Source organism: Burkholderia sp. Bp9099 (assembly GCF_003857805.1).
Classification (GTDB): domain Bacteria; phylum Pseudomonadota; class Gammaproteobacteria; order Burkholderiales; family Burkholderiaceae; genus Burkholderia.
Genome location: NZ_QTPU01000015.1, coordinates 110,907 through 166,838 on the forward strand (window position 1 = coordinate 110,907; position 55,932 = coordinate 166,838).

General features: G+C 67.0%; 56 protein-coding genes and 1 tRNA gene (2 of these 57 running past the window's edge). 40 read left to right on the forward strand and 17 right to left on the reverse strand.

Features of this window, described 5'->3' with window-relative positions; all coding sequences use genetic code 11:
- Nucleotides 1-168: the 5' end (the start) of a uracil phosphoribosyltransferase gene (gene upp, locus DIE17_RS19205; RefSeq protein WP_006478229.1), read on the reverse strand. The gene continues 483 nt to the left of window position 1, outside the view; the window shows 168 of its 651 coding nt (coding positions 1-168); its start codon is at nt 166-168; its stop codon lies off the left edge, out of view.
- A gap of 244 nt (nt 169-412) precedes the next feature.
- Here upp and DIE17_RS19210 point away from each other — a divergent pair, with 244 nt between their 5' ends.
- Complete coding sequence (locus DIE17_RS19210; protein ID WP_044844699.1) at nt 413-1,192, forward strand: SDR family oxidoreductase; 780 nt, start codon at nt 413-415, stop codon at nt 1,190-1,192.
- A gap of 55 nt (nt 1,193-1,247) precedes the next feature.
- Nucleotides 1,248-1,640 carry a methylglyoxal synthase gene (locus tag DIE17_RS19215; RefSeq protein ID WP_044844698.1) on the forward strand — a complete coding sequence of 131 codons (393 nt, stop codon included), beginning with the start codon at nt 1,248-1,250 and terminating at the stop codon, nt 1,638-1,640.
- A gap of 129 nt (nt 1,641-1,769) precedes the next feature.
- On the opposite strand, the gene DIE17_RS19220 is transcribed toward DIE17_RS19215, so the two are convergent.
- Both DIE17_RS19220 and DIE17_RS19225 read right to left on the reverse strand, forming a co-directional pair.
- On the reverse strand, nt 1,770-2,237 hold the full coding sequence (locus DIE17_RS19220; RefSeq protein ID WP_044844697.1) for a T6SS effector amidase Tae4 family protein: 468 nt from the start codon (nt 2,235-2,237) through the stop codon (nt 1,770-1,772).
- 15 nt (nt 2,238-2,252) lie between these two features.
- The gene (locus DIE17_RS19225) at nt 2,253-2,606 is read right to left on the reverse strand and encodes a Rap1a/Tai family immunity protein (protein ID WP_124487214.1); all 354 of its coding nucleotides are present in this window, start codon (nt 2,604-2,606) and stop codon (nt 2,253-2,255) included.
- 440 nt (nt 2,607-3,046) lie between these two features.
- Here DIE17_RS19225 and DIE17_RS19230 point away from each other — a divergent pair, with 440 nt between their 5' ends.
- From DIE17_RS19230 to DIE17_RS19295, 14 genes are all read left to right on the forward strand, one after another.
- On the forward strand, nt 3,047-4,021 hold the full coding sequence (locus DIE17_RS19230; RefSeq protein ID WP_124487215.1) for a quinone oxidoreductase family protein: 975 nt from the start codon (nt 3,047-3,049) through the stop codon (nt 4,019-4,021).
- Nucleotides 4,022-4,386: 365 nt separating this feature from the next.
- A complete protein-coding gene (kdpF, locus tag DIE17_RS19235; RefSeq protein WP_006752209.1) occupies nt 4,387-4,479 on the forward strand; it encodes a K(+)-transporting ATPase subunit F in 93 nt (30 codons plus the stop codon).
- Complete coding sequence (gene kdpA, locus DIE17_RS19240; protein ID WP_124522471.1) at nt 4,476-6,281, forward strand: potassium-transporting ATPase subunit KdpA; 1,806 nt, start codon at nt 4,476-4,478, stop codon at nt 6,279-6,281. Before kdpF ends, kdpA begins: the two co-directional genes overlap by 4 nt.
- 54 nt (nt 6,282-6,335) lie before the next feature.
- Nucleotides 6,336-8,420: a potassium-transporting ATPase subunit KdpB gene (gene kdpB, locus DIE17_RS19245; protein WP_124522472.1), complete on the forward strand. Its 2,085-nt coding sequence runs from the start codon at nt 6,336-6,338 to the stop codon at nt 8,418-8,420.
- A gap of 24 nt (nt 8,421-8,444) precedes the next feature.
- A complete protein-coding gene (gene kdpC, locus DIE17_RS19250; RefSeq protein ID WP_124522474.1) occupies nt 8,445-9,026 on the forward strand; it encodes a potassium-transporting ATPase subunit KdpC in 582 nt (193 codons plus the stop codon).
- 162 nt (nt 9,027-9,188) lie between these two features.
- Nucleotides 9,189-12,032 carry a sensor histidine kinase gene (locus DIE17_RS19255; RefSeq protein ID WP_124522476.1) on the forward strand — a complete coding sequence of 948 codons (2,844 nt, stop codon included), beginning with the start codon at nt 9,189-9,191 and terminating at the stop codon, nt 12,030-12,032.
- Entirely contained in the window at nt 12,025-12,723 is a 699-nt protein-coding gene (gene kdpE, locus DIE17_RS19260) for a two-component system response regulator KdpE (protein WP_040127870.1), read from the forward strand. Before DIE17_RS19255 ends, kdpE begins: the two co-directional genes overlap by 8 nt.
- 157 nt (nt 12,724-12,880) lie before the next feature.
- Nucleotides 12,881-13,165, forward strand: a complete 285-nt coding sequence (locus DIE17_RS19265; RefSeq protein WP_124522478.1) for a DUF333 domain-containing protein — start codon at nt 12,881-12,883, stop codon at nt 13,163-13,165.
- Between the two features lie 179 nt (nt 13,166-13,344).
- Nucleotides 13,345-13,665: a quaternary ammonium compound efflux SMR transporter SugE gene (gene sugE, locus DIE17_RS19270; RefSeq protein WP_044844689.1), complete on the forward strand. Its 321-nt coding sequence runs from the start codon at nt 13,345-13,347 to the stop codon at nt 13,663-13,665.
- Between the two features lie 215 nt (nt 13,666-13,880).
- Nucleotides 13,881-14,498: a DUF4126 domain-containing protein gene (locus DIE17_RS19275; protein WP_040144699.1), complete on the forward strand. Its 618-nt coding sequence runs from the start codon at nt 13,881-13,883 to the stop codon at nt 14,496-14,498.
- Between the two features lie 107 nt (nt 14,499-14,605).
- Nucleotides 14,606-17,110, forward strand: a complete 2,505-nt coding sequence (locus tag DIE17_RS19280) for an ABC transporter permease (protein WP_124522504.1) — start codon at nt 14,606-14,608, stop codon at nt 17,108-17,110.
- Nucleotides 17,111-17,152: 42 nt separating this feature from the next.
- Entirely contained in the window at nt 17,153-17,563 is a 411-nt protein-coding gene (locus DIE17_RS19285) for a group II truncated hemoglobin (RefSeq protein WP_044844686.1), read from the forward strand.
- Nucleotides 17,564-17,667: 104 nt separating this feature from the next.
- A complete protein-coding gene (locus DIE17_RS19290; protein ID WP_124487219.1) occupies nt 17,668-18,399 on the forward strand; it encodes an alanyl-tRNA editing protein in 732 nt (243 codons plus the stop codon).
- Nucleotides 18,396-19,013, forward strand: a complete 618-nt coding sequence (locus DIE17_RS19295) for a DUF924 family protein (protein WP_044844684.1) — start codon at nt 18,396-18,398, stop codon at nt 19,011-19,013. Before DIE17_RS19290 ends, DIE17_RS19295 begins: the two co-directional genes overlap by 4 nt.
- A gap of 102 nt (nt 19,014-19,115) precedes the next feature.
- Here the strand turns inward: DIE17_RS19295 and DIE17_RS19300 are convergent, their stop codons facing one another.
- The 11 genes from DIE17_RS19300 to DIE17_RS19350 form a co-directional block, all read right to left on the reverse strand.
- On the reverse strand, nt 19,116-21,011 hold the full coding sequence (locus DIE17_RS19300; RefSeq protein ID WP_124487220.1) for a glycosyl transferase: 1,896 nt from the start codon (nt 21,009-21,011) through the stop codon (nt 19,116-19,118).
- 228 nt (nt 21,012-21,239) lie between these two features.
- Nucleotides 21,240-22,001, reverse strand: a complete 762-nt coding sequence (locus DIE17_RS19305; RefSeq protein WP_124522480.1) for an SDR family oxidoreductase — start codon at nt 21,999-22,001, stop codon at nt 21,240-21,242.
- A 22-nt stretch (nt 22,002-22,023) separates the two neighbouring features.
- Nucleotides 22,024-22,605 (reverse strand): TIGR00730 family Rossman fold protein, encoded by a 582-nt coding sequence (locus DIE17_RS19310; RefSeq protein ID WP_044844682.1) that lies wholly within the window; start codon nt 22,603-22,605, stop codon nt 22,024-22,026.
- Entirely contained in the window at nt 22,602-23,357 is a 756-nt protein-coding gene (locus DIE17_RS19315) for a TetR/AcrR family transcriptional regulator (RefSeq protein ID WP_044844681.1), read from the reverse strand. The genes DIE17_RS19310 and DIE17_RS19315 overlap by 4 nt, the downstream gene beginning before the upstream one ends.
- Before the next feature lie 192 nt (nt 23,358-23,549).
- Complete coding sequence (locus DIE17_RS19320; protein WP_044844680.1) at nt 23,550-24,086, reverse strand: diacylglycerol kinase; 537 nt, start codon at nt 24,084-24,086, stop codon at nt 23,550-23,552.
- A complete protein-coding gene (locus tag DIE17_RS19325; RefSeq protein WP_124522482.1) occupies nt 24,083-25,117 on the reverse strand; it encodes a glycosyltransferase family 1 protein in 1,035 nt (344 codons plus the stop codon). Before DIE17_RS19325 ends, DIE17_RS19320 begins: the two co-directional genes overlap by 4 nt.
- A gap of 30 nt (nt 25,118-25,147) precedes the next feature.
- A complete protein-coding gene (locus DIE17_RS19330; protein WP_124487222.1) occupies nt 25,148-26,086 on the reverse strand; it encodes a UDP-2,3-diacylglucosamine diphosphatase in 939 nt (312 codons plus the stop codon).
- Nucleotides 26,087-26,345: 259 nt separating this feature from the next.
- The gene (locus DIE17_RS19335; RefSeq protein WP_124487223.1) at nt 26,346-26,858 is read right to left on the reverse strand and encodes an RDD family protein; all 513 of its coding nucleotides are present in this window, start codon (nt 26,856-26,858) and stop codon (nt 26,346-26,348) included.
- 6 nt (nt 26,859-26,864) lie between these two features.
- Nucleotides 26,865-27,626, reverse strand: coding sequence for a DUF3106 domain-containing protein (locus DIE17_RS19340; protein WP_124487224.1), 762 nt, complete (start codon nt 27,624-27,626; stop codon nt 26,865-26,867).
- Nucleotides 27,627-27,656: 30 nt separating this feature from the next.
- Nucleotides 27,657-28,082, reverse strand: a complete 426-nt coding sequence (locus DIE17_RS19345; RefSeq protein ID WP_044844675.1) for a DUF3619 family protein — start codon at nt 28,080-28,082, stop codon at nt 27,657-27,659.
- The gene (locus tag DIE17_RS19350) at nt 28,079-28,642 is read right to left on the reverse strand and encodes an RNA polymerase sigma factor (protein WP_040144687.1); all 564 of its coding nucleotides are present in this window, start codon (nt 28,640-28,642) and stop codon (nt 28,079-28,081) included. Before DIE17_RS19350 ends, DIE17_RS19345 begins: the two co-directional genes overlap by 4 nt.
- 352 nt (nt 28,643-28,994) lie before the next feature.
- Between DIE17_RS19350 and DIE17_RS19355 the strand changes: the two genes are divergently transcribed.
- The 6 genes from DIE17_RS19355 (at nt 28,995) to DIE17_RS19385 (ending at nt 36,012) form a co-directional block, all read left to right on the forward strand.
- Nucleotides 28,995-30,758, forward strand: coding sequence for an acetolactate synthase 3 catalytic subunit (locus tag DIE17_RS19355; protein ID WP_044844674.1), 1,764 nt, complete (start codon nt 28,995-28,997; stop codon nt 30,756-30,758).
- 112 nt (nt 30,759-30,870) lie between these two features.
- Nucleotides 30,871-31,362: an acetolactate synthase small subunit gene (ilvN, locus tag DIE17_RS19360; protein WP_034207977.1), complete on the forward strand. Its 492-nt coding sequence runs from the start codon at nt 30,871-30,873 to the stop codon at nt 31,360-31,362.
- Nucleotides 31,363-31,466: 104 nt separating this feature from the next.
- Entirely contained in the window at nt 31,467-32,483 is a 1,017-nt protein-coding gene (gene ilvC / locus DIE17_RS19365) for a ketol-acid reductoisomerase (protein ID WP_044844673.1), read from the forward strand.
- A gap of 127 nt (nt 32,484-32,610) precedes the next feature.
- Nucleotides 32,611-33,255 carry a phosphatidylserine decarboxylase gene (locus DIE17_RS19370; protein ID WP_039370565.1) on the forward strand — a complete coding sequence of 215 codons (645 nt, stop codon included), beginning with the start codon at nt 32,611-32,613 and terminating at the stop codon, nt 33,253-33,255.
- A 15-nt stretch (nt 33,256-33,270) separates the two neighbouring features.
- Nucleotides 33,271-34,143, forward strand: a complete 873-nt coding sequence (pssA, locus tag DIE17_RS19375) for a CDP-diacylglycerol--serine O-phosphatidyltransferase (protein ID WP_044844672.1) — start codon at nt 33,271-33,273, stop codon at nt 34,141-34,143.
- A gap of 324 nt (nt 34,144-34,467) precedes the next feature.
- Nucleotides 34,468-36,012 carry a 2-isopropylmalate synthase gene (locus DIE17_RS19385; protein ID WP_044844671.1) on the forward strand — a complete coding sequence of 515 codons (1,545 nt, stop codon included), beginning with the start codon at nt 34,468-34,470 and terminating at the stop codon, nt 36,010-36,012.
- Between the two features lie 79 nt (nt 36,013-36,091).
- Here DIE17_RS19385 and DIE17_RS19390 read toward each other — a convergent pair whose 3' ends face one another.
- From DIE17_RS19390 to DIE17_RS19400, 3 genes are all read right to left on the reverse strand, one after another.
- The gene (locus DIE17_RS19390; protein WP_124522484.1) at nt 36,092-37,642 is read right to left on the reverse strand and encodes a SulP family inorganic anion transporter; all 1,551 of its coding nucleotides are present in this window, start codon (nt 37,640-37,642) and stop codon (nt 36,092-36,094) included.
- Between the two features lie 36 nt (nt 37,643-37,678).
- Complete coding sequence (locus DIE17_RS19395) at nt 37,679-38,320, reverse strand: carbonic anhydrase (RefSeq protein WP_124522486.1); 642 nt, start codon at nt 38,318-38,320, stop codon at nt 37,679-37,681.
- Between the two features lie 386 nt (nt 38,321-38,706).
- Entirely contained in the window at nt 38,707-39,219 is a 513-nt protein-coding gene (locus DIE17_RS19400) for a hypothetical protein (protein WP_124487226.1), read from the reverse strand.
- A gap of 190 nt (nt 39,220-39,409) precedes the next feature.
- On the opposite strand from DIE17_RS19400, the gene DIE17_RS19405 reads away from it, so the two are divergent.
- The 18 genes from DIE17_RS19405 to nuoK all read left to right on the forward strand — a co-directional run.
- Entirely contained in the window at nt 39,410-40,669 is a 1,260-nt protein-coding gene (locus DIE17_RS19405) for a branched-chain amino acid ABC transporter substrate-binding protein (RefSeq protein ID WP_124522506.1), read from the forward strand.
- Between the two features lie 117 nt (nt 40,670-40,786).
- Complete coding sequence (gene rpsO / locus DIE17_RS19410; RefSeq protein WP_006398792.1) at nt 40,787-41,056, forward strand: 30S ribosomal protein S15; 270 nt, start codon at nt 40,787-40,789, stop codon at nt 41,054-41,056.
- Between the two features lie 291 nt (nt 41,057-41,347).
- Nucleotides 41,348-43,495, forward strand: a complete 2,148-nt coding sequence (pnp, locus tag DIE17_RS19420) for a polyribonucleotide nucleotidyltransferase (RefSeq protein ID WP_044844667.1) — start codon at nt 41,348-41,350, stop codon at nt 43,493-43,495.
- 143 nt (nt 43,496-43,638) lie between these two features.
- The gene (locus DIE17_RS19425; protein WP_124921219.1) at nt 43,639-44,658 is read left to right on the forward strand and encodes an NAD(P)H-quinone oxidoreductase; all 1,020 of its coding nucleotides are present in this window, start codon (nt 43,639-43,641) and stop codon (nt 44,656-44,658) included.
- 140 nt (nt 44,659-44,798) lie between these two features.
- Nucleotides 44,799-45,554, forward strand: coding sequence for a triose-phosphate isomerase (gene tpiA, locus DIE17_RS19430; protein WP_124522488.1), 756 nt, complete (start codon nt 44,799-44,801; stop codon nt 45,552-45,554).
- 72 nt (nt 45,555-45,626) lie between these two features.
- Nucleotides 45,627-46,007, forward strand: coding sequence for a preprotein translocase subunit SecG (gene secG / locus DIE17_RS19435; protein ID WP_042977371.1), 381 nt, complete (start codon nt 45,627-45,629; stop codon nt 46,005-46,007).
- Between the two features lie 111 nt (nt 46,008-46,118).
- Nucleotides 46,119-46,203, forward strand: a tRNA-Leu gene (locus DIE17_RS19440).
- A gap of 154 nt (nt 46,204-46,357) precedes the next feature.
- The gene (locus tag DIE17_RS19445) at nt 46,358-46,717 is read left to right on the forward strand and encodes an NADH-quinone oxidoreductase subunit A (RefSeq protein WP_006398798.1); all 360 of its coding nucleotides are present in this window, start codon (nt 46,358-46,360) and stop codon (nt 46,715-46,717) included.
- Between the two features lie 62 nt (nt 46,718-46,779).
- Nucleotides 46,780-47,259, forward strand: coding sequence for a NuoB/complex I 20 kDa subunit family protein (locus DIE17_RS19450; RefSeq protein WP_006398799.1), 480 nt, complete (start codon nt 46,780-46,782; stop codon nt 47,257-47,259).
- A gap of 21 nt (nt 47,260-47,280) precedes the next feature.
- Nucleotides 47,281-47,883 carry an NADH-quinone oxidoreductase subunit C gene (locus DIE17_RS19455; RefSeq protein ID WP_044844664.1) on the forward strand — a complete coding sequence of 201 codons (603 nt, stop codon included), beginning with the start codon at nt 47,281-47,283 and terminating at the stop codon, nt 47,881-47,883.
- A gap of 9 nt (nt 47,884-47,892) precedes the next feature.
- Entirely contained in the window at nt 47,893-49,146 is a 1,254-nt protein-coding gene (locus DIE17_RS19460; protein ID WP_044844663.1) for an NADH-quinone oxidoreductase subunit D, read from the forward strand.
- A gap of 180 nt (nt 49,147-49,326) precedes the next feature.
- Nucleotides 49,327-49,812 (forward strand): NADH-quinone oxidoreductase subunit NuoE, encoded by a 486-nt coding sequence (gene nuoE, locus DIE17_RS19465; protein WP_006478266.1) that lies wholly within the window; start codon nt 49,327-49,329, stop codon nt 49,810-49,812.
- Complete coding sequence (nuoF, locus tag DIE17_RS19470; RefSeq protein ID WP_124523241.1) at nt 49,809-51,119, forward strand: NADH-quinone oxidoreductase subunit NuoF; 1,311 nt, start codon at nt 49,809-49,811, stop codon at nt 51,117-51,119. Before nuoE ends, nuoF begins: the two co-directional genes overlap by 4 nt.
- 84 nt (nt 51,120-51,203) lie before the next feature.
- The gene (gene nuoG, locus DIE17_RS19475; protein WP_124921220.1) at nt 51,204-53,534 is read left to right on the forward strand and encodes an NADH-quinone oxidoreductase subunit NuoG; all 2,331 of its coding nucleotides are present in this window, start codon (nt 51,204-51,206) and stop codon (nt 53,532-53,534) included.
- Nucleotides 53,535-54,602 (forward strand): NADH-quinone oxidoreductase subunit NuoH, encoded by a 1,068-nt coding sequence (gene nuoH, locus DIE17_RS19480; protein ID WP_044844661.1) that lies wholly within the window; start codon nt 53,535-53,537, stop codon nt 54,600-54,602. It begins immediately after the preceding gene.
- Between the two features lie 15 nt (nt 54,603-54,617).
- Nucleotides 54,618-55,106, forward strand: a complete 489-nt coding sequence (gene nuoI / locus DIE17_RS19485) for an NADH-quinone oxidoreductase subunit NuoI (protein ID WP_011885529.1) — start codon at nt 54,618-54,620, stop codon at nt 55,104-55,106.
- A gap of 114 nt (nt 55,107-55,220) precedes the next feature.
- Entirely contained in the window at nt 55,221-55,871 is a 651-nt protein-coding gene (locus DIE17_RS19490) for an NADH-quinone oxidoreductase subunit J (RefSeq protein WP_044844660.1), read from the forward strand.
- An 18-nt stretch (nt 55,872-55,889) separates the two neighbouring features.
- A protein-coding gene (gene nuoK / locus DIE17_RS19495; RefSeq protein ID WP_004185739.1) for an NADH-quinone oxidoreductase subunit NuoK crosses the window boundary here: on the forward strand, nt 55,890-55,932 show its start. 263 nt of this gene lie beyond the right edge of the window; 43 of the gene's 306 nt are visible here — the first part of the coding sequence; it begins with the start codon at nt 55,890-55,892; the stop codon falls past the right edge of the window.

Sequence of the window (55,932 nt, forward strand, 5' to 3'; positions counted from 1 at the left end):
GATCGGCAGGTTGCGGGTGATCTCGTAGCCCATCAGCAGCGTGATCTCGCGCAGCAGTTCGCGGAACGTGCGCGTCGACGTGTCCTTGTCGCGCATGTGGGTCAGCTTGTGCTGGATCAGCGGGTGATCGGTGATGAAGAGATTCGGGAAACGGCTGTCCTGTTTCATGACGGGGTGCCTTGGCGGCAAAAGGGGATCGGGGGCGGCGCCGGCGCCAGGCCGGCCGCCGCTCATGGCCGCAATTTTACCAAGGCGCGCCACGTGATCCGGATATTATCGACGTCTCACGACAATCCGCGCGCCGTGTTCGCCCGCTCGCCTGCGTTCGCGACCGTTCGCCCGCCCGGCGAACCGGCCTGCGACCCGTCGGCGACCGGCCCGTCCGGCGCGCGTCGCCATAAAGGAATCGACGATGGATCTCGGCATCGCAGGAAAGACCGCGCTCGTGTGCGCGGCGAGCAAGGGGCTCGGGCGCGGCTGCGCGGAAGCGCTGGCCGCCGAGGGCGTGAACCTCGTGATCGTCGCGCGCACGCGCGACACGCTGGAGGAAACCGCGGAGGAGATCCGCGCCGGGTCGAACGTGTCGATCACCGCCGTCGCCTGCGACATCACGACGCCCGACGGCCGCGCGGCCGCGCTCGCCGCGTGCCCGCAGCCGGACATTCTCGTGACGAATGCCGGCGGGCCGCCGCCCGGCGATTTCCGCGATTTCTCGCACGACGACTGGATCCGCGCGCTCGAGTCGAACATGCTGACGCCGATCGAGCTGATCCGCGCGACCGTCGACGGGATGATCGGCCGCGGCTTCGGCCGGATCGTCAACATCACGAGCTCGGCCGTGAAGGCGCCGATCGACGTGCTCGCGCTGTCGAACGGCGCGCGCTCGGGGTTGACCGGCTTCGTCGCGGGGCTGTCGCGCAAGGTCGCGGGGCAGGGCGTGACGATCAACAACCTGCTGCCCGGGCTGTTCGACACCGACCGGATCGCGACGACGCTCGCCGCGTCGGCGAAGGCGCAGGGCGTGAGCGTCGACGAGATGCGCGCGCGGCGCGCGAAGGAAATCCCGGCCGGGCGCCTCGGCACGCGCGCCGAATTCGGCGCGGCGTGTGCGTTCCTCTGCAGCGTGCATGCCGGCTATATCACCGGGCAGAACTGGCTGCTCGACGGCGGCGCGTATCCGGGCACGTTCTGACGCGCGCACCGCCGTTCACACATACGACAACAATCGACCCACGAAGGAAACGGAGATGAGCAAACCCCGCATCGCACTGATTGCGCACGACGCGAAGAAGGACGAGATCGTCGCGCTCGCGGGCCAGTACCGCGCGACGCTCGCGCAATGCCGGCTGGTCGCGACGGGCACGACGGGCGGCCGCATCGCCGCCGCGCACGGGCTCGAGGTCGAGCGCAAGCTGTCGGGGCCGCAAGGCGGCGACCTGCAGATCGGTGCTGAGCTGGCCGAAGGCCGCGTCGACATCGTCGTGTTCCTGCGCGACCCGATGACCGCGCAGCCGCACGACCCGGACATCACCGCGCTGGTGCGCGCATGCGACGTGCACGACGTGCCGGTCGCGACGAATGTCGCGACCGCGCGGATGTTGCTCGACGATCTGGCGCGCAACATGCAGGACGTTTGCTAGGCGTTCGGCACGCGTGAGTGTGCGTGCTTGCCGCCATCTGTCGTGTGGATGACATGTGACGGATGGCGGTGAGCGTTGATAGCGCCGAAACAGGCGCGGATTGCGATGCCCGAGATCGCGGCCGGTCGCTCATCGTAACGACCAGAACCACACGGTTGATGCAGCCCAGTAGCAATCCGAACTGCAGAGGGCGCGGGCGCCATCGATCAGGTCGATGTGTCCGCCGCGGCCGTTCATGTATCCGGGGATGTTCCAGAAGGCCACGACGCCCTTTCTGGCGGCAATGCCGGTCGTCGCATCGTCTCGCCGGAACACTTCAGCCTTGCCGAAATAGGCCGGCTCCGCCAGCATGTTGGCCAGCCTCGCCTGGCCGGCTTCAATTCGCCGTCCACGGTGCGGCCCCTTCTGAATGACGAGGCCGCCGCGCAATGTCATTCCGCTCTTGACGAGTGCCAGGCTGATCCGAATGGCGCACGTATTTGCATACGCCGGATTGGCGACCAGGTCTTGCCAGCCGAGCTCCTCGTATAGCGCTTCCCTGGATACCGTCCTGTTGTCCGGATAGTGGCTGTTCAGTAATGAGAAGTGTGGTTTCAAGCAGATCGTCCCCGATCAACGGCACGGATATTTCTGCTGCAGGATGCGGGTGATCAGGCCTGCTGCGTTTGTGCGCAGCGCATCGTTCGGCAGTTTTCGAAGACCGCCGATCACTTCCGAATCGATCTCTCCGGATTTGAGGCGCCCGTTGTCGCACCAGTCCTTGCCTTCGGTCATGTCGGCCACGCCGGCCAGATAACCGGTCATGACGTGGCGCTCGGCGTCGGCGTACGGATTGTTGTCCGTACGGCTGATGCCGTTGAGCAGCCGCGCACCGTCGACGCGTGGGAGCGCGGCTCCGTTCACGATGCCGATACCTGCCGACAACGATGCGAAAACAAATGCATGGCGGATGAAAAGGGCGTTCATGGCATGGGGTTCGTGAATTCGGCGCAAAGCAAAATAGCACGCTCACCGTCCCGGGAATCTCCATGGACCGCATGATTTCGCGGGGGACCGCACGGTGCAATGGGTGGCGACGCTTTGCCATCGCTGAATGGACAGCCATTCGTCCGACCCGAAGATGATTCCTTGAACGTGGCGAAATGTTACACGTGGGGCACGCGCCGCACCGAGACGAGCGCAAGGTCGCGACGGATCGGATGGCGCACCATCCGCCGGAATGCACGTCACGTGCCGATCGTCTTTCGCGAAGACCCTACGGTCGTGAAGGGATTGCCGCGGCGTGCAGCACGAGCGCGCGCGACGCGCGAAAATCACGCGCAGTGTCCCGCGTCTGCCCGCCTCGCCATTCGGGGGCAGCGACGTATTTGCCGAACCGAATTTCCAGACAAGCGAGGAGCGAAACGATGCCGAAAGCAATCCGATACGACCAGGCAGGCGGCCCGGACGTGATGAAGTGGGTCGACGTCGAGGTCAGCGAGCCGCAGGCGGGCCAGGTCCGCGTCAAGCAGCATGCGGTCGGGCTCAACTATATCGACGTGTATTTCCGCACCGGCCTCTATCCGCAGCCGTTGCCCGCCGGGCTCGGGATGGAGGCGGCCGGCGAGGTGACGGCGGTCGGCGATGACGTGACCGCGTTCAAGCCCGGCGACCGCGTCGCCTATGTGTGGTCGTCGCCCGGCGCGTACGCGCAGGAGCGCGTGCTGCCCGCCGACCGCCTCGTCAAGCTGCCGGACGGCATCAGCTACGACGCAGCGGCGTCGGTGATGCTGCAGGGCCTGACCGCACACTACCTGCTGCGCCGCACGTATCCGGTCAAGGCCGGCGACACGATCCTGATCCATGCCGCGGCGGGCGGCGTCGGCCTGCTGGTCTGCCAGTGGGCGAAGGCGCTCGGCGCAACGGTGATCGGCACGGTCGGCTCCGACGAGAAGGCCGAACTCGCGAAAGCGCACGGCTGCGACCACCCGATCGTCTACACGCGCGAGAATTTCACGCAGCGCGTGAGGGCGATCACGAACGATGCGCTCGTGCCGGTCGTCTACGATTCGATCGGCAAGGACACCTACATCGGTTCGCTCGACTGCCTCGCGCCGCTCGGGCTGTTCGTCAGCTTCGGCAACGCGTCGGGCCCGCTGCCGCCGATCGACTCGAAGGAGCTCTCGTCGCGCGGTTCGCTGTTCTTCACGCGGCCGACGCTGTTCTCGTACATCGCGAAGCGCGCCGATCTCGAAGCCGCGGCCGCCGAGCTGTTCGACGTGATCCTGTCGGGCAAGGTGAAGACGAGCATCAACCAGCGCTATCCGCTCGCGGAAGTCGGCCGCGCGCATGCCGACCTCGAGTCGCGCAAGACGACCGGCTCGACGATCCTAATTCCCTGACGTATCCCTTCGCGCCGGCACCACGCCGGCGCGCACCCTGGCGGGCGGCGACGGTCGCCGTCGGTCCAGTCTTTGTCTCGACCGACGTTCGGTCCGCTGTTCCGCCCGCTGTCCCGCCGCTGTTCCGCCCGCCGTCCCCCGCCGTCCGCCGCCGCACGCGTTTACGCGTTTTTTATGCCGGCCCGATGACCTTTGACCCGTCCTTTACGCGCGTTCCCATAAGGTTCTAGTCGTCCGATTTCGACGACGGAGAACACAAAAATGGATGGGGTTTTCATCGGCGCACTGGTGCTGTTCACAGCGCTGATCCTCGGTTTGCTTGCCGGTTGCGAGACGCTCGCGCAATACGGCCGCGGGGGGCGCGCATGACCTGGATGCTTTGGCTGGCGGGTGCCTCGACGGCCCTGCTGTTCGCGTATCTCGTCTTTGCGCTGCTGCGCGCGGAGGACATCGAATGAACGCGAACAACCTGTTGCAGACGCTGCTGTTCATCGTCGTGCTGCTTGCGGCGGCCGTGCCGGTCGCGCGCTACCTGACGGCCGTGATGGACGGCAGCTCGCGCGTCGTGCGCGTGTTCGGACCGCTCGAGCGCGTGCTGTACCGCATCGCCGGCGTCGACGCCGGCACCGAGATGACCTGGAAGCGCTACGCGGTCGCCACGATCGCATTCAACGCGCTCGGCGCGCTGTTTCTCTACGGCCTGCTGCGCCTGCAGGGTTTCCTTCCCGGCAATCCGCAGCAGTTCGGCGCGATGACGACTGACGGCGCATTCAACACGGCCGTCAGCTTCGTCACCAACACGAACTGGCAGGACTACACGCCCGAGCAGACCGTCAGCTACCTGACGCAGATGCTCGGCCTGACGGTGCAGAACTTCCTGTCGGCCGCGACCGGCATCGTCGTCGTGATCGCGCTGATCCGCGGCTTTGCGCGTCACACCGCGCAGACGATCGGCAACTTCTGGGTCGACCTCACGCGCGTGACGCTGTACGTGCTCGTGCCGATGGCGGCGCTCGTCGCCGCGCTGTTGATGAGCCAGGGCGTGATCCAGAACATGAAGTCCTACCAGGACGTGCCGGTGCTGCAGACGAGCACCTATGCTGCGCCGAAGCTCGACGCGCAGGGCAACCCGGTGAAGGACGACAAGGGTAACGCGGTCACGGTGCCGACGCAGCTGACGAAGCAGACACTCGCGATGGGCCCGGTCGCGTCGCAGGAAGCGATCAAGATGCTCGGCACCAACGGTGGCGGCTTCTTCAACGCGAACTCCGCGCATCCGTACGAGAACCCGACGCCGTTCGCCAACTTCGTTCAGATCTTCGCGATCCTGATCATTCCAGCGGCGCTGTGCCTCGTGTTCGGCCGGATGATCGGCGACCGCCGGCAGGGCATCGCGGTGCTCGCGGCGATGACGGTCGCGTTTGCGGTCGCGATCGGCGTCGAGGTGAGCGCCGAGCAGGCCGGCAACCCGGCGCTCGCCGCGCTGCACGTCGACCAGTCGACGAGCGCGCTGCAGCCGGGCGGCAACATGGAAGGCAAGGAAACGCGCTTCGGCATTGCGCAGACCGGCATCTTCACGGTCGCGACGACGGCCGCGTCGTGCGGCGCGGTCGACACGATGCACGATTCGCTGACGCCGCTCGGCGGTCTCGTGCCGATGCTGCTGATGCAGCTCGGCGAGGTGATCTACGGCGGTGTCGGGTCCGGTCTCTACGGGATGCTGGTGTTCGCGCTGCTCGCGGTGTTCGTCGCGGGCCTGATGATCGGCCGCACGCCGGAATACGTCGGCAAGAAGATCGAGTCGTACGAGATGAAGATGGTGTCGATCGTCGTGCTGCTCACGCCGCTGCTCGTCTTGGTCGGCACGTCGATCGCGGTGCTGGCCGACGCGGGCCGTGCCGGCATCGCGAACCCGGGCCCGCACGGCTTCTCGGAAATCCTGTACGCGTTCAGCTCGGCCGCGAACAACAACGGCAGCGCGTTCGCGGGCCTGACGGTCGGCACGCCGTTCTACAACTGGATGACCGCGATCGCGATGTGGTTCGGCCGCTTCGGCACGATCGTGCCGGTGCTGGCGATCGCCGGCTCGCTCGCCGCGAAGAAGCGCATCGCGGTGACGAGCGGCACGCTGCCGACCCACGGCCCGCTGTTCGTCGTGCTGCTGCTCGGCACCGTGATGCTGGTGGGCGCGCTGACCTACGTGCCGGCGCTCGCGCTCGGCCCGGGCGTCGAGCATCTGATGATGTGGCTGGGCGCATGACGCACGAGCGCATGGCGACACCTTGCAAAGACTGAAGAGATTGAAGAGATCGCAATGACTCAACATTCCGCAACACGGTCCATGTTCGATCCGGCGCTGCTGCGCCCGGCGATCGTGGATTCGTTCAAGAAACTCACGCCGCGCACGCAGTTCCGCAACCCGGTGATGTTCTGCGTGTACGTCGGCAGCATCCTGACCACGATCCTGTGGATCGCGGCGCTCGCCGGCCAGGCCGAGGCGCCGGCGGGCTTCATCCTCGCGATCGCGCTGTGGCTGTGGTTCACCGTGCTGTTCGCGAACTTCGCCGAAGCGCTCGCCGAAGGGCGCTCGAAGGCGCAGGCCGCGTCGCTGCGCAGCGCGAAGAAGGACGTGATGGCGAAGAAGCTCAACGAGCCGCATCCGAAGTCGCCGATCCGCATCACGACCGCGTCGGACTTGCGTAAAGGCGACGTCGTGCTGGTCGAGGCCGGCGACGTGATCCCGGCCGACGGCGAAGTCGTCGACGGCGTCGCGTCGGTCGACGAATCGGCGATCACCGGCGAATCCGCGCCGGTGATCCGCGAATCGGGCGGCGACTTCTCGTCGGTGACCGGCGGCACGCGCGTGCTGTCCGACTGGATCGTCGTGACGGTCACCGCGAACCCCGGCGAGGCGTTCCTCGACCGGATGATCGCGATGGTCGAGGGCGCGAAGCGCAAGAAGACGCCGAACGAGGTCGCGCTGACGATCCTGCTCGTCGCGCTGACGATCGTGATGCTGCTCGCGACCGCGACGCTGCTGCCGTTCTCGATGTTCTCGGTCGACGCGATGAAGGCCGGCCACGTGGTGACGATCACCGCGCTCGTCGCGCTGCTGGTGTGCCTGATCCCGACGACGATCGGCGGGCTGCTGTCGGCGATCGGCGTGGCCGGGATGAGCCGGATGATGCAGGCGAACGTGATCGCGACGTCGGGCCGCGCGGTGGAAGCGGCCGGCGACGTCGACGTGCTGCTGCTCGACAAGACCGGCACGATCACGCTCGGCAACCGCCAGGCGTCGATGTTCGTGCCCGCGCCGGGCGTGAGCGAGGAGGCGCTGGCCGATGCCGCGCAGCTGTCGTCGCTCGCCGACGAGACGCCGGAAGGCCGCAGCATCGTCGTGCTCGCGAAGGAACGCTTCAACATCCGCCAGCGCGACATGGCGCAGCTGCATGCGACCTTCCTCGGCTTCTCCGCGCAGACGCGGATGAGCGGCGTCGATCTCCCGGGTCGCGAGATCCGCAAGGGTGCGGCCGATGCGATCCGCCGCTACGTCGAGACGCACGGCAGCCGCTTCCCGGATGAAGTGCGCCGCGCGGTCGACGACGTCGCGCGCCGCGGCAGCACGCCGCTCGTCGTGGCCGACCTGCACGACGGCGTGGCGCGCGTGCTCGGCGTGATCGAGCTGAAGGACATCGTGAAGGGCGGTATCAAGGAGCGCTTCGCGGAACTGCGCAAGATGGGCATCAAGACCGTGATGGTGACGGGCGACAACCGGCTGACGGCCGCGGCGATCGCGGCGGAAGCGGGCGTCGACGACTTCCTCGCGGAAGCGACGCCGGAAACCAAGCTCGCGACGATCCGCGAGCACCAGGCGGCGGGGCGCCTCGTCGCGATGACGGGCGACGGCACCAACGACGCGCCGGCGCTCGCGCAGGCCGACGTGGCGGTGGCGATGAACACCGGCACGCAGGCGGCGAAGGAAGCCGGCAACATGGTCGACCTCGATTCGAACCCGACGAAGCTGATCGAGATCGTCGAAATCGGCAAGCAGATGCTGATGACGCGCGGGTCGCTGACGACGTTCTCGATCGCGAACGACATCGCGAAGTACTTCGCGATCATCCCGGCCGCGTTCGTGACGACGTACCCGCAACTGCGCGTGCTCGACATCATGCATTTGACGTCGCCGGCCTCCGCGATCCTGTCCGCGGTGATCTTCAACGCGCTGATCATCGTCGCGCTGATCCCGCTCGCGCTGAAGGGCGTCACCTACCGGCCGCTCGGCGCCGCGTCGCTGCTGCGCCGCAACCTGCTGGTGTACGGTCTCGGCGGCGTGCTGCTGCCGTTCCCGTTCATCAAGCTGATCGACATGACGCTCGCCGCGCTCGGCTGGGCCTGATGCGCCGCATTTGAAGGAACCCTCATGAAAACGTTGATTCGCCCGCTCGTCGTGATCTTTGTCGTCCTGACCGCCGTGACGGGGCTCGCCTATCCGGCCGTGATGACCGTGTTCGGCCAGGCCGTGTTTCCGTCGCAGGCGAACGGCAGCCTGATCGAGCAGGGCGGCCGCGCGGTCGGCTCCGCGCTGATCGGCCAGCAGTTCGACGCGCCGAAGTATTTCTGGGGCCGCCTGTCGGCCACGTCGCCGATGCCGTACAACGCGACCGGCTCCGGCGGCTCGAACCTCGGCCCGCTGAACCCGTCGCTCGCCGACCAGGTGAAGGCGCGCATCGCCGCGCTGCGCGACGCCGGCACCGACATGTCGAAGCCCGTGCCGGTCGACCTCGTGACGGCGTCGGCGAGCGGCCTCGATCCGGAGATCACGCCGGCCGCCGCCGCGTACCAGGTCGAGCGCGTCGCGAAGGCGCGCAACCTGACGGCCGACGCGGTCGCGCAGCTCGTCGCCGCGAACACGGCGGGCCGCCAGTTCGGCGTGCTCGGCGAGGCGCGCGTGAACGTGCTGAAGCTGAACCTCGCGCTCGACGCGGCGCAGGCCGCGCACTGAACGCGCGGCCGGGCTCCCGGCGCGGCAACCGGCGTGCGGCGCGGCCCGATCCGCGCCGCACGCGCTTGTCCGACGGCGCATGCGCCGTCTTTGCCTTTTGCGGCGATTTGGAACCACAATGACAGTACTCGTTCGCCATCCCGCGTTTCGCCTTCCTGACGCATGAACCGCCCCGATCCCGACCAACTCCTCGACAAGCTGCAGCGCGACGAAGAAAAGCAGCGGCGCGGCCAGCTGAAGATCTTCTTCGGCGCGTCCGCCGGCGTCGGCAAGACCTATGCGATGCTGCAGGCCGCGCGCCAGCGGCTGCAGGACGGCGTCGACGTCGTCGTCGGCATCGTCGAGACCCACGGCCGCGGCGAAACCGCCGCACTGCTCGACGGCCTCGACGTGCTGCCGCTCGCGCGCATCGAGTATCGCGGCCGCACGCTCGCCGAATTCGATCTCGACGGCGCGCTCGCGCGCGCGCCGCAGCTGATCCTCGTCGACGAACTCGCGCATTCGAACGTGCAGGGCGCACGGCACCTGAAGCGCTGGCAGGACGTCTACGAACTGCTCGACGCGGGCATCGACGTCTATACGACGGTCAACGTCCAGCATCTCGAAAGCCTGAACGACGTGGTCGGCGCGATTACCGGCATCCGCGTGTGGGAGACCGTGCCCGACCGCGTGTTCGACGCGGCCGACGAAGTCACGCTGGTCGACCTGCCGGCCGAGGAGCTGCTCGAGCGGATGCGCGACGGCAAGGTCTATCTCGCGCAGCAGGCCGAGCGCGCGGTGCGCAACTTCTTCCGCAAGGGCAACCTGATCGCGCTGCGCGAGCTGGCGCTGCGGCGCACGGCCGATCGCGTCGACGCGCAGATGCGCGAGTACCGCGCCGACCGTTCGATCCAGCGCATCTGGCAGGCGCGCGAGCGGCTGCTCGTGTGCGTCGGGCCGGGCCCCGAGGCGCCGACGCTCGTGCGCGCGGCCGCGCGGCTCGCGGCGAGCCTGAAGGCCGACTGGATCGCCGTGTACGTCGAGACGCCGCGGCTGCAGCGGCTGCCCGATGCGCGGCGGCAGCGCACGCTCGACGCGTTGAAACTCGCGGCCGAGCTCGGCGCGGAGACGGCCACGCTCGCGGGCGACGACGCGGTTGCCGCGCTGATCGGCTATGCGAAGGTGCGCAACGTGTCGAAGCTCGTCGCGGGCGGCTCGCCGAAGGTCGGGCTCGCGCGCCGCTTCGCGCGGCCGTTCGGCGAACAGCTCGCCGAACGCGCGGGCGACGTCGACCTGATGCTGATCCGCGCGTCGGCGAGCGACGAGGTGCGCGCGGCGCCGCTCGACGCGCGCGCACGCGACTGGCGCGACGCGTTCGCGCAATTCGGGTTGCGGCGTTCGCCGCCGCGCCACTACCTGTACGCCGCCGCGATCTGCGCGGCGATCACCGGTGTCGCGAGCGTCGTGTCCGAGCGGCTCGACCTCACGAACCTCGTGATGCTGTACCTGCTCGGCGTCGTGTTCTCGGCCGTGCGGCTCGGGCGCGGCCCGGGCGTGCTGCAGTCGTTCTTGTCGGTCGCCGCGTTCGATTTCTTCTTCGTGCCGCCGCGCATGTCGTTCTCGGTCAGCGACACGCAGTACCTGCTGACCTTCTTCGGGATGCTGCTGACGTCGCTCGTGATCAGCCACCTGACGTCGACGCTGACGCGCCAGGCGAGCATCGCGCAGCGCCGCGAGCGCCGCACCGGCGCGATCTACGCGATGGCGCGCGAGCTCGGCGCGGCGCTGACGACCGAGCAGATCGTCGAGATCGGCAGCCGCCACGTGGGCGAGGTGTTCCGCGCGCGCGTCGCGTTCCTGCTGCCCGACAGCGCGGACCAGGTGCGGCAGAAGATCGAGGAACCCGACGCGGCCGTCACGCTGACGGGCGCGGATCTCGACAGCGACGTCGGCCAGTGGGTGTACGACCAGCAGAAGCCGGCCGGCCGCGGCACCGACACGCTGCCCGCCGCCGCCGCGCTGTACCTGCCGCTGAAGGCGCCGATGCGCACGCGCGGCGTGCTCGCGGTCGCGTCGCGCGAGCCGCGCGAACTCGAGGTGCCCGAGCAGCAGCGGATGCTCGACGCGTTCGCCGCGCAGATCGCGCTTGCGCTCGAACGCGTGCACTACGTCGAGATCGCGCGCGACGCGCTCGTCAACATGGAATCCGAGCGGCTGCGCAACTCGCTGCTGTCGGCGATCTCGCATGACCTGCGCACGCCGCTCACGACGATCGTCGGCTTTTCGTCGATGCTCGCGAACGGTCGCGCGGCCGCGCAGGACGGCGACGCCGCGGCGGCCGAACGCTTCGCGCAGCGCGAGGGCGAGCTGGTCGACGCGATCCACGACGAGGCGCTGCGGATGACGGGCATCGTCACCAACCTGCTCGACATGGCGCGGCTGCAGGCCGGCAGCCTGCAGCTCAAGCGCCAGTGGTCGCTGCTCGAGGAAACCGTCGGCGCCGCGCTCGCCGCGTGCAAGCGCGTGCTCGCGCGGCATCCGGCGCGCGTGTCGCTGCCGGCCGACCTGCCGCTCCTGCAGATGGACGCGGTGCTGATGGAGCGGCTGTTCACCAACCTGTTCGAGAACGCGGCGAAATACACACCGGCCGACGCGCCGATCGACATCGGCGCCGAACGCGTGACCGACGACGGCCAGCCCTTCGTGCGCGTGCACGTCGACGATCACGGCCCGGGCCTGCCGGCCGGGATGGAAACGCGGATCTTCGACAAGTTCACGCGCGGCGAGAAGGAATCGGCGACGCCGGGCATCGGGCTCGGCCTCGCGATCTGCCGCGCGATCGTCGAGGCGCATGGCGGTAGAATCGGCGCGCTCAACCGTATCGCGCCCGACGGCCGCGTGACGGGCGCGCGCTTCTGGTTCACGCTGCCGGTCGACACGCCGCCGGCCGTGCCTGCCGTACCCGACGACGAAATCGACGTGCCCGGCGCGTCGTCTCCCTCCGAGCCATTGCCAGACCATGAGTGAACCGAGCCTGACCGTCGTCCTGATCGAGGACGAAAAACAGATCCGCCGCTTCGTGCGCGCCGCGCTCGAAGAGGAGGACATCGCCGTGTTCGAGGCGGAGACGGGCAAGCAGGGATTGATCGACGCGGCGACCCGCAAGCCCGATCTCGTGATCGTCGACCTCGGCCTGCCCGACACCGACGGCCTCGACGTGATCCGCGAGCTGCGCGGCTGGTCCGAGGTGCCGGTGATCGTGCTGTCCGCGCGCACCCAGGAAGAGGAGAAGGTCGCCGCGCTCGATGCCGGCGCCGACGACTACCTGACCAAGCCGTTCGGCGTGTCCGAGCTGCGCGCGCGGATCCGCGCGCAACTGCGCCGGCGCAACCAGGGCGGCGCGAACGAGTCGCCGAAGGTGAGCTTCGGCACGGTGAGCGTCGATCTCGCGCTGCGCCAAGTGTGGCGCGACGGCGAGATCGTGCACCTGACGCCGCTCGAGTACCGGCTGCTCGCGACGCTCGTGCGGCACGCGGGGCGCGTGCTCACGCATCGCCAGCTGCTGCGCGACGTGTGGGGGCCGTCGCACGTCGAGAGCCATCACTATCTGCGCATCTACATGGCGCACCTGCGCCAGAAGCTCGAGCGCGATCCCGCGCAGCCCGAGCATATCGTCACCGAAACGGGAGTCGGCTACCGGCTCGTCGGCGCTGCGTGACGTCCGCGGCGTGCCGCGCGAAGCGGCCGGAATGCAAGGCCGCACGCCGGTGAAGTTGCATCGGCGCGACATTGCCGCCGCATGCGCCGGCCGCGCACACCGGCCACGGATTCCCCGCTATGCTGACCGTTCCGCGAACGAAATCGAGGAGCGTGCAATGTCCGTCCGTCTGGTCGTCATCTGTGCGCTGGCGCTCGCTGCGCCCGGCGCGTTTGCCCAGCCGCTGCCGCCCGGGCAGCAGCCTTCGGCGCCGCAACAGGCGCTCGCCAATCCCGCGTCGGTCAACTGCGCGAAGCTCGGCGGCCGCCACGTGATCCGCAACCTGTCGAGCGGGCAGGTCGGCATGTGCGTGTTCAAGGACGGCCGGGTGTGCGACGAATGGGCGCTGTACCGCGACGACCGCTGCGTGGGCGGCGGCGGCGCCAAACGCGTGTCGAACTGAGACCGGGCGCGGCCGGGCGGCGGCGCGCGGGCCATGCGTCGCAGCGATCCCCCCGTTCGCCCCCGGCCGGCGCATCCGGCATGCCCGTAAGCGTCTTGTTATACTCGGCGCCGCCCGGGGACGACCCCGGGCCATTCGCTTCAACGGGGACGGCCCCATCCGATCCGGAGTACGTCGAGATGGCGTGGGTATGGTTGTTGATCGCCGGTTTGCTGGAAGTGGCCTGGGCGGCCGGCATGAAATCGTCCGAGGGTTTCACGAAGCTCGGACCGTCGGTGGTGACGATCGTGGCGGCGCTCGCCAGCTTCGGGCTGCTCGCGGTCGCGATGCGCCAGTTGCCGCTCGGCACCGCGTATGCGGTATGGACGGGCATCGGCGCGGTCGGCGCGTTCGTGTTCGGGATCGTGATGATGGGCGAGGCGCTCACCGCCGCCCGCGTCGCGAGCGCGTCGCTGATCGTGCTCGGGCTGATCGGCCTGAAGCTGTCGTCGGCTGCGTGACGCCGCCGCGCCGGCCGGCGCCCGCCCCCGGCCGTGACGCACTGCGGAATTGCGGCGGCCCGCCTGCCAGCCTGTCTATAATGGAACGCATTCGGGCCTGAATGCCGCTGCGCCGTTCCCGGCAGGCGGCACCGGTTGCCACGCGCCGCGCGGCCGGTCATACCGACTCGATCCGATCAATCGGCAAAGCGCACGAAAAGTGCAAGGAGAGGGCCATGATCGAAGCCATTTCGCTCGGCGCGGGGCTCGCGTGGGCGAGCGGGCTGCGCCTTTACCTGACGGTGCTGATCGCCGGCGTGCTCGCGCGGGTCGGCTGGCTCCATCTGCCCGACACGCTGGCGGTCCTGACGTCGCCGTGGGTCATCGGCGCCGCCGCCGTGCTCGCCGTCACCGAATTCCTTGCCGACAAGATTCCCGCGTTCGATTCGCTGTGGGACGCGGTCCACACCTTCATCCGCATTCCGGCCGGCGCGGTGCTGGCCGCCGGTGCGCTCGGCCATGCCGACCCGACCGTGCTCGCGGTCGCCGGGCTGGCCGGCGGCTCGCTCGCCGGTGCCGCGCACGTCGCGAAGGCCGGCACGCGCGCGCTGATCAACCTGTCTCCCGAGCCGATCTCGAACTGGGTCGCATCGTCCACCGAAGACGGCCTCGTGTTCGGCGGCCTCGCACTCGCGTTCTTCGTTCCGCTTGCGTTCCTCGTGCTGCTCGCGGCGTTCATCGCGGCATCGGCCTGGGCGCTGCCGCGTCTGTGGCGCGGCGTGTCGGGCGGCTTCCGCGGGATGGCGAACCACATGGTGTCGCGGCTCAACTCGATCGGGGGCAAGCGCGATTGAAGGCGCCGTCAACCGCCGAGCGGCAGCGTCCTGACCCTTCGCCGGCCGGGCGGCCCGGCCATGCCGGCCGCTTCGGCTGGCACGACCTGATCCGCCAGGCCGCACGGATGACCGCACGCGACTGGCGTGCCGGCGAACTGACGCTGCTGGTGCTCGCGCTGGTGCTCGCGGTCGCCGCGCTGACGAGCGTCGGTTTCCTCGCCGACCGGTTGCGCCAGGGGCTTGAGCGCGACGCGCGCCAGATGCTCGGCGCCGATTTCGTCGTGCGTGCCGACCATCCCGTCGATCCGTCGTTCGATCGCGAGGCGCGCGCACTCGGCCTGCGCACCGCGACGACCGCGATCTTCCCGAGCATGATCGCGTCGGCCGCCGGCCGGCAGGCGAGCGACGCGGCGCCCGCGCGCCTCGCGGCCGTGAAGGCCGTGTCGCCCGGCTATCCGCTGCGCGGCGCGGTCGAGATCGTGCCGGCCGGCGCCGCCGCCGCGCACAAGGCGGCCGCGATTCCCGCGCCCGGCACCGTGTGGGCCGATCCCGCGCTGCTCGATGCATTGGATCTGAAGGTCGGGGATACCGTGCGTGTCGGGTTGCGCACGTTCACGGTCGCCGCGTCGATCTCCCGCGAACTCGATCGCGGCTTCTCGTTCGTCAATTTCTCGCCGCGGCTGATGATGCGCGCGGACGAGCTTGCCGCGACCGGGCTCACCGGCTACGGCAGCCGCGTCACGTACCGGCTGCTGGTCGCCGGCGACCCGGCGGCCGTCGCGCGCTTCGAGGCCTATGCGCACGGGCGCGTCGACGGCGGCAAGCTGCGCGGCGTCGGTCTCGAATCGCTGCAGGAAGGCCAGCCGCAAGTGCGCCAGACGCTCGATCGTGCGCGCCATTTCCTGACGCTCGTCGCGCTCCTGACCGCATTGCTCGCGGCGGTCGCGATCGCGATGGCCGCCCAGCGCTACATGCGGCGCCATCTGGACGGCTGCGCGACGATGCGCTGCCTCGGCGTGAGCCGGCGCACGCTCGGCGCGCTGTTCGCGCTCGAATTCGCCGGCCTCGGCATCGTCTCGGGTGTCGCCGGCGCGGCGCTCGGCTACGGCGGCCACTGGGCGCTCCTGGCGGCGCTCGGCGGCCTGATCGACGTCGCGCTGCCGCCGCCGACGCTGTGGCCCGCGCTCGTCGGCATCGGCACCGCGCTCGTGCTGCTGCTCGGCTTCGCGTTGCCGCCGCTCGCGCCGCTCACGCGCGTGCCGCCGGTGCGCGTGCTGCGGCGCGACTGGGGCGACGCGTCGCGCACCGCGTGGGCCGCGTATGCGCTCGGCGTCGTGCTGTTCGCGGGGCTGCTGATCGTCGCGGCGGGCAACCTGAAGCTCGGGCTGATCGTCACGGGCGGGTTCGCCGGTGCCCTGGTCGGGTTCTCGCTGATCGCGCGGCTCGTGCTGTACGCGGCGGCGCGCGCGGTGCGCGATGCGCGCGTGGCGGCGGGCATCGGCTGGCGCTATGCGCTCGCGTCGCTGCACCGGCGCGGCACGGCGAGCGCGCTGCAGATCACCGCGCTCGCGCTGGGCCTGATGTGCCTGCTGCTGATCGCGATCACGCGCAACGATCTCGTCGCCGGTTGGCGGCAGTCGATGCCGCCCGATGCACCGAACCAGTTCCTGATCGACATCCAGCCCGACCAGCGCGACGACGTCGCGGCGTGGCTCGCCGCGCACGGCGTGCGCGATGCGGTGCCCGCGCCGACGGTGCGCGGCCGGCTCGTCGCGATCAACGGCAAGCCGGTGAACCCGCAAGCGTATCCGTCCGACGAGGCGCGCCGGCTCGTCGATCGCGAGTTCAACCTGTCGTATACGACCGAGCTGCCGCCCGACAACCGGATCGTCGCAGGCGACTGGTTCGGCAATTCGGCCAGCCCGCAGATCTCGATCGAGGCCGGGCTGGCGCAGACGCTGAACGTGAAGCCTGGCGACACGCTGCGCTTCGACGTGACGGGGCTGACGGTCGATGCGCCGATCACCAGCGTGCGCAAGCTCGACTGGGGCACGTTCCGCGTCAACTTCTTCGTGCTGATGCCGCCTCCGGTGCTGAAGGATTTCCCGGCCGTCTACCTGACGAGCTTCCACCAGCCGGCCGAGCAGGCGGCGCTGCTCGATCCGCTGATCGCGCGCTACCCGAACCTGACCGCGATCGACATCGCGCCGATCCTCGCGCAGCTGCAACGGATGATGCTGCAGGTGGTCGGCGCGGTGCAGTTCCTGTTTGCGTTCACGCTCGCGGCGGGCGTGCTGGTGCTGTACACGGCGCTGGCCGGCTCGCGCGACGAGCGCGTGCGCGAGGCCGCGCTGCTGCGCGCGCTCGGCGCGTCGCGCGCGCAGGTCAATGCGGTGCAGCGCGCGGAATTCATCGTCGTCGGCGCGCTGGCCGGCGCACTGGCTGCGGCGGGGGCGATCGCGGTCGGCTGGGTGCTCGCGTCGCGCGTGTTCGAGTTCCGGCTCGCCGTCGATCCGTGGCTCGTGCCGGCCGGCATCGCGGCCGGCGTCGCGTGCGCCGGTGCGGCCGGCTGGCTGAGCCTGCATAATGTGTTGCGGCGCCCGGCGCTGCAGTCGCTGCGCGACGCTTGAGCGTCGCCGGCGGCCCCGACTATCCCGTTTCCGATTATCCGTATGACCGATGTGAATGATGAAGCGCCGTCGCAGCCGACGGCGTTCGAGCTCGTGGGCGGCGAAGCCCGCGTGCGCGAGATGGTGGACCGTTTTTACGACCTGATGGACCTCGAGCCCGAGTTCGCGGAGATTCGCGCGCTGCATCCGGCGTCGCTCGACGGCTCGCGCGACAAGCTGTTCTGGTTCCTGTGCGGCTGGCTCGGCGGCCCCGATCACTACATCAGCCGGTTCGGCCATCCGCGGCTGCGCGCCCGGCACCTGCCGTTCCCGATCGCGTCGGTCGAGCGCGATCAGTGGCTGCGCTGCATGGCGTGGGCGATGGAGGACGTCGGGTTGCCCGAGCCGCTGCGCGAACGGCTCATGCATTCGTTCTACGACACGGCCGACTGGATGCGCAACCGGCCCGGTTGATCGACCGGTACGCCGCTGTCCGGACGCTGGGCGAACTGCGTCTGGGCGGCCGGCGCGGTGCGGCGCGACACTGGTCGTTTCCCCATCGATACGAGGTTCGCCCGATGATGACCCAGGCCCTGTTTCGCGACGATGCCTATCTGACGCAGTGCGAGGCCGTCGTCGCGGCCGTCGGCGAAGACGGCATCCGGCTCGACCGCACCGTGTTCTATCCGCTCGGCGGCGGGCAGGCCGGCGACAGCGGCACGCTGACGCTGCCCGACGGCAGCACGATCGCGATCGTCGACACGCGCAAGGCGAAGTTCGAAGGCGCAACGCCCGACGATGCCGTGCACGTGCCCGAGGCGGGCCAGGAAGCGCGCGTCGCGGCGCTCGCACCCGGCGCGCGCGTGGTCGCGGACATCGACTGGCTGCGCCGCTACCGGCGCATGCGATTGCATACGGCCGCCCACCTGATGTGCGCGGTGCTGCCTTACCCGGTCGACGGCTGCAGCGTGACGGCCGACTACGTGCGGCTCGATTTCGCGACGTCGGACACGATCGACCGCGTCGACGTCGAGCGCCGTCTCGCGGAACTGGTCCACGGCGCGCATGCGGTCACGACCGAATGGATCACCGACGCGGAGATGGCCGAGCGCCCCGAACTCGTGCGCACGATGAGCGTGAAGCCGCCGCTGGGGCTGGGCCGCGTACGGCTGCTGCGCATCGAAGGTGTCGATCTGCAGCCGTGCGGCGGCACGCATGTGCGCAATACGTCGGAAATCGGCGACCTGCGGGTCGCCAGACTTGAAAAGAAGAGTGCGCGGACACGGCGCCTCGTGCTGGAGTTTGCATGACGATCGACAACCTGACGGACAGCGCCGCGGCGCTCGATCCGCAAGCGCGCGAGATTCTCGATTTCTGGTTCGGCGAACCGGATTCGGCGGCGTTCGGCCATGCGCGCAAGGTGTGGTTCAACGGCGGCGCGGCGTTCGACGACGTGCTTCGTACGCGCTACGGTGCGTTGCTCGACGCCGCGTGCGACGGCGCGTGCGATCACTGGGCCGACACGCCGCTCGGCGCGCTCGCGCTGATCGTGGTCCTCGACCAGTTCTCGCGCAACATTCACCGCGGCACGCCGCGCGCGTTCGCCGCCGATCCGAGAGCGCTGGCGCTCGCGCGGCGCGTCGTCGCGGCCGGGTGGGACGCGCAGTTGCCGAGCGGCCATCACCGCGCGTTTGCGTACCTGCCGTTCGAACATGACGAGTCGGACGCGAGCCAGCGCGAGGCCGTGCGCCTGTGCGCTGGCATTCGCGGCGAGGCCGGGTGTGCGAGCTATCACGACTTCGCGTTGCGTCATGCGGCCGTGATCGGGCGTTTCGGCCGTTTTCCGCACCGGAACGCGATTCTCGGCCGTGCATCGACCGATGCGGAGGCGGCATTCCTGCGCGAGCCCGGCTCGTCGTTTTGACGGGCGGGGGGGCGGGATGGCGGGCATGAAGCCGCGCTCGCGCGCCGCTTGCGCTGGTCTTCCGGACATGACGACGGCGCCGTTTTGCGGCGCCGCCTTGCATTACTTCGTTTCGTGCGCTTCGGGCGTGCGCACGTAGACGCGCAGCAGCTCCTCGTCGTCGCCCGGGCGGGCGCCGGTCCAGAACAGTTTCCATTCGCTGCCCGGTGCCGGATCGACGGCCCGCACGCCCTGGACGATCATCCACGTGCAGCGCGTCGTCTTCGCGTCGTCGATCGGCGTGTGCTGGATACCGGAGAAGTAGTACATCATCGGCGCTTCCGATTCGCCGAGCCCGTGCAGGCTCGCCATGCAGTCGCCGTCGCTCCACTCGAGCGCGAGATGCGCGTTCAGGTCGTCGAACACCGACCGGTAGCTCTTCGCGACGTCGAGCCACGGCAGCAGCAGCGTATAAACGAGACCCCACGCGACCAGCGCGCCGGCGCCCCACGACAGCGCGCCGCGCCACAGGCCGGTCGTGCGCAGCTTCGGCAGCAGCGACAGCCAGCCGACCGTCAGCGCGAGCGCACCGATCACGAGCCCGGGCACGATCGGCATGGTCCAGTCGAGCGGCAGCCAGCGGCCGAGTACCGCGAGGTTCGCACGCGATGCACCGGGATCGGCCATGACCGCCCAGATCATCCACGCGAGCGCGACGACGGTGCCGAACAGCAGGCGGCTCAGGTAGTCCCATGCGAGGTGCAGCCCGCGCGGCAGGCGGTCGATCGCCTGCGCGGCGACCAGCGCGAGCGGCGCGAAGAACGGCAGGATGTAGAGCTGGCGCGAGGTCGCGGACACTTGCAGCACCGCGAGGCCGATCCCGGCGAACAGCACGGGCAGCGCGATGCGCGGCGTGCGCCAGTCGCGCCATGCGCCTCGCGCCAGCGCGGCGATCGCGAGCGGCGCGACCGGGAAGCCGAGCAGCAGGAACGCACGCAGGATGAAGAACGGCTTGTCGTTTTCCGCGCCGAGTTCCGGCACCGAGAAACCGAAGAAGCGGCCGACGTTGTTGTCCCAGAACCACGTCATGAACAGCGTCTCGGAACGCAGGAACAGCGCGGTTGGCCAGATGAGCGCGAACGGTGCGAACACCAGCGCGGCGACGCCGAGCGAGCGTGCGAACGCGCGCGTACGGCAGGCGGGGTAGAGCACCAGCGCGCCCGTGAGCGTGGCCGCGAACACGAGCGGCACGAACAGCCCCTTCGCCATCAGCGCGATGCCGACGCCCGCGCCGAAGAGCGGCGCGGCCCAGCGGCCGGACGGCCGCACCGGCAGCCCGTGCCGCATCTGCCGCGCCTGCGCGACGTGCCGCATCACGAGCTCGAGCAGGCCGCAGAAGCCCATTGCGGTGCCGGCGAACAGCGCGACGTCCGTCATCATGTCGTGCACGTGCTTGATCACGACGAGCGTGCCCGCGCTCAGCACGACGGGGCCGATCACGCGCAGGTCGAGCCAGCTGTCGGCCCGGCCGGCACTGCGGGCCGCGCGAGCGATGAAGCCGAACGCGAGCGCCGCGAACAGCGCGCTCGCGAGCCGTGCCGCGTCGTGCAGCGGCATTACCCGCTGCAGCAGCCACGCGAGGCTCGTCGCGACCCATGCGTAGAGCGGCGGCTTTTCCATGAACGGCTGGCCGGCGCTGGTCGGCACGACGAAGTCGCCCGTCTCGAGCATGTGCTGGATGATGCCGAACGTATAGGTTTCGTCCTGCTTCCACGGATCGTGGCCGAGCACCCCCGGCAGCGTATACGCGCACACCAGCGCGGCAACCAGCAGCCAGACGCGCCAGCCGAGCCGGAGGACGCGATCGCGGGTGGCGTTCGGTGCGGCGGCGCCGGCCACGGCAGGCGTGCCGGCGCCATCGAGTGTCGCGCTGAGGTTGGGATCGGCGGCTGAGCGTGCGTGCGCGGCCGAAGCGGGCACGGCCGTGCGTCGCCGGCCGGGCGCTGCGGTTCCTGGCATGGAAAAGATCTCGGTCGGGTCAAGCCGGTCCGGCGACATGGGCCGGGACCAATAAGGGTCGCATCGAGGCGAAATGACAGCCGGATGACCGGCCGTTTTTGGCTTGGCGCTAGTAGAACACGGAACCGTTACGGATGTTTACTGAAACAGCCGCGATATTGTGGAGATTTGTGGTGTCGTGACCACGGACGGCCCCGGTCGGCCGTTTTTCCGCCTTTTGGGGCGGGATTACCGGCCGCCGCCGACGTCGAGCAGGGCGCCCGTCGTGTAAGACGCCGCGTCGCCGAGCAGCCAGACGATCGCTTCCGCGATCTCCTGCGCTTCGCCGGCGCGGCCGAGCGGCGTCTGCGCGCCGAGGCGTGCCGCGCGGCCCGGCTGGCCGCCGCTCGCGTGGATTTCCGTCTCGATCAGGCCGGGGCGCACCGCGTTGACGCGTACGCCGTGCGGGCCGAGTTCCTTCGCGAGGCCGATCGTCAGCGAATCGACCGCGCCCTTCGAGCCCGCGTAGTCGACGTACTCGTTCGGCGAGCCGAGCCGGGACGCGATCGACGACACGTTGACGATCGCGCCGCCGCGCCCGCCGCGATCGGTGGACAGCCGGCGCGCGGCTTCGCGCGCGCACAGGTAGGCGCCGAGCACGTTGGTGTCGAACATCCGCCGCAGCCGTTCGACCGGCATGTCGGCGAGCGGCAGCGACGGCGCGACGATCCCCGCATTGTTGACGAGCGCGTCGAGGCGACCGAACGCGGTCGCGACCGTATCGAACATCGCGATGACGTCCGCTTCGTTCGCGACGTCGCCGGCGACGACGCATGCGCGGGCGCCGGCGTCGCGAACGGCTTGCGCGGTCAGTTCGGCGGCCGCCGCGTCGCGCGCGTAGTTGATGCCGACGTCCCAGCCGCGCCCGGCCGCGAGCACGGCGGTCGCGCGGCCGATGCCGCGGCTCGCGCCGGTGATGAGGACGGCCTTGCGCTCGGACGGTGCGGGCATCGCGTGCGGCTCCTGATGAACGTTACTTGGCCGCGTCGGTTGCCCACTTGTCCTGGGCGAGCGGCTGGTAGCGGCGCAGCTGTTCGATCAGCGCGACCGGTTCGGCGTCGATGCACAGTGCGTCGAAGTAGGCCGGGCGCATGAAGCCTTCGTCGACCGTATGGCGCAGCAGCGCGATCAACGGATCGTAGAACGAATCGATGTTGTACAGCGCGACGGGCTTGCGGTGATAACCGAGCTGCGCCCACGTATAGACCTCGAAGAATTCCTCGAGCGTGCCGGCGCCGCCGGGCATCGCGACGAACGCGTCGGACAGGTCGGCCATCATCTTCTTGCGGTGGTGCATGTCGGGTACGACGTGCAGCTCGGACAGCCCGGTATGGCCGACTTCCTTGTCGACGAGCAACTCGGGGATCACGCCGACCGCACGGCCGCCGGCCGCCATCACTTCATCGGCGATCACGCCCATCAAACCGACGCGGCCGCCGCCGTAGACGAGCGTGAGGCCCGCATCGACGAGCGCGCGGCCGAATGCGCGCGCGGCGTCCGCATAGACGGGCCGCACGCCGGACGACGAGCCGCAGTAAACACAGACTGCCTTCATTGTTTCGTATCCTTCGCGGCGGGCTTGGCGGCGACCGGGCTGCCCGCGGGGCGCGGCGAACCGTCGCGCGGCGGCAGGTAGTCGGTGAACTGGCGCTTGGGCAGCTTGCCGGAGACGAGATCGTCGAACAGCTGGCGCGAACGGCCGCGCAGGTACGGGGCCATGATCGAGATCACGTGCATGCTCACCTGGTGCAGCTCTTCGCGGATCGCGTCCTGGTCGTTGTACTTGCGCGGATGCATCACGTACTGATACGACAGCCAGTACGTCGAGATCACCGCCATGTTGGTGGCGATGACTTCGATCTCGGCGGGCGTCGCGACCATTTCGGCGTCGGACACGAGCAGTTCGCACATCTCGTGCGCGAAGCGCACCTTGTGGCTGATGATCTGCTTGAAGTGCGTCTCGAGCGTGCGGTTGCGCGCGAGCAGGTCGTTGAGGTCGCGATACAGGAACCGGTAGGTCCACATGAAATCGGCCATGTACTGCAGGTACGACCAGGTCTCGTCGATCGTCGGACGGTGATCTTCGGGGAAGCGTAGCCGCCGTTCGATCTGCTGCTCGAACTGCGCGAAGATGCTGTTGATGATGTCGTCCTTGTTGCGGAAATGGTAGTACAGGTTGCCTGGACTGATTTCCATTTCCTCGGCGATCGTCGTGGTCGTGACGTTCGGCTCGCCGATCTCGTTGAAGAGTTTCAACGACAACTCGAGAATCCGTTCGCGGGTGCGGCGGGGAGGTTTCGCTTCCATGTCGTCCGGCCCTGTGTGTGCCGGACTGGCGGGCGCTGCAATCGATGCTGCGGGATTCGTCCGGCGCGGGTTGCTGTTCTAAGTCTGGCGGACGATTATAAACCGCGGTTTCCTTGCATCGGGCGCATTTCGTGAGCGCGATGCGTTCCGCGCATGGTGCGCCGCCGCACGCGGGCGGCGGCGCGGGGGTTGCTAGAAGCCGAGCCAGCGGGCGATCACCGGCCCGAGCACGAAGCCCCACGTCGTCACGCACGCGAACAGCGCGACCGTGACCGCCGCGCTGCCGAGATCCTTCGCGCGCTTCGACAATTCGTGGCGCTCGAGCGAGATGCGGTCGATCGCGGCCTCGACGCTCGAGTTCAGCAGCTCGACGATCAGCACGAGCAGCACCGACGCGATCAGCAGCGCGCGCGATGCGGCGGGGACCGGTGAGAACGCACCGATCGGCAGCATCAGCGCGGCGAGCGTGAGCTCCTGGCGAAACGCGCTCTCCTCGCGGATCGCGACGCGAAACCCGTTCAGCGAATGCTTGAGCGCGTACCACGCGCGCGTGATGCCGCGGTGGCGCTTGTACGGGTTCGGCGGCAGCGGCGCCAGGCGATCGTCGGGGCCGAGCGGTTCGTGCGGGTGCACGTCCGCGTCGGCGTGCGGCTCTTCTTCGTCGAACGGACGATGCAGTGGCGCCGTGATGGCAGGGGACGGGGTCTTGTCGTTCAGGTCTCGTTTCAAACGGCGGCACCTTCGGCGGGCGAGTACGCAGTCTTCGGCAGCGGCTTCAGATGCGACGCGAACTGCTCGGACGCCGCGCGCCACGAGAAGCGTTCGGCCCACGCGCGGGCCGTCTCGCGTTCGATCTTCAGCGCCTCCAGGCAGGCTTCCTGCAGGTCTTCGTGCATCGCGCCGGCATCGCCCCCGCCGAGCACGTCGATCGGGCCCGTGACGGGGTAGGCGGCGACCGGCGTGCCGCACGCGAGCGCCTCCAGCAGCACGAGGCCGAACGTGTCGGTGCGACTCGGGAACACGAACACGTCGGCCGCAGCATACACCTTGGCGAGCTCGGCTTGCGACAGTACGCCAAGATAGTTCGCTTCCGGGTAGCGCGACTTCAGCTCGGCGAGCGCCGGACCTTCGCCCGCGACCCACTTCGAGCCGGGCAGGTCGAGGCGCAGGAACGCCTCGACGTTCTTCTCGATCGCGACGCGGCCCACGTACAGGAAGATCGGCCGGGCGGTGTTGAGCACCTTCGACTCCATCGGCCGGAAGATGTCGAGATCGACGCCGCGCGTCCACAGCACGACGTTCGTGAAGCCGAACTTCTCGAGGTCCTGCTTCACGACCGGGGTCGGCGCCATCACCGCGAGCGACGGCCCGTGGAACCAGTGCAGGAACTTGTAGGTCGCCGACAGCGGAATCCCGAAGCGCGCCTGCACGTATTCCGGAAAGCGCGTGTGATACGCGGTCGTGTACGGCAGCTTGCGCGCGCGTGCATAGCGTCGCGCGGCGAGGCCGAGCGGGCCTTCGGTCGCGATGTGCAGCGCGTCGGGTGCGAACGCATCGATCCGCGCGCGCAGCTTGCGGTACGGCAGGATCGACAGGCGGATCTCGGGATAGGTCGGGCAGGGCACCGTGCGGAATTCCAGCGGCGTCAGCATTTCGACCCGGTGGCCGAGCGCGGTGAGTTCGCGGGTGGTGCTCTTCAGCGTGCGCACGACGCCGTTGACCTGCGGTTCCCACGCGTCGGTGACGATCATGATCTTCATCGCGGCATGTGTCCTGTAAGTGGAGTTGTGTCAGGCAGTGGCCTTGGCCTTGCGCGACGGGGCAACGGACGGCGCGGTGCGCATCGCCGTCCAGTAGACGACCTTCAGTTCGCCTTCCATCGTCTCGACGAGCGCGGACAGGCTCTCGACCCAGTCGCCGTCGTTGCAGTACAGCACGCCGTCGATGTCGCGGATCTCCGCCTTGTGGATGTGCCCGCACACGACGCCGTCGCAGCCGCGGCGGCGCGCCTCGTCGGTCATCACGGTCTCGAACTGCGAGATGAAGTTCACCGCGTTCTTCACCTGGTGCTTCAGGTACTGTGACAGCGACCAGTACTGGAACCCGAGCCGGCTGCGGATCCGGTTGAACCAGCGGTTCAGCACGAGGATCAGCGTGTAGAGCGTGTCGCCGAGATACGCGAGCCATTTCGCGTGCTGGATCACGCCGTCGAACAGGTCGCCGTGCACGATCCACAAACGTTTGCCGGCGAGCGTCGTGTGGAACGCCTCGCCGCGCACCTGGATGTCGCCGAATGCGAGGTCGCAGAACTGCCGCGCGCCTTCGTCGTGGTTGCCCGGGATGTAGACGACCTGCGTGCCCTTGCGCGCCTTGCGCAGCACCTTCTGCACGACATCGTTGTGCGCCTGCGGCCAGTACCAGCCCTTCTTCAGCTGCCAGCCGTCGATGATGTCGCCGACGAGGTACAGGTATTCCGAATCGTTGTGGCGCAGGAAATCGAGCAGGTACGGCGCCTGGCAGCCGCTCGAGCCGAGATGGATGTCGGACAGCCAGATCGTGCGGTAGCGATGCGTGGACGGCTCGGGGTCGTCGCGCTGCGTGACGTGTGCGGCCGCCGGTTCGTGCGGCGAAAGGGCATCGGTTGCGGCCGAGCCGGACAGGAAGGCGGTGACGGCGCGGGCGCCGAGCGGTTGACGGAACAGGGAGGTCGCGGACGTTTTCTGGCCCATGCATGACTCGCGCCGGTTGACATTACCGGCATTGCGCCATGCGGGCGTGACCATGCCGTGACAGTCACGAGACGTTCTTATTACTGTCGTCGCGGCGTGTTTAGCAGTGAATGTGGCGGTGTTGCGTAATCTGCCGAACCGACTGGCCTGCGGTTACCGTGCATGCCTCGCGGGGCGGGCGTGTGGGCGGTTTCGAGTGGTTTTGTCTGATGAATGCGCGGATGCGCGGAGCCGTCCCGCGATCACGCGAACCGCGCGGTCAGCGCGGAATCGCGACGACGCGCGTGCGGGCGATGCGGTCGTGCGGAAACTGGCGATCGCTATGCAGGCGGGCGGCGCCGGCCCAGACGACGATCCATGCGGCGGCGAGCGCGAGCGTGACGGGCACCGACAGGCCGAGGAGCGGATGCAGTGCGAGCGGCGGCAGGAACCACAGCCAGCCGAGCGCGTAGCGGACGAGCGCGTGGCCGGCGTTCAGCGGCCGGCCGCTCGACGATTCGAGCCGCAGCCGCCAGGTCTTCATCGGCAGCGTCTGGCCGCCATGGGTCCAGAACCAGACGAAGTACGCGCCGACGACGAGTGCGATCCACGCGGCGAGCAGGTTGTGATGGACGAGGCCGTTGCGCTGCTGCGTCGCGAGGCTGAAGGCGAGGGCGGCGAAGAATACGACGCCGAACAGCAGCACGGCTTCGTACAGCATCGCCGCGAGGCGCCGCCGCACGGACGGCGCGGCGGCGACGGCCGGGGCCTCGGTTGCGGGGGCGCTTGCCACGGCGGGTCAGGAACCCTTGAACATCGACGGCGCGTCGGCCGGCGACACGGGCGTGACGGTCGCGGGTGCGGGGGCGGTGCCGGACGTGGCCGATGCGGTCACCGGCGGCGCGCCGGCGCCGACCGATGCGGGCGCCGGTGCCGCAACAGGGTTGCTCGCCGGATGTTCGTGCGAATTGACGAGGCGGCGCACGTCGCGGTCGGCGACGGTCGGCGGCGCGCTGACGACGCTCGGCCGGCGCCGGCGCTCGGTCGCGGCGAGGCGCTGCTTCTGTTCTTCGGGCAGTTGCTGGTAGGCCTTCCATGCGCGCTCGCGCGCCTGCGCGGAAAGCTCCTTCGCGCTCTGGTAATTCTCGCGCGCGACGCGGCGCTGCTCGGGCGTCATCCGCGCCCACTCGGACATCCTGTCCTGCAGGTGCTTCTGCTCATCGGGCGTCAATTTCGCGAAACGGGACGCGATCTTCAGCCATTTGCGCTTGCGCGCATCGCTGAAGCCATCCCACTGATCGGCGAACGGCGCGAGTGCCGCGCGTTGCGCGGGCGTCAGGCGCGCCCACGAGAGCGGGCCGTTGGCGGCCGGCAGCGGCAGGGGCAGCGGGGCGAGTTCGGTGGTCAGGCCGGCCGCGGCCGAGGTCGGCGCGGGCGCGCTGCTGGCCGCGGCGGAGACCGTCGCGGGGGGCGGGTTGAATCGGGAATAGGTGGCGACGTAGGAAATGGCGATCGCGATCACGCATCCGAAAAATACGGCCAGGCCGCGTTTCTGACTCACCCGTGCGATCCCCTCGTTATTGTCTGTTTGTTAGCGTGTGTGCGAAAGATACGCGTTGAACCCGTGATCGAGATACGCGTTGAGCGGCAGGTCGTCGCTGAGCATCGCCGCGTCGATGTCGGCGAGTTCGGCGGTGCGCTGCATGTCTTCCCAGTACGCGATGCCGACGAGCCCCGCGAGCAGCAGCGCGAGCGGCCACGCGCGCAGCAGGCGGCGCGCGAACGACGTCTGCGGACGGCTCGCGGGCGGCGTGCCGTATGCGGCGGCGGCACCGGCGAAGGCGGGCACGAACACCGGCGCGGTGGCGGCTTCCGGCTTCTTGCGCGCGAGCGCGGCCCGGCGCGCGACGGCCAGACGATCGGTGGTCGCGGCAGGCAGCGCCGCGGCACGTTCGTCCAGTGCGCGGCGGACCTTCAGCGCGAATTCGTGTTCTCGATTTACGGGAGCGGAGCTCATAGCGTGATTCCTTTGGCCTTGAGCGCTTGCGCCAGGGCATGGGTGGCTCGCGAGCAGTGCGTCTTGACGCTGCCTTCGGAGCACCCCATTGCGGCGGCAGTCTCGGCGACATCCATATCTTCCCAATAACGCATCAGGAACGCTTCCCGTTGACGCGTCGGAAGTTTCTGGATTTCTTCGTCGATCAGGGCCAGAACCTGCTCCCGCTCGAGGCGGTGCTCGGTGCTCTCGACACCTGCATTGTCGTCCGCTGACTCGAGCGTTTCCAGCGGATCGAAGTCCTCGTCGTCCGTATTGTTGAGCGACGAGAACAGCGTGACCCAGGTGTTGCGGACCTTCTGCCGGCGGAACCAGTCGTGGATCGCGTTCTGCAGGATCCGCTGGAACAGCAGCGGCAGTTCGGCCGCCGGCCGGTCGCCGTATTTCTCCGCCAGCTTGATCATCGCGTCCTGCACGATGTCGAGCGACGCATCGTCGTCACGCACGGCGTACGCAGCCTGCTTGAACGCGCGCCTTTCGACGCCCGCCAGAAAGTCGGCGAGTTCCTTGTCTGATGCCATTCCGTAAAGGTATGCGCTGCGGACTGCGGCGTGTGAAAGGTCGAAAAATTTCGTAAAACCCGCGGATGCTAACAAATTTTCGCGCGACTTGGCACCGGTTGCGGCTCGCCCCGTTGCATGCGAGCCGCGTCCGCGGCCCGCCGGGCGGGGCGCATGATGCGCTGCGGGATATTTTGCTTGACGACCCAATCATGACCCGCTATCGTCAGTGATTCGCAACATGAAGTGATGGTCTCATTTGAGGCTGGCCCAAGAAGCCCGCCCTTCAAACTGGACGCGCCGCTTGAACCCGAGCCACAAGCCCGGCAGAGAGCACCCGATCAATTTTTTGCCGAAAATTCGAAAGGTCAAAATGAACATGCCCAGCGCGGAATTCTCCACGTCGGAACCCCTTTCCCCTCCCGATAGCGACTCCATCGGCGCCACCGTGCTCATGAAGGCACTGGCCGACGAAAACGTCGAATTCATCTGGGGCTACCCCGGCGGCTCGGTACTCTACATCTACGACGAGCTTTACAAGCAGGACAAGATTCAGCACGTGCTGGTGCGCCACGAACAGGCGGCCGTGCACGCAGCCGATGCGTATGCGCGTTCCACCGGCAATGTCGGCGTCTGTCTCGTGACGTCCGGCCCCGGTGTCACCAATGCGGTGACCGGCATCGCGACGGCCTACATGGATTCGATCCCGATGGTCGTGATCAGCGGCCAGGTGCCGACTGCCGCGATCGGCCAGGACGCGTTCCAGGAATGCGATACGGTCGGCATCACGCGTCCGTGCGTGAAGCACAACTTCCTCGTGAAGGACGTGCGCGACCTCGCGGAAACCGTCAAGAAGGCGTTCTACATCGCCCGCACCGGCCGTCCGGGCCCGGTGCTGATCGACATCCCGAAGGACATCTCGAAGACGCCGTGCCAGTACGAGCCGGTCAAGAGCGTGTCGCTGCGCTCGTACAACCCCGTCACGAAGGGCCATTCGGGCCAGATCCGCAAGGCCGTGTCGCTGCTGCTGTCGGCGAAGCGTCCCTATATCTACACGGGCGGCGGCATCATCCTCGCCGATGCGGCACGCGAACTGAACCAATTCGCCGACCTGCTCGGCTACCCGGTCACGAACACGCTGATGGGCCTCGGCGGCTATCGCGCGTCGGACAAGAAATTCCTCGGCATGCTCGGCATGCACGGCACCTACGAAGCGAACATGGCGATGCAGCACTGTGACGTGCTGATCGCGATCGGCGCGCGCTTCGACGACCGCGTGATCGGCGACCCGGCGCACTTCGCGTCGCGTCCGCGCAAGATCATCCACATCGACATCGACCCGTCGTCGATCTCGAAGCGCGTGAAGGTCGACATCCCGATCGTCGGCGACGTGAAGGAAGTGCTGAAGGAACTGATCGAGCAGTTGCAGACGGCCGAGCACGGCCCCGACACCGACGCGCTCGCGCAATGGTGGAAGGACATCGAAAGCTGGCGCGCGAAAGACTGCCTGAAGTTCGACCGCGACAGCGAGATCATCAAGCCGCAGTACGTGGTCGAGAAGGCGTGGGAGCTGACGGACGGCAACGCGTTCGTGTGCTCGGACGTCGGCCAGCACCAGATGTGGGCCGCGCAGTTCTACCGTTTCAACAAGCCGCGTCGCTGGATCAACTCCGGCGGCCTCGGCACGATGGGCTTCGGCCTGCCGGCAGCGATGGGCGTCAAGATGGCGCACCCGGACGACGACGTGCTGTGCATCACGGGCGAAGGCTCGATCCAGATGTGCATCCAGGAACTGTCGACCTGCCTGCAGTACGACACGCCCGTGAAGATCATTTCGCTGAACAACCGCTATCTGGGCATGGTCCGCCAGTGGCAGCAGATCGAATACAGCAAGCGCTATTCGCATTCGTACATGGATGCGCTGCCCGATTTCGTGAAGCTCGCCGAAGCGTACGGCCATGTCGGCATGCGGATCGAAAAGACCTCGGATGTGGAGCCGGCGCTGAAGGAAGCGCTGCGCCTGAAGGACCGCACCGTGTTTCTCGACTTCCAGACCGATCCGACCGAAAACGTCTGGCCGATGGTACAGGCCGGCAAGGGCATCACCGAGATGCTGCTCGGATCGGAAGATCTGTAACGGCGCGACGCGCGTCCAGGCCGGGAGCGGCCGCCTTCACGAAGGGCGGTGCGGCACCGGGCGGCGCGCGGCGCGAGTGAATCGACACGGACACATTCTGGAAGAAGCGAACATGAGACACATCATTTCCGTCCTGCTGGAAAACGAACCGGGCGCGCTGTCGCGCGTGGTCGGTCTGTTTTCCGCACGCGGCTACAACATCGAAACCTTGACGGTGGCGCCGACCGAAGACCAATCGCTGTCGCGGCTCACCATCGTTTCCATTGGCTCCGACGACGTGATCGAACAGATCACGAAGCATCTGAACCGCCTGATCGAGGTGGTGAAAGTGGTGGACCTGACCGACGGTGCACACATCGAACGCGAGCTGATGCTGATCAAGGTACGTGCAGTGGGCAAGGAGCGCGAAGAAATGAAGCGGATGTCGGACATTTTCCGCGGCCGCATCATCGACGTGACCGAAAAGACCTACACGATCGAATTGACGGGCGCGAGCGACAAGCTCGACGCATTCATCCAGGGGCTGGACGCCACCGCGATCCTAGAGACCGTGCGTACCGGCAGCTCCGGCATCGGACGCGGCGAGCGCATCCTGAAGGTGTGATGCCGAAATTGCCAAAGAGGCACGCCGGGTGCGCCGTCATGTCCCGGCCCGCAGTACTCCATCTGAACGAATTGTTGAATTTTTGAATTAGCGAAGGAACCATCATGAACGTTTTCTACGACAAAGACGCTGACCTCTCCCTCATCAAGGGCAAGCAAGTCACGATCATCGGCTACGGCTCGCAAGGCCATGCACACGCACTGAACCTGAAGGACAGCGGCGTGAACGTGACGGTCGGCCTTCGCAAGGACGGCGCGTCGTGGAGCAAGGCTGAAAACGCAGGCCTCGCGGTCAAGGAAGTCGCGGAAGCGGTGAAGGGCGCGGACGTCGTCATGATGCTGCTGCCGGACGAGCAGATCGCCGACGTGTACGCGAAGGAAGTGCACGCGAACATCAAGCAGGGCGCGGCGCTGGCATTCGCGCACGGCTTCAACGTCCACTACGGCCAGGTGATCCCGCGCGCCGACCTCGACGTGATCATGATCGCGCCGAAGGCTCCGGGCCACACCGTGCGCGGCACGTACTCGCAAGGTGGCGGCGTGCCGCACCTGATCGCGGTTGCGCAGAACAAGTCGGGCGCGGCACGCGACATCGCGCTGTCGTACGCGGCAGCGAACGGCGGCGGCCGTGCCGGCATCATCGAGACGAACTTCCGTGAAGAGACCGAAACCGACCTGTTCGGCGAGCAGGCCGTGCTGTGCGGCGGTACCGTCGAGCTGATCAAGGCAGGTTTCGAGACGCTGGTCGAAGCCGGCTACGCGCCGGAAATGGCGTACTTCGAGTGCCTGCACGAACTGAAGCTGATCGTCGACCTGATCTACGAAGGCGGCATCGCGAACATGAACTACTCGATCTCGAACAACGCCGAGTACGGCGAGTACGTGACGGGCCCGCGCGTCGTCACGGAAGAGACGAAGAAGGCGATGAAGCAGTGCCTGACCGACATCCAGACGGGCGAGTACGCCAAGAGCTTCATCCTCGAGAACAAGGCAGGCGCCCCGACGCTGCAGTCGCGCCGCCGCCTGACGGCCGAGCACCAGATCGAGCAGGTCGGTGCGAAGCTGCGCGCGATGATGCCGTGGATCGCGAAGAACAAGCTCGTCGACCAGACGAAGAACTAAGCACCGCGTGCTGCTCCGGCCCTTCGAGTGGAGGGTCGGTTTCAAAAAGCCGTCCGAAGGCAGCAGTGCCCCGGGCGGCTTTTGCTATCCTACGGGCTTTGCAATTCACCGAACACCGAACGAACCCATGAACTATCCTCATCCGATCATCGCGCGCGAAGGCTGGCCGTTCATCGCGATTGCAGCCGTCATCGCGTTGTTGATCCACGCCGTCGGGGGCTTCGGCTTCGCATGGCCGTTCTGGCTGCTGCTCGTCTTCGTCGTCCAGTTCTTCCGCGATCCGCAGCGCCCGATCCCGGCGCAGCCGAATGCGGTGCTGTGCCCGGCCGACGGCCGCATCGTCGCGGTCGAGACCACGCAGGATCCGTACGCGAACCGCGAAGCGCTGAAGATCAGCGTGTTCATGAATGTCTTCAACGTTCACTCGCAGCGTTCGCCGGTCGACGGCGCGATCTCCAAGGTCGAGTACTTCCCGGGCGCGTTCCTGAACGCGGCGATCGACAAGGCGTCGACCGAGAACGAGCGCAATGCGGTCGTGATCCAGACGGCGAGCGGCAAGACCGTCACCGCCGTGCAGATCGCCGGCCTCGTCGCCCGCCGGATCCTCTGCTACGTGCGCGCCGGCGAGCCGCTGTCGCGCGGCCAGCGCTACGGTTTCATCCGCTTCGGTTCGCGCGTCGACGTGTATCTGCCGCTCGGCAGCCGCGCGAAGGTGTCGATCGGCGAGAAGGTCTACGCGTCGTCGACGATCCTCGCCGAGCTCGAACAGTAAGCGGCGGGGCGCACGATGGCCGCATTCAAACCGCGTCGGCCGCGTAACGGCTCCGGCCAGACGCCACGTCCGTTCCGCCGCAACAAGGGAATGGCGCCCGATCCCGCGCCGCTCGAGAGCCGCCGCGCCGCGCGCCAGCGGTTCCTGAAGACGCGTGGCATCTATCTGCTGCCGAACGCATTCACGACCGCCGCGCTGTTCTGCGGCTTCTTTGCGGTCGTGCAGGCGATGAACGTGCGCTTCGAGATCGCCGCGATCGCGATCTTCGTCGCGATGGTGCTCGACGGGATGGACGGGCGCGTCGCGCGCATGACGCATACGCAAAGCGCGTTCGGCGAACAGTTCGACAGCCTGTCGGACATGGTGTCGTTCGGCGTCGCGCCCGCGCTCGTGATGTACGAGTGGGTGCTGAAGGATCTCGGCCGCTGGGGCTGGCTCGCCGCGTTCGTCTATTGCTCGGGCGCCGCGCTGCGTCTCGCGCGCTTCAACACGAACATCGGCAGCGTCGACAAGCGCTTCTTCCAGGGGCTGCCGAGCCCGGCCGCCGCCGCGCTGATCGCCGGCTTCGTCTGGCTCGCGACCGACAATCGCGTGCCGATGAAGCTCGGCTGGCTGCCCTGGGTCGCGTTTGCACTGACGATCTATGCGGGCGTGACGATGGTGTCGAACGCGCCGTTCTACAGCGGCAAGGCGCTCGACGTGCGGCACCGCGTGCCGTTCGCGGCGATCCTGCTGGTCGTCGTCGCGTTCGTGCTCGTGTCGTCCGATCCGCCGCTGATGCTGTTCTGCCTGTTCGTGCTGTACGGGCTGTCCGGCTACGTGTTCTGGGCCTACATGGCCGTGCGCGGACGGGCGAATCCCGCGCGCTCGTCGCAACGCGACCACTGACGCGCAACCTGTCCGGAAGCGGCGGCCTCGGAGGTGATTCCGGGCCGCCGTTTTCATTTGCCCCTTTTTCGTGCGTCGGAGCCCGGTATCCCGGGTGCCGTCCGATTGCGCACCCGGCGGAATGTCGCTATAGTCTTCGGCATGACTGCATTTCCCCGCCTCTCCCTCCTTCTAGCCGGTGCGCCGCTACGCGCGCTAGCTTTGGCGCGCCTGCCGCGCTGACCGTTCTCGCCCTCCGTCAAGCCTCGTCTGTTGTTGAGCGTCGCCAGCGGTGGCGCGATCTCATTACGTTCGATTCCCGTATAAAGAGCCCTGGAGCCCCCCATGACAGACAAGCTGATCATTTTCGATACGACGTTGCGTGACGGTGAACAATCGCCCGGCGCGTCGATGACGAAGGAAGAGAAAATCCGCATCGCGAAGCATCTCGAGCGGATGAAGGTCGACGTGATCGAGGCCGGTTTCGCGGCCAGCTCGAACGGCGACTTCGACGCGATCCACACGATCGCCGGTCTCGTGAAGGACAGCACGATCTGCTCGCTGGCGCGCGCCAACGACAAGGACATCCAGCGTGCGGCCGACGCGCTGAAGCCGGCCAACAGCTCGCGGATCCACACGTTCATCGCGACGTCGCCGCTGCACATGGAAAAGAAGCTGCGCATGACGCCGGACCAGGTGTTCGAGCAGGCGCGCCTCGCGGTGCGCTTCGCGCGCAAGTTCACCGACAACGTCGAATTCTCGCCGGAAGACGGCAGCCGTTCGGATCTCGACTTCCTGTGCCGCGTGCTGGAAGCGGTGATCGCCGAGGGGGCGACGACGATCAACATCGCCGACACGGTCGGCTACGGCGTGCCGGAGCTCTACGGCAACCTCGTGAAGACGCTGCGCGAACGCATTCCGAACTCGGACAAGGCGATCTTCTCCGTGCATTGCCACAACGATCTCGGGATGGCGGTGGCCAACTCGCTCGCCGGCGTGAAGATCGGCGGCGCGCGCCAGGTCGAGTGCACGATCAACGGTCTCGGCGAGCGCGCGGGCAACACGTCGCTCGAGGAAATCGTGATGGCCGTGAAGACCCGCAAGGACTACTTCGGCCTCGACGTCGGCATCGACACGACGCAGATCGTGCCGACCTCGAAGCTCGTGTCGCAGATCACCGGTTTCGTCGTGCAGCCGAACAAGGCGGTGGTCGGCGCCAACGCGTTCGCGCACGCGTCGGGCATCCACCAGGACGGCGTGCTGAAGGCGCGCGACACCTACGAAATCATGCGCGCGGAAGACGTGGGCTGGACCGCGAACAAGATCGTGCTCGGCAAGCTGTCGGGCCGCAACGCGTTCAAGCAGCGCCTGCAGGAGCTCGGCGTGTCGCTCGACAGCGAAGCCGAACTGAACGCCGCGTTCATGCGCTTCAAGGACCTCGCCGACCGCAAGGCCGAGATCTTCGACGAAGACATCATCGCGATCGTCTCGGAAGAATCGGCGCTCGCGCACGAGCAGGAGCACTTCAAGTTCGTGTCGCTGTCGCAGCGTTCGGAGACGGGCGAGCAGCCGCAGGCGAAGATCGTGTTCGCGGTCGAAGGCAAGGAAGTGACCGGCGAGGCACGCGGCAACGGGCCGGTCGACGCGACGTTCAATGCGATCGAGGGTGAAGTCGGCAGCGGTTCCGAACTGCTGCTGTACTCGGTGAACGCGATCACGACCGGCACGCAGGCGCAGGGCGAAGTGACGGTCCGGCTGTCGAAGAGCGGGCGGATCGTCAACGGTGTCGGCACCGATCCGGACATCGTCGCCGCGTCCGCGAAGGCGTACATCTCGGCGCTGAACAAGCTGCATTCGAAGGACGACAAGGTCAACCCGCAGCGCGCGTAAGCGCTGCGCGTCGAGCGCCCGAAGCACACGAAACGCCCCGAGCGGCCTCGCGCCGCGCGGGGCGTTTTTCATGCGCCGCTCATTCGGCGGCCGGCGCGCGGAACGACCAGCGGCGCGCGGCCGGGCGGGGCGCCGGGCTGCGGCGGCGGAATTCGACCGCGATCCCGCGCCGCGGCGCATCGGCGATGAACGCGTCGAGCAGTTCGAGCACGTCGTGGTCGATGTAGTCGGCGCGCGTCGCGTCGATGATCACGGCCGCGCGGTCCGGAATGTGCCGCAGGTGATGCTTGACCTGCACCTTGCCGAGGAACGACACGTCCTTGCGGAACGACAGCAGGAAGTGGTCGTCGTGCTGCGCGAGCGTGACGGGGCTCTTCAGGTTCGCCACCGCGACCGCCAGCACGCTGCAGGCGAGGCCGAGCGCGATGCCGAACAGCAGGTCGACCGCCAGCACGCCCGCGATCGTCGCGGCGAACGGCACGAACGCGGCCGGGCCCTGCTTCAGCACCGAGCGGAACAGCGCCGGTTTGGCGAGCTTGAAGCCGGTGTGGATCAGTATCGCCGCGAGGCTCGCGAGCGGGATCAGGTTGATCAGCCCGGTGAGCGCGAACACGCTGGCGAGCAGCAGGATCCCGTGCACGATCGCCGACATCCGGCTTTGGGCACCCGCGTTCACGTTGACCGAACTGCGCACGATCACCGACGTGATCGGCAGCCCGCCGACCGCGCCCGCGACGAGATTGCCGACGCCCTGGGCCTTGAGTTCGCGGTCCGGCTGGGTCGGCCGGCGCTTCGGATCGATCTGTTCTACCGCCTCCAGGCTCAGCAGCGTCTCGAGGCTCGCGACGACCGCGAGCGTGATCGCGACGCGCCACACGTCCGGATTGACGAGTTGCGCGAAGTTCGGGCCGAGCTCGGCATGCTTCAGCGATGCCGCGAGCGCCGCGAACGATTCGAGCTCCGGCAGCGTGACGCGATGCGCGGCGCCCGGCGCGACCGACGGTGCAACGACGCCGAGCACCAGCGTCGCGCCGATGCCGAACACGACGACCGCGAGCGGCGCAGGCACCGCGCGTACCCAGCCGAAGCGCTTGAGCGCGGGCGTGTCCCACGCGACCAGCAGCGCGAGCGAGATGAGCGCGATGGCCGTTGCGGCCCAGGCGGTCGGCAGGCCGGGCCACGATGCAAACGATTGCGCGGCCGGCCCGCCGATGCCGAATGCGAACGGAATCTGCTTCACGACCAGCAGCAGGCCGATCGCCGCGAGCATGCCCTTGATGACGGGCGACGGTACGTACGCGGCGAAGCGGCCGGCGCGCAGCATGCCGAAGCCGAACTGCAGCACGCCGGACAGCAGCACAGCGAGCAGGAACGCGGAAAAGCTGCCGAGTTGCGCGATCCCTTCGACGACGATCACGACGAGGCCGGCGGCCGGCCCGCTGACCGACAGTGACGAGCCGCTCAACAGCGCGACGATGATCCCGCCGACGATGCCGGACACGAGCCCGGCGAACGGCTCGACGCCGGACGCATTGGCGATGCCGAGACATAACGGCAGCGCGACGAGGAACACGACGATGCCGGCGACGATGTCGCGCGGCAGGGTGGACAGGCGGTCGTTCAGTTTCATGGTTGGGGTGATTTCATTGGCGTAGGGAGGGGCGGATCAGCCGAGAGCGGCGGCCATGGCGGCATGCTCCGGTTCGGCTTCGGCCGGCGCTGTCGTGTAGCCGGAATCGAGTTCCTTCAGGCGGCCGTCGGCAAGCGAAAAGATCCAGCCGTGCACGAGCGGCGGCCGCTGCCGGCCATGCACGATCGGCGAAGCGCGCAGCAGCCGCACCTGTTCGAGCACGTTAAGTTCCGCCAGGCGGTCGGCGGCGGCCGTGTCGTCGAGTCCGTCGAGCGTGTCGCGATGGCGCCGTGCAAGCGCGCACAGCGGCGCGATGCGGCGCGCGACGTGCGGCAGGTCGGCCGGCGGCGGCAGCAGCGACGCGCGCACCCCGCCGCATCCGTAGTGGCCGCACACGATCACGTGGTCGACTTCGAGCACGCGCACAGCGTACTCGAGCACGCTCGCGGAATTGTCGTCGTCGGGATGGAACAGGTTCGCGATGTTGCGATGGACGAACAGCTCGCCGGGCACGCAGTGCGTGATGGTTTCGGCTGGCACCCGGCTGTCGGCGCAGCCGATCCACAGCACGCGCGGATTCTGGCCGCGCGCGAGTGCGTCGAAGAAACCGGGCGTGTGCTCGTGCGTCTCGCGGGCCCAGGCGATGTTGGCAACCAGCATGCTCTTGGGGCGATTCATGAGGACTCCTTTCTGATAAGGACAAACAAATACCGGACGAAGTGGAGCAATAGGATGCTTTCTAAATTGAAAGGTTCAATTTCATCCGATATTAGGGGTATGCCCTAACATCCGGTGCCAATGATACAAATTGTTTCAACTCGATCTGGCGAGGTGCACCGAATGCACCAATGCAACGCATGACATGTATCGTACATGCCTGTTTCCTCCTGGCGGCCGCGTGGCGCGGGGCTCATCGCGATGCTTTGGGCGCATATTCGATCGGAAAGGATTGCTGCTTCAATTCGAAATTAATCGAATATGACGGAAAAAATGAAATGGCCATTCACGCAGCAATTCGTGAATGGCCATTGTGAAAATTTCGCGTAAATGCGCAATCGATCCGATCAGAACAGATTGCGGCGGTCGGGATCGTGCAGCGGGTCCGGTGTTTTCTGCGTGGTGCGCAGGATGCCCTGCGGGTCGAAGTAGAAGCTGTACATCATGTACCAGACGTTGTCTTCGAGATAGCGGTAGGTCCATACCTCGCGCTTCATCAGCGGGAAGTAGGACGTCTCGACCGGGCGGCCGAAATTGACGAGCACGTCGGTCTTGGTCCACTTGCCGATATCCGCGCGATAGAACTCGCTCGGCTGCAGCACCTGGCGCACGTTGACGATCCGGTGGGCCGCGTCGACGTCGGCCGCGATGGTGATCTCGCCCATCGGCTGGGTCGGCCACATCAGGCGCTTGCCGCCGCCGGGCAGGTCGTAGATCTCGCGCGGCGGGCCCATGCGCGCGACGATCGCCGACTCGTCCTGGCCGGCCTGGTATTGCTGCCACGGTTGCGCACAGCCGGCGAGCAGCGCCGCCGCACAGGCGACCAGCACCGGCAGGCGCGCGGGAATGCGAATGCGCATGGGATCCTCCAGAACGCTCTAACCGTTCAGTTGTATCACGGACGGCGCGCGCCGGCGCATCGTGCCGAAAAAATCGGTGCGGATCGCCGGCCGGGTGTCGTCGGGCTATCGTTGCGCGCCGGGCTTGCGGCCGGCGCCGTCCGCGTCCTATGATCCGCGCTTCTCGGACGGGTTGAAGGGCAGGGAGCCGATGCAGCTGTGGAAACGGTACGCGCTCGCATGGAGCGCCGGGTGGATGCTGGCGTCGTCCGCGTTCGCGGCAGGCGAGCCGGTGCGGATCGCGCTGATCGAAGGGATGTCGGGCCCGTTCGCGAACGCGGGCGCGGCCGTCGAGCGCAACCTGCGCTTCGGCGTCGAGCGGGTCAACGCGGCGGGCGGCGTGAAGCTGCGTGACGGCGCGCACCCGCTCGAACTCGTCGTGCTCGACAGCAAGGGCAGCCCGGAGGAGGCGTTGGTGCAGCTGCGCGCGGCGGCGGACCGGCACATCGGTTTCGTCGCGCAGGGCAACAGCTCGGCGGTCGCGGCCGCGCTCGTCGCGGCGCTCGACAAGCTGAACGCGCGCAATCCGGACAGCCGGATGCTGTTCCTCAACTATTCGGCCGACGATCCGGCGCTGACCGGTGCGCGCTGCAGCTTCTGGCATTTCCGCTTCGACGCGCACGCGGGGATGCGGATGGCCGCGCTGGCGGACGTGATGGCGCGCGACCGCCCGCTGCGCAAGGTCTACCTGCTGAACCAGGACTACAGCTTCGGCCACGACGTCAGCGCGCTGGCGCGGCAGGCGCTGGCCGAGCGGCGCCCCGACGTGACGATCGCCGGCGACGAATTCCACCCGATCGGCCGCATCAAGGATTTCTCGCCCTATATCGCGAAGATCCGCGCAAGCGGCGCGGACGCCGTCGTGACCGGCAACTGGGGCAACGACCTCACGCTGCTCGTGAAGGCGGCGCGCGAGCAGGGGCTGAACGCGAAGTTCTATACGTTCTATGGCAACAGCCTCGGCGCACCGGCCGCGCTCGGCGATGCGGGCGTCGGCCGGGTGGTCGCCGTCGCGGACTGGCATCCGAACGCGGGCGGCGCGCAATCGGACGCGTTCTACCGCGCGTTCCGGACCCGTTTTCCCGCTGCCCCGGACGACTATCCGGTGCGACGGATGAGCCTGATGATCGAGATGCTCGCGGCGGCGATGAATCGCGCCGGCTCGTCCGACCCCGTCGCAGTGGCGCGCGCGCTCGAAGGGCTGTCGCTCGACGACGGCTTCCACGCGTCGTCGATGCGCGCGCAGGATCACCAGTTGATCCAGCCCCTTTATGTGATGGAAATGGACAAGGCCGGCACGCCGGGCGTGCGCTTCGACAACGAGGGCTCGGGATACGGTTTCCGGACCGTCCTCGCGGTGCCCGCGCAGCGCACGCAGATGCCGTCGACCTGCTCGATGACGCGCCCGTGACAGGAGGCGATGGAACGGCGTGCAGTTGTGCTACAATGCCCGCCGGTTGTAAGTCACGGCACGGCCATTCTTCCGTGTCCGCCTGTTAGTTAGCCAGTAGGAAACAAAGGAAATCTCATGTCTGTTGCAGATATCAAGAAGTCGGAAGTCGTTGCTCAGTTCGCCCGCGGTACCAACGACACGGGTTCGCCCGAAGTCCAGGTCGCACTGCTGACCGCACGTATCGTCGAACTGACGGGTCACTTCAAGACCCACGCGAAGGATCACCACAGCCGCCGCGGCCTGCTGCGCATGGTGAGCCGCCGCCGCAAGCTGCTCGACTACCTCAAGGGCAAGGATGCCGACCGTTACCGCGCGCTGATCGAGAAGCTGGGTCTGCGTAAGTAATCGAGGCGATTGCCGCCAGCAAGATGCCTGTGTCAGTCCGCTGATGCAGGCATTTTGTTTTTGCGCGGTGCGTAGCGTCACGCGCACCGCAGGTCGTCCGGCACGTGGGTGCCGGGCTGCCGGAACGGCTGATACCGGGGTCGGGATTTGTGTCATTCCAGCGCGCCGCTCGTCGAGCGGCGTGCTGGAATGGCATAAAAAACACACCTTGCTCCGGGTGATTCGGTCGGGACGCCGCCGCGCGGGATGGCCCGCACGGCGAATGAAATGAATGAATTCAAAGGAGCAACCATGTCCATGTTCAACAAGGTCGTGAAGGAATTCCAGTGGGGCCAGCACAAGGTGCGCCTCGAAACCGGTGAAGTCGCCCGCCAGGCGAGCGGTGCCGTGATCGTCGACGTGGAAGACACCGTCGTGCTGGCCACCGTCGTCGGCGCGAAGTCGGCGAAGCCGGGTCAGGACTTCTTCCCGCTGACCGTCGACTACCTCGAGAAGACCTACTCGGCCGGCAAGATCCCGGGCGGCTTCTTCCGTCGCGAAGGCCGTCCGTCGGAACACGAGACGCTGACGTCGCGCCTGATCGACCGTCCGCTGCGCCCGCTGTTCCCGGAAGGCTTCTACAACGAAGTCCAGGTCGTGATCCACGTGCTGTCCGTGAACCCGGAAATCCCGGCGGACATCCCCGCGCTGATCGGCGCATCGGCCGCGCTCGCCGTGTCGGGCCTGCCGTTCAACGGTCCGGTCGGTGCCGCGCGCGTCGCGTACATCGACAACGCCTACGTGCTGAACCCGACGCGTGACCAGATCAAGGCATCGAGCCTCGACCTCGTCGTCGCCGGTACGGAGCGTGCGGTGCTGATGGTCGAATCGGAAGCCGACCAGCTGCCGGAAGACGTGATGCTGGGCGCGGTCGTGTTCGGCCACGAGCAGATGCAGACGGCGATCGACGCGATCCACGAACTCGTGCGCGAAGGCGGCAAGCCCGAGTGGGACTGGCAGCCGGCACCGAAGAATGAAGCGCTGATCGCGCGCGTGACGGAACTGGCGCACGGCGACCTGCTCGCCGCTTACCAGCTGCGCGACAAGCAAGCGCGTTCGACGAAGCTGAAGGAAGTCTACGCGGCAACCTCGGCGAAGCTCGAGGAAGACGCGCTGGCGGCCGGCACGGTCGCGGCCGACAAGGCGACCGTCGGCAATATCCTGTTCGACATCGAAGCGAAGATCGTCCGTTCGCAGATCCTGAACGGCGAGCCGCGCATCGACGGTCGCGACACGCGCACCGTGCGTCCGATCGAGATCCGCACCGGCGTGCTGCCGCGCACCCACGGTTCGGCGCTGTTCACGCGTGGCGAAACGCAGGCGCTCGTCGTCGCGACGCTCGGCACGAAGGGTGACGAGCAGATCATCGACGCGCTCGAAGGCGAATACCGCGAGCGCTTCATGCTCCACTACAACATGCCCCCGTTCGCGACCGGCGAAACGGGCCGCGTCGGCTCGCCGAAGCGTCGTGAAATCGGCCACGGCCGTCTCGCGAAGCGCGCGCTGGTCAAGTGCCTGCCGAGCGCCGACGAATTCGGCTACTCGATCCGCGTCGTGTCGGAAATCACCGAATCGAACGGTTCGTCGTCGATGGCATCGGTGTGCGGCGGCTGCCTCGCGCTGATGGACGCCGGCGTGCCGATGAAGGCGCACGTCGCGGGCATCGCGATGGGCCTGATCCTCGAGGGCAACAAGTTCGCGGTGCTGACCGACATCCTCGGCGACGAAGATCACCTCGGCGACATGGACTTCAAGGTGGCCGGCACGGAGCAAGGCGTGACGGCGCTGCAGATGGACATCAAGATCCAGGGCATCACGAAGGAAATCATGCAGGTCGCGCTCGCGCAGGCGAAGGAAGGCCGCATGCACATCCTCGGCAAGATGACCTCGGCGGTCTCGGGTGCGAACACGCAACTGTCGGAATTCGCGCCGCGCATGATCACGATCAAGATCAACCCGGAAAAGATCCGCGACGTGATCGGCAAGGGCGGTTCGGTGATCCGCGCGCTGACCGAAGAAACCGGCACGACCATCGACATCTCCGATGACGGCGTCGTGACGATCGCGAGCACGAACAGCGAAGGCATGGCCGAAGCGAAGAAGCGCATCGAGCAAATCACGGCTGAAATCGAAGTCGGCCAGGTGTACGAAGGCACGGTGCTCAAGCTGCTCGATTTCGGCGCGATCGTGAACCTGCTGCCGGGCAAGGACGGCCTGCTGCACATCTCGGAAATCGTCAACGAGCGCGTGAAGGACATCAACGACTACCTGAAGGAAGGCCAGCAGGTGAAGGTCAAGGTGATCCAGACGGACGAGAAGGGTCGCGTGCGTCTGTCGGCGAAGGCGCTGCTGAACGAAGCAGCGGCGGCGTCGCATTCGGATACGCCGCCGCAGCAGTAAGCGGACAGGCGTGAGAACGGCCGGCAGTGCGAAAGCGTGCCGGCCGTTTTTTCTGTAGCATCGTTGTGCGGCGCAGCAGCGCCGGCGAGGCGCCCGTGCCGCGCACGGGTGCGCCACCCGATTCCGATCCTGGAGCGACCACCATGCAAGCCATCGAAATCACCGAATTCGGCGCCCCCGACGTGCTGAAGCTCGCGGAGCGTCCGCGCCCCGAACCGAAGTGCGGCGAAGTGCTGATCAAGGTGGCGGCTTCCGGCGTGAACCGGCCCGACGTATTCCAGCGCAAGGGCGCGTATGCGCCGCCGCCGGGGGCATCGGATCTGCCGGGCCTCGAGGTCGCGGGCGAGATCGTCGGCGGCGACCTGTCTGATGCGGCGCTGAACCCGTTCGGCCTGAAGCTGGGCGATCGCGTCTGCGCGCTGCTCGCGGGCGGCGGCTACGCCGAGTACGCGGTCGCGCCGCTGCCGCAATGCCTGCCGGTTCCCGATGGGCTGACCGACATCGAAGCCGCATCGCTGCCTGAAACGTTCTTCACGGTGTGGAGCAACGTGTTCGACCGCGCGCTGCTCGGCGCGGGCGAGGGCGGCGAGCAGGAAACGCTGCTCGTGCAAGGCGGCTCGAGCGGGATCGGCGTGACGGCGATCCAGATCGCGCACGCGCTCGGCTATCGCGTGTTCGCGACGGCCGGGAATGCCGACAAATGCCGGGCATGCGAGGCGCTCGGCGCCGAACGTGCAATCAACTACAAGACCGAGGACTTCGTCGAGGTCGTCAAGTCGCTGACGCACGATCGTGGCGTCGATGTGATCCTCGACATGGTCGCAGGCTCGTACGTGCCGCGCGAACTGTCCGCGCTCGCGGATGGCGGCCGCCTCGTGCTGATCGCGCTGCTCGGCGGGGCGAAGGCCGAGGTCAACCTGAACGAGATCCTGCGCCGCCGGCTGACGGTTACGGGCTCGACACTGCGTCCGCGTCCGGTCGAATTCAAGGCGCGCATCGCCGCACAGCTGAAGGCGCGCGTCTGGCCGCTGCTCGCGGACGGCCGCATCAAGCCCGTGATCTACCGCGTGCTGCCGGCCGGCGAGGCCGCGCAGGCGCATGCGCTGATGGAAAGCGGCGAGCACATCGGCAAGATCGTGCTCGATTGGGGTACGACCACCTAACGGCCGTGCGGCCGGACTTGACATGTGCGGTTTGACCGGTTCAAGCCGCGCGCAGTAAAATCGCGGGTTTGCTTCGCCAGATCCAACCTGACGGCCGGTTTCCGGTGCGTTAATGACAAGATAGTGACGAGACAGACACGATGTCGAAACAACGAACGAAGCGAGTGATCGGCAACTGGAAGATGCACGGCCGGCTGGCCGGCAACCAGGCATTGCTGAACGAAGTGGTGCAGGGCGCAGGCGCGGTGGCGGCCGAGACGTCGATCGGCGTGTGCGTGCCGTTCCCGTATCTCGCGCAGGTTCAGGCGCAGCTCGCCGGCGGCCGTGTCGCGTTCGGCGCGCAGGACGTGTCCGCGCACGAGCAGGGCGCGTTCACCGGTGAAGTGGCGGCCGCGATGGTGGCGGAGTTCGGCGCGCAGTATGCGATCGTCGGTCACTCGGAGCGCCGCGCGTATCACGGCGAGCGAAGCGAAACCGTCGCTGCGAAGACGCAGCGCGCGCTCGCGGCAGGCCTCACGCCCGTCGTGTGCGTCGGTGAAACGCTCGACGAGCGCGAAGCGGGTGCGACCGAGCAGGTGGTCGGTGCGCAGCTCGACGCCGTGCTGGCCGTGCTGACGGCCGACGAGGCGGCGCGCATCGTCGTCGCGTACGAGCCGGTCTGGGCGATCGGCACGGGCAAGAGCGCGACGTCGGCGCAGGCGCAGGACGTACACGCATTCCTGCGTGCGCGTCTCGCGGCAAAGGGGGCGGCGGACGTATCGGTGCTGTACGGCGGCAGCGTGAAGCCGGACAACGCGGAAGAGCTGTTCGCGCAGCCGGACATCGACGGCGGCCTGATCGGCGGCGCGTCGCTGAAGGCGGAAGATTTCCTGGCGATCTGCCGGGCTGCGCGTTGAGCGGTCCGGGGTCGAATTGAACCATGATGGCGGCCGGTCGGTCCGGTCGCCTGATCCAATCGGGTGGGTGTGATGCTGTTATTCAAGACGCTGATTATTGTCGTGCAGGTACTGTCTGCGCTGGGTGTGATCGGGCTGGTGCTGCTCCAGCACGGCAAGGGTGCCGACATGGGCGCTGCATTCGGCAGCGGCGCGTCGGGGAGCCTGTTCGGGGCGACAGGCTCCGCGAACTTTCTTTCGCGCACGACGGGCATTCTCGCGACGATCTTTTTCGTCGCGACGCTCGCACTGACGTATCTCGGTTCGTACAAGTCGACGCCGTCGGCCGGCGTGCTCGGCACGGCAGCGACCGCGCCGGCATCGGCACCTGCAGCATCGGCACCGGCAGTCGCGGCGTCCGCCGCGGTGGCGGGGTCGGCCGCAAGCGCGCCGGGCCAGGACGTCCCGAAATAAAAAGTTAAATTTTTTGCGGTTGTGCGTTGAACAAATCTGGAACTCGGGTTAGAATTTAATTCTTGAAGCGATTCGCGGGAAACGAGCAGTACAACCCGAGTTGCATGCAGTGCCGACGTGGTGAAATTGGTAGACACGCTATCTTGAGGGGGTAGTGGCGAAAGCTGTGCGAGTTCGAGTCTCGCCGTCGGCACCAAAGTTACTCAATGCCAGCCGCTTCTAGTGGCTGGCATTTTTCATTTGTGGGGTGTGCCTTGCGATTGTCTTGTGATTGCACGCACTCCGAAATGATTCCTTCCGCCGGAAGTGGTATTCTCCGGACGCTCAGAACCAACCGATAGAGGATTGCCTTGAACCTCGCAGCCTATTACCCCGTCTTGTTGTTCCTCCTCGTGGGCACTGGTTTAGGTATAGCGCTGGTCAGCATCGGCAAGCTCCTTGGTCCCAACAAGCCGGACGTCGAGAAGAACGCACCGTACGAGTGCGGCTTCGAAGCCTTTGAAGACGCCCGGATGAAATTCGACGTCCGGTACTACCTCGTCGCCATCCTGTTCATCATCTTCGATCTCGAAACCGCATTCCTGTTTCCGTGGGGCGTCGCGCTCCGGGACATCGGCTGGCCGGGTTTCATCGCAATGATGATTTTTCTGCTCGAATTCCTGCTGGGCTTTGCCTATATCTGGAAGAAAGGCGGCCTCGACTGGGAGTGATGGGTTAATCGCCGGTTTGCATGGGCGGCCACGCTGGGCCGCTCGTCTGGAGTGGAAAGCAAATGAGTATCGAAGGGGTCTTGAAGGAAGGGTTTGTCACCACGACGGCTGACAAGCTGATCAACTGGACGCGTACCGGCTCGCTGTGGCCGATGACGTTCGGGCTCGCGTGTTGCGCCGTCGAGATGATGCATGCGGGCGCGGCCCGTTACGACCTGGACCGGTTCGGGGTCGTGTTCCGTCCGAGCCCGCGTCAGTCGGACGTGATGATCGTCGCCGGCACGCTGTGCAACAAGATGGCGCCCGCGCTGCGCCGCGTGTACGACCAGATGGCCGAGCCGCGCTGGGTGATCTCGATGGGGTCGTGCGCGAACGGTGGTGGCTACTACCACTACTCGTACTCGGTGGTCCGCGGTTGCGACCGGATCGTGCCGGTCGACGTCTACGTGCCGGGCTGTCCGCCCACGGCCGAGGCGCTGGTCTACGGCGTGATCCAGCTTCAGGCGAAGATCCGCCGCACCAACACCATCGCCCGTCAATAAAGCCCCGAGCGTCCCCTCAATATGGCAAGCAAAATCGAGACCCTCAAGGCCAACCTCGAAGCCGCGCTCGGCGCGCGCGTGGTGAGCCTCACCGAAGCGATCGGTGAACTGACGCTCGTCGTGAAGGCGAGCGATTACCTCGAAGTCGCAAAGACGCTGCGCGACGATCCGAAGCTCCGTTTCGAGCAGCTGATCGACCTGTGCGGCATCGACTATCAAACGTACGGCGACGGCGCCTACGACGGCCCGCGTTTCGCGGCCGTGTCGCAGCTGCTGTCGGTCACGAACAACTGGCGCCTGCGCCTGCGCGTGTTCGCGCCGGACGACGATCTGCCGATCGTGGCGTCGCTCGTCGACATCTGGACCTCCGCAAACTGGTACGAGCGCGAAGCGTTCGACCTGTACGGCCTCGTGTTCGAGGGTCACCCCGACCTGCGCCGCATCCTCACCGACTACGGCTTCATCGGCCATCCGTTCCGCAAGGACTTCCCGGTGTCGGGCTATGTCGAAATGCGTTACGACCCGGAAGAGAAGCGGGTCGTCTACCAGCCGGTGACGATCGAGCCGCGCGAAATCACGCCGCGCGTGATCCGCGAGGATCGCTATGGCGGTCTGAAACATTAAGGGGGCGTCATGGCAGAAATCAAGAACTACACCCTCAACTTCGGCCCGCAGCACCCGGCAGCGCACGGCGTGCTGCGCCTGGTGCTCGAGCTCGACGGCGAAGTCATCCAGCGTGCCGATCCGCACATCGGCCTGCTGCACCGCGCGACCGAAAAGCTCGCGGAAAGCAAGACCTTCATCCAGTCCGTGCCGTACATGGACCGTCTCGACTACGTGTCGATGATGGTCAACGAGCATGGCTACGTGCTCGCGATCGAGCGCCTGCTCGGCATCGACGTGCCGGAGCGCGCGCAGTACATCCGCGTGCTGTTCGACGAGATCACCCGCGTGCTGAACCACCTGATGTGGATCGGCGCGCACGCACTCGACGTCGGCGCGATGGCCGTGTTCCTGTACGCATTCCGCGAGCGCGAAGACCTGATGGACGTGTACGAAGCGGTGTCCGGTGCCCGGATGCACGCGGCGTACTACCGTCCGGGCGGCGTCTATCGCGACCTGCCTGACGCAATGCCGCAATACAAGGCGTCGAAGATTCGCAACGAGAAGGCGCTCGCGAAGATGAACGAAGCGCGCAGCGGCTCGGTGCTCGACTTCATCGACGACTTCTTCACGCGCTTCCCGAAGTGCGTCGACGAATACGAAACGCTGCTGACCGACAACCGGATCTGGAAGCAGCGTCTGGTCGGGATCGGCGTCGTCAGCCCGGAGCGTGCGCTGCAGATGGGCCTGACGGGCCCGATGCTGCGCGGCTCGGGCATCGCCTGGGACCTGCGCAAGAAGCAGCCGTACGAAGTGTACGACCGCATGGATTTCGACGTGCCGGTCGGCGTGAACGGCGATTGCTACGACCGCTATCTGGTGCGCGTGGAAGAAATGCGCCAGTCGGTCCGTATCGCGAAACAGTGTATTGAGTGGCTCCGCAAGAATCCGGGCCCGGTGATGACCGACAATCACAAGGTTGCGCCGCCGTCGCGCGTCGGCATGAAGACCAACATGGAAGACTTGATTCACCACTTCAAGCTCTTCACCGAAGGTTTTCACGTGCCGGAAGGCGAGGCGTACGCGGCAGTCGAGCATCCGAAGGGCGAGTTCGGCATCTACCTCGTGTCGGACGGTGCCAACAAGCCGTATCGCCTCAAGATCCGCGCACCGGGCTTCGCGCACCTCGCGTCGCTCGACGAAATGGCGCGCGGTCACATGATTGCCGACGCCGTCACGATCATCGGTACGCAGGACATCGTGTTCGGCGAAATCGATCGCTAATGGTTGCGCCGCTTGCGCGAGCGGGCGGCGAGCGGTCAGTCACACGCGAAGTCACATGCGGTATGCGCCGAGCCGGCGCGGCTTCGCAAGCTGTCAACAGTGAGCGCCAGGTCTGCCGTCCATGCACAGCAGTGCGGCAGGTTGTTCGTTCGGTAGGAATTGAAAGAGTCGTGTCTGAAAATGATCTCAGCTGAAGGCCTGAAGGAAATCGATCGAGCGTTGACGAAGTATCCCGCCGATCAGAAACAGTCCGCCGTGATGTCGGCGTTGGCCGTCGCTCAGGAAGAGCACGGCTGGCTGTCGCCCGAACTGATGCAGTTCGTCGCGGACTATCTCGGCATGCCGGCCGTCGCCGTGCAGGAAGTCGCGACGTTCTACACGATGTACGAGCTCAAACCGGTCGGCAAGCACAAGATCACGCTCTGCACGAACCTGCCGTGCCAGCTTGGCCCGCACGGCGGCGCGGAAGCGACGGCCGACTACCTGAAACAGAAGCTGGGCATCGGCTTCGGCGAGACCACGCCCGACGGCAAGTTCACGCTGAAGGAAGGCGAATGCATGGGCTCGTGCGGCGATGCGCCGGTGCTGCTGGTGAACAATCACAGAATGTGCAGCTTCATGAGCCGCGAGAAGATCGACCAGCTGCTTGAGGAGCTCTCGAAATGACGTCCCTCCACGACCGTCACATCAAACCGCTGATCCTCGCTGGTCTGAACGGCGAGAACTGGCATCTCGAAGACTACGTTGCGCGCGGCGGCTACAAGCAGCTGCGCCGCATTCTCGAAGAAAAGATTCCGCCGGAGCAGGTGATTGCCGACGTGAAGGCGTCGGGCCTGCGTGGCCGTGGCGGTGCGGGCTTCCCGACCGGCCTGAAGTGGAGCTTCATGCCGCGCCAGTTCCCGGGACAGAAGTACCTCGTCTGCAACTCGGACGAAGGCGAGCCGGGCACGTTCAAGGATCGCGACATCCTGCGCTGGAACCCGCATGCGCTGATCGAAGGCATGGCCATCGGCGCGTACGCGATGGGCATCACCGTCGGCTACAACTACATTCACGGCGAAATCTTCGAAGTGTATCGACGCTTCGAGGCCGCGCTCGATGAGGCGCGCGCCGCGGGTTTCCTCGGCGACAACATCATGGGCTCGGAATTCTCGTTCCAGCTGCACGCGCACCACGGTTACGGCGCGTACATCTGCGGCGAGGAAACGGCGCTGCTCGAGTCGCTCGAAGGCAAGAAGGGCCAGCCGCGCTTCAAGCCGCCGTTCCCGGCGAGCTTCGGCGTGTACGGCAAGCCGACCACGATCAACAACACCGAGACGTTTGCCGCGGTGCCGTTCCTGCTGTCCATCGGGCCGCAGAATTACCTCGAGATCGGCAAGCCGAACAACGGCGGCACGAAGATTTTCTCGGTGTCGGGCGACGTCGAGCGTCCGGGCAACTATGAAGTGCCGCTCGGCACGCCGTTCGCGACGCTGATGGAACTCGCCGGCGGGATGCGCGGCGGCCGCAAGATCAAGGCCGTGATTCCGGGCGGCTCGTCGGCGCCGGTGATCCCGGGCGACATCATGATGCAGACCGATCTCGATTACGACTCGATCGCGAAGGCGGGCTCGATGCTCGGCTCCGGCGCGGTGATCGTGATGGACGAGACGCGCTGCATGGTGCGTTCGCTGCTGCGCCTGTCGTACTTCTACTACGAGGAATCGTGCGGCCAGTGCACGCCGTGCCGTGAAGGCACCGGCTGGCTGTATCGCGTCGTGAATCGTATCGAGCACGGCGAAGGCCGCCAGGAAGATCTGGACCTGCTGAACTCGGTTGCCGAGAACATCATGGGCCGCACGATCTGCGCGCTCGGCGATGCGGCGGCGATGCCGGTTCGCGGGATGCTCAAGCATTACTGGGACGAATTCGCGTACCACGTCGAGCACAAGCACTGCATGGTCGGCGGCCACGCGCACGTGGCGGCAGCCTGAAGCGAAGCACCGGTTGCGGAATTTGAGCGCACGGTCGGGCGAAGGCGCGAACGGGCGGAAATAGGTTAAGGACCATTCACCATCATGGTTGAACTTGAAATAGACGGCAAGAAGGTCGAGGTGCCCGAAGGCAGCATGGTGATCCAGGCTGCGCACAAGGCGGATACGTACATTCCTCACTTCTGCTATCACAAGAAACTGTCGGTCGCGGCCAACTGCCGGATGTGTCTCGTCGAAGTCGAGAAGATGCCGAAGGCCGTGCCTGCCTGCGCGACGCCCGTGTCGGCCGGCATGATCGTGCACACGCAGTCCGACAAGGCCGTGAAGGCGCAGCAGTCGGTGATGGAATTCCTCCTCATCAACCATCCGCTCGACTGCCCGATCTGCGATCAGGGCGGCGAATGCCAGCTGCAGGATCTGGCGGTCGGCTACGGCAAGTCGTCGTCGCGCTACTCGGAAGAGAAGCGCGTGGTGTTCCACAAGAACGTGGGCCCGCTGATCTCGATGGAAGAAATGTCGCGCTGCATCCACTGCACGCGCTGCGTCCGCTTCGGCCAGGAAATCGCCGGCGTGGTGGAGCTCGGCATGCTGGGCCGCGGCGAGCACTCGGAAATCACGACGTTCGTCGGCAAGACGGTCGACTCCGAACTGTCGGGCAACATGATCGACCTGTGCCCGGTCGGCGCGCTGACCAGCAAGCCGTTCCGCTACAGCGCCCGTACGTGGGAACTGTCGCGCCGCAAGTCGGTGAGCCCGCACGATTCCGTCGGCGCGAACCTCGTCGTGCAGGTGAAGAACAACCGCGTGATGCGCGTGCTGCCGTTCGAGAACGAAGCGATCAACGAATGCTGGATTTCGGACAAGGATCGTTTCTCGTATGAAGGCCTGAACAGCGAAGAGCGCCTGACGAAGCCGATGCTGAAGCAGGGCGGCCAGTGGATCGAAACCGACTGGCAGACCGCGCTCGAATACGTCGCGAAGGGCCTGAAGGGCATCGCCGCGGATCACGGCGCGACTGCGCTGGCGATGCTCGCGAGCGCGCACAGCACCGCTGAAGAGCTGTTCCTCGTGAAGCAGCTCGCCAACGAACTGAAGACGCCGAACGTCGACTTCCGTCTGCGTCAGCAGGATTTCTCGGCGCCGGTCCAGGGCGCACCGTGGCTCGGCATGCCGATCGCCGACCTGTCGAACGTGGATGCCGCGTTCGTCGTCGGTTCGTTCCTGCGCCGTGACCACCCGCTGTTCGCCGCACGCCTGCGCCAGGCCGCGAAGAACGGCGCGAAGCTGCACTTCCTGCACGCGACCGCCGACGACTCGCTGATCCCGACCGCGAAGCGCATCGTCGCCGCGCCGTCGGCATGGCTCGACGAACTGGCCGGCGTGGCCGCAGCCGTCGCGCAACTGCGCGGCATCGCGCTGCCGGACGCGCTCGCGGGCGTCGCCGCATCGCCGGCTGCGCAAGCGGTCGCCCAGTCGCTCGCGAACGGCGAGCGCCGCGCGGTGCTGCTCGGCAACGCAGCCGTGCGTCATCCGCAATTCGCGAAGCTGCACGCCGTCGCACAGTGGATCGCCGACAACACCGGCGCCACGTTCGGCTTCCTGACGGAAGCGGCGAACACGGTCGGCGCGCACGTCGTCGGCGCACTGCCGGGCGAAGGCGGCCTGAACGCACGCGAAGCGTTCGCGCAGCCGCGCAAGGGTTACGTGCTGCTGAACGTCGAACCGGAATTCGACACGGTCGATCCGGCGCAGGCGCTTGCCGCGCTGAACCAGGCCGAGATGGTCGTCGTGATGTCGCCGTTCAAGCACGGCCTCGATTACGCCGACGTGCTGCTGCCGATCGCGCCGTTCACGGAAACGGCCGGTACGTACGTGAACGCGGAAGGCTCGGTGCAGAGCTTCAACGGCGTCGTACGCCCGCTCGGCGACACGCGTCCGGCGTGGAAGGTGCTGCGCGTGCTCGGCAGCCTGCTCGGCCTGCCGAACTTCGAATACGAAACGGCCGAAGAAGTGCGTCTCGCGGCGCTCGGCGACGCAGGCGTCGCGAACCGTCTGTCGAATCAGGCGTCGGCCGCACCGGCCCGCGTCGCGGCAACTGCCGCGAACGGCGGCTTCGAGCGCCTCGCCGACGTGCCGATCTATCATGCCGACGCACTCGTGCGCCGCGCAGGTGCGCTGCACCTGACGGCCGCCGCGAAGGTAGCGAACGCCGCAGCCCTGCCGGCCGCGCTGTTCGACAAGCTGGGCTTGAAGGAAGGCGACGCGGTGCGCGTGCGCCAGGGCGAGCGTGCGGTGCAGTTGCCGGCCGTGCGCGACGCGAATCTTGCGGAGACGGTCGTTCGCGTGTCGGCGGCAACGCCTGCCGGCGCAGCGCTCGGCAGCCTGTCCGGTGAACTGGTGGTGGAGAAGGCGTAAATGAGCTTGTTCGATACGATCAACGCGGGCGGCGCCCAGGTTCTCGGCGTCGCGTGGCCGACGGTGTGGGCAATCGTGCGCATCCTCGTCGTCTCCGTCGTCATCCTGCTGTGCGTCGCGTACCTGATTCTGTGGGAACGCAAGCTGATCGGCTGGATGCACGTGCGTCTCGGCCCGAACCGCGTCGGCCCCGCCGGCCTGTTGCAGCCGATCGCCGACGTGCTGAAGCTGCTGCTGAAGGAAGTGATTCAGCCGAGCGCCGCCAGCCGCTGGCTGTACCTGATCGCACCGGTCATGACCGTCGTGCCGGCGTTCGCCGTGTGGGCGGTGATCCCGTTCCAGGCCGAAGCCGTGCTCGCGAACGTGAACGCGGGCCTGCTGTACGCGATGGCGATCTCGTCGATCGGCGTGTACGCGGTGATTCTCGCCGGCTGGGCATCGAACTCGAAGTACGCGTTCCTCGGCGCGATGCGCGCCGCGGCGCAGATGGTCTCGTACGAAATCTCGATGGGCTTCGCGCTGGTGCTCGTGCTGATGACGGCCGGCAGCCTGAACCTGTCGGAAATCGTCGGCTCGCAGCAGCACGGCTTCTTCGCCGGCCACGGCGTGAACTTCCTGTCGTGGAACTGGCTGCCGCTGCTGCCGGCGTTCGTCGTCTACTTCGTGTCCGGCATCGCCGAAACGAACCGTCACCCGTTCGACGTGGTGGAAGGGGAGTCGGAGATCGTCGCGGGTCACATGATCGATTACTCGGGCATGGCGTTCGCGCTGTTCTTCCTCGCCGAGTACATCAACATGATCGTGATCTCGGCACTGGCCTCGACGCTGTTCCTCGGCGGCTGGGACGCACCGTTCGAATTCCTGTCGTTCATTCCGGGCATCTTCTGGCTGGTGCTGAAGGTATTCGCGCTGCTGTCGGTGTTCATCTGGGTGCGCGCGACGTTCCCGCGCTACCGTTACGACCAGATCATGCGTCTGGGCTGGAAGGTGTTCCTGCCCGTCACGGTGATCTGGGTGGTCGTGGTCGGCTTCTGGATGATGTCGCCGCTCAACATCTGGGTGAAGTAAAGATCGGACGAAATCATGACGGCAATCCAACACTTCTTTAAGACCTTCTTCCTGACGGAGCTGCTGAAGGGGCTCGCGCTGACCGGTCGTTACACGTTCCGGCGCAAGTTCACCGTGCAGTTCCCGGAAGAGAAGACCCCGATTTCGCCGCGGTTCCGCGGGCTGCATGCGCTGCGCCGCTACGAAAACGGTGAAGAGCGCTGCATCGCGTGCAAGCTCTGCGAGGCCGTGTGCCCCGCGATGGCGATCACGATCGAATCGGAAACGCGTGCGGACAACACGCGCCGCACGACGCGCTACGACATCGACCTGACGAAGTGCATCTTCTGCGGTTTCTGCGAAGAAAGCTGCCCGGTCGATTCGATCGTCGAGACGCAGATTCTCGAATATCACGGCGAAAAGCGCGGCGACCTGTATTTCACGAAGGAAATGCTGCTCGCGGTGGGCGATCGCTACGAGAAGGACATCGCTGCGGCGAAGGCCGCCGACGCGCCGTATCGTTGATTGTGTTTGCAGTGCCGGCCCGGCATGAACGGGCCGAGCCGCCGCGACGGGTGCGGCACGCGAGAGCGTCCCGCAAGCCGCGCCTGACTATGGCCTAACGATGAACCGGTAATCATGGAATTCACGACCGTACTGTTCTACATCTTCGCGCTGCTCCTGGTGGTATCAGGGCTGAAGGTGATCACTTCGCGCAACCCGGTGGCGTCTGCGCTTTTCCTTGTGCTGGCGTTCTTCAACGCCGCCGCGATCTGGATGCTGCTGGAAGCGGAGTTCCTCGCGATCCTGCTGGTGCTGGTGTACGTGGGCGCCGTGATGGTGCTGTTCCTGTTCGTCGTGATGATGCTGGACATCAACATCGATTACCTGCGCCGCGACTTCAAGCGCTTCGTGCCGATGGCGACCGTCGTCGGCGCGATCATCGTGGTCGAGACCGCGCTGATCCTGTGGCGCGGCTACGGCGACACGCACACCGTGCACGCGATGGCGACGGGCGCGATGGCCGACTGGTCGAACACGCGTCTGATCGGCAAGGTGATCTACACCGACTACATCTTCGCGTTTGAAATCGCCGGCCTGGTGCTGCTGGTCGCGATCATTGCCGCGATCGGGCTGACCGAGCGCAAGGGCAAGGACAGCAAGCGCCAGCGTGTGTCGGATCAGGTCAAGGTGCGCCGCGACGACCGCGTGCGCCTCGTGAAGATGGAAGCGGACAAGCCGCAGCCGGAAACGGCGCAGAGCGAAGCCGGTACGAGCACCAACGGCTAAGCGGAGGAAAGGAAAACCATGCTGACTCTTGCTCATTACCTCGTGCTCGGCGCGATCCTCT

What these genes read in the sequence shown, in the direction of transcription:
- DIE17_RS19275 (WP_040144699.1), top strand. Translation starts at nt 13,881, where the DNA reads ATGATCGAAGCCATTTCGCTCGGCGCGGGGCTCGCGTGGGCGAGCGGG.
- pssA (WP_044844672.1), top strand. Translation starts at nt 33,271, where the DNA reads ATGGCCGCATTCAAACCGCGTCGGCCGCGTAACGGCTCCGGCCAGACG.
- nuoG (WP_124921220.1), top strand. Translation starts at nt 51,204, where the DNA reads ATGGTTGAACTTGAAATAGACGGCAAGAAGGTCGAGGTGCCCGAAGGC.
- DIE17_RS19330 (WP_124487222.1), bottom strand. Translation starts at nt 26,086, where the DNA reads ATGGGCCAGAAAACGTCCGCGACCTCCCTGTTCCGTCAACCGCTCGGC.
- DIE17_RS19315 (WP_044844681.1), bottom strand. Translation starts at nt 23,357, where the DNA reads ATGGAAGCGAAACCTCCCCGCCGCACCCGCGAACGGATTCTCGAGTTG.
- DIE17_RS19265 (WP_124522478.1), top strand. Translation starts at nt 12,881, where the DNA reads ATGTCCGTCCGTCTGGTCGTCATCTGTGCGCTGGCGCTCGCTGCGCCC.
- nuoI (WP_011885529.1), top strand. Translation starts at nt 54,618, where the DNA reads ATGACGGCAATCCAACACTTCTTTAAGACCTTCTTCCTGACGGAGCTG.
- DIE17_RS19310 (WP_044844682.1), bottom strand. Translation starts at nt 22,605, where the DNA reads ATGAAGGCAGTCTGTGTTTACTGCGGCTCGTCGTCCGGCGTGCGGCCC.
- kdpC (WP_124522474.1), top strand. Translation starts at nt 8,445, where the DNA reads ATGAAAACGTTGATTCGCCCGCTCGTCGTGATCTTTGTCGTCCTGACC.
- rpsO (WP_006398792.1), top strand. Translation starts at nt 40,787, where the DNA reads ATGTCTGTTGCAGATATCAAGAAGTCGGAAGTCGTTGCTCAGTTCGCC.
- DIE17_RS19285 (WP_044844686.1), top strand. Translation starts at nt 17,153, where the DNA reads ATGACCGATGTGAATGATGAAGCGCCGTCGCAGCCGACGGCGTTCGAG.
- kdpE (WP_040127870.1), top strand. Translation starts at nt 12,025, where the DNA reads ATGAGTGAACCGAGCCTGACCGTCGTCCTGATCGAGGACGAAAAACAG.
- DIE17_RS19230 (WP_124487215.1), top strand. Translation starts at nt 3,047, where the DNA reads ATGCCGAAAGCAATCCGATACGACCAGGCAGGCGGCCCGGACGTGATG.
- DIE17_RS19370 (WP_039370565.1), top strand. Translation starts at nt 32,611, where the DNA reads ATGAACTATCCTCATCCGATCATCGCGCGCGAAGGCTGGCCGTTCATC.
- DIE17_RS19400 (WP_124487226.1), bottom strand. Translation starts at nt 39,219, where the DNA reads ATGCGCATTCGCATTCCCGCGCGCCTGCCGGTGCTGGTCGCCTGTGCG.
- DIE17_RS19280 (WP_124522504.1), top strand. Translation starts at nt 14,606, where the DNA reads ATGACCGCACGCGACTGGCGTGCCGGCGAACTGACGCTGCTGGTGCTC.
- kdpF (WP_006752209.1), top strand. Translation starts at nt 4,387, where the DNA reads ATGACCTGGATGCTTTGGCTGGCGGGTGCCTCGACGGCCCTGCTGTTC.
- DIE17_RS19225 (WP_124487214.1), bottom strand. Translation starts at nt 2,606, where the DNA reads ATGAACGCCCTTTTCATCCGCCATGCATTTGTTTTCGCATCGTTGTCG.
- DIE17_RS19390 (WP_124522484.1), bottom strand. Translation starts at nt 37,642, where the DNA reads ATGAAACTGAACGACCGCCTGTCCACCCTGCCGCGCGACATCGTCGCC.
- DIE17_RS19300 (WP_124487220.1), bottom strand. Translation starts at nt 21,011, where the DNA reads ATGCCAGGAACCGCAGCGCCCGGCCGGCGACGCACGGCCGTGCCCGCT.
- ilvN (WP_034207977.1), top strand. Translation starts at nt 30,871, where the DNA reads ATGAGACACATCATTTCCGTCCTGCTGGAAAACGAACCGGGCGCGCTG.
- nuoF (WP_124523241.1), top strand. Translation starts at nt 49,809, where the DNA reads ATGACGTCCCTCCACGACCGTCACATCAAACCGCTGATCCTCGCTGGT.
- DIE17_RS19395 (WP_124522486.1), bottom strand. Translation starts at nt 38,320, where the DNA reads ATGAATCGCCCCAAGAGCATGCTGGTTGCCAACATCGCCTGGGCCCGC.
- DIE17_RS19255 (WP_124522476.1), top strand. Translation starts at nt 9,189, where the DNA reads ATGAACCGCCCCGATCCCGACCAACTCCTCGACAAGCTGCAGCGCGAC.
- DIE17_RS19215 (WP_044844698.1), top strand. Translation starts at nt 1,248, where the DNA reads ATGAGCAAACCCCGCATCGCACTGATTGCGCACGACGCGAAGAAGGAC.
- DIE17_RS19460 (WP_044844663.1), top strand. Translation starts at nt 47,893, where the DNA reads ATGGCAGAAATCAAGAACTACACCCTCAACTTCGGCCCGCAGCACCCG.
- nuoH (WP_044844661.1), top strand. Translation starts at nt 53,535, where the DNA reads ATGAGCTTGTTCGATACGATCAACGCGGGCGGCGCCCAGGTTCTCGGC.
- tpiA (WP_124522488.1), top strand. Translation starts at nt 44,799, where the DNA reads ATGTCGAAACAACGAACGAAGCGAGTGATCGGCAACTGGAAGATGCAC.
- DIE17_RS19345 (WP_044844675.1), bottom strand. Translation starts at nt 28,082, where the DNA reads ATGAGCTCCGCTCCCGTAAATCGAGAACACGAATTCGCGCTGAAGGTC.
- nuoE (WP_006478266.1), top strand. Translation starts at nt 49,327, where the DNA reads ATGATCTCAGCTGAAGGCCTGAAGGAAATCGATCGAGCGTTGACGAAG.
- DIE17_RS19290 (WP_124487219.1), top strand. Translation starts at nt 17,668, where the DNA reads ATGATGACCCAGGCCCTGTTTCGCGACGATGCCTATCTGACGCAGTGC.
- sugE (WP_044844689.1), top strand. Translation starts at nt 13,345, where the DNA reads ATGGCGTGGGTATGGTTGTTGATCGCCGGTTTGCTGGAAGTGGCCTGG.
- DIE17_RS19405 (WP_124522506.1), top strand. Translation starts at nt 39,410, where the DNA reads ATGCAGCTGTGGAAACGGTACGCGCTCGCATGGAGCGCCGGGTGGATG.
- kdpA (WP_124522471.1), top strand. Translation starts at nt 4,476, where the DNA reads ATGAACGCGAACAACCTGTTGCAGACGCTGCTGTTCATCGTCGTGCTG.
- DIE17_RS19305 (WP_124522480.1), bottom strand. Translation starts at nt 22,001, where the DNA reads ATGCCCGCACCGTCCGAGCGCAAGGCCGTCCTCATCACCGGCGCGAGC.
- DIE17_RS19490 (WP_044844660.1), top strand. Translation starts at nt 55,221, where the DNA reads ATGGAATTCACGACCGTACTGTTCTACATCTTCGCGCTGCTCCTGGTG.
- DIE17_RS19350 (WP_040144687.1), bottom strand. Translation starts at nt 28,642, where the DNA reads ATGGCATCAGACAAGGAACTCGCCGACTTTCTGGCGGGCGTCGAAAGG.
- ilvC (WP_044844673.1), top strand. Translation starts at nt 31,467, where the DNA reads ATGAACGTTTTCTACGACAAAGACGCTGACCTCTCCCTCATCAAGGGC.
- kdpB (WP_124522472.1), top strand. Translation starts at nt 6,336, where the DNA reads ATGACTCAACATTCCGCAACACGGTCCATGTTCGATCCGGCGCTGCTG.
- DIE17_RS19385 (WP_044844671.1), top strand. Translation starts at nt 34,468, where the DNA reads ATGACAGACAAGCTGATCATTTTCGATACGACGTTGCGTGACGGTGAA.
- DIE17_RS19295 (WP_044844684.1), top strand. Translation starts at nt 18,396, where the DNA reads ATGACGATCGACAACCTGACGGACAGCGCCGCGGCGCTCGATCCGCAA.
- DIE17_RS19450 (WP_006398799.1), top strand. Translation starts at nt 46,780, where the DNA reads ATGAGTATCGAAGGGGTCTTGAAGGAAGGGTTTGTCACCACGACGGCT.
- pnp (WP_044844667.1), top strand. Translation starts at nt 41,348, where the DNA reads ATGTCCATGTTCAACAAGGTCGTGAAGGAATTCCAGTGGGGCCAGCAC.
- DIE17_RS19455 (WP_044844664.1), top strand. Translation starts at nt 47,281, where the DNA reads ATGGCAAGCAAAATCGAGACCCTCAAGGCCAACCTCGAAGCCGCGCTC.
- DIE17_RS19355 (WP_044844674.1), top strand. Translation starts at nt 28,995, where the DNA reads ATGAACATGCCCAGCGCGGAATTCTCCACGTCGGAACCCCTTTCCCCT.
- secG (WP_042977371.1), top strand. Translation starts at nt 45,627, where the DNA reads ATGCTGTTATTCAAGACGCTGATTATTGTCGTGCAGGTACTGTCTGCG.
- DIE17_RS19425 (WP_124921219.1), top strand. Translation starts at nt 43,639, where the DNA reads ATGCAAGCCATCGAAATCACCGAATTCGGCGCCCCCGACGTGCTGAAG.
- DIE17_RS19325 (WP_124522482.1), bottom strand. Translation starts at nt 25,117, where the DNA reads ATGAAGATCATGATCGTCACCGACGCGTGGGAACCGCAGGTCAACGGC.
- DIE17_RS19210 (WP_044844699.1), top strand. Translation starts at nt 413, where the DNA reads ATGGATCTCGGCATCGCAGGAAAGACCGCGCTCGTGTGCGCGGCGAGC.